Source organism: Alphaproteobacteria bacterium US3C007 (assembly GCA_034423775.1).
GTDB classification, from domain to species: Bacteria; Pseudomonadota; Alphaproteobacteria; order Rhodobacterales; family Rhodobacteraceae; genus Thalassovivens; species Thalassovivens spotae.
This window is the reverse complement of the sequence record CP139918.1, coordinates 2,364,534-2,422,204: the sequence shown is the minus strand read 5'-3', so window position 1 is coordinate 2,422,204 and position 57,671 is coordinate 2,364,534. Positions and strand designations below refer to the sequence as shown.

Annotated in this window: 56 protein-coding genes and 1 riboswitch (2 of these 57 cut by a window edge); of the genes, 35 read left to right on the top strand and 21 right to left on the bottom strand. The window is 52.4% G+C overall.

Features of this window, described 5'->3' with window-relative positions:
- From hisH to UM181_11540, 6 genes are all read left to right on the top strand, one after another.
- Positions 1-324 carry the 3' portion of an imidazole glycerol phosphate synthase subunit HisH gene (hisH, locus tag UM181_11565; protein ID WQC61967.1) on the top strand. It extends 312 nt beyond the left edge of the window, so only the last 324 of its 636 coding nucleotides appear in the window; the start codon falls outside the window, past its left edge; it ends in the stop codon at positions 322-324.
- 139 nt (positions 325-463) lie between these two features.
- Positions 464-1,186 carry a 1-(5-phosphoribosyl)-5-[(5-phosphoribosylamino)methylideneamino]imidazole-4-carboxamide isomerase gene (hisA, locus tag UM181_11560; protein WQC61966.1) on the top strand — a complete coding sequence of 241 codons (723 nt, stop codon included), beginning with the start codon at positions 464-466 and terminating at the stop codon, positions 1,184-1,186.
- Positions 1,179-1,943: an imidazole glycerol phosphate synthase subunit HisF gene (gene hisF, locus UM181_11555; GenBank protein WQC61965.1), complete on the top strand. Its 765-nt coding sequence runs from the start codon at positions 1,179-1,181 to the stop codon at positions 1,941-1,943. Before hisA ends, hisF begins: the two co-directional genes overlap by 8 nt.
- The gene (locus tag UM181_11550) at positions 1,940-2,251 is read left to right on the top strand and encodes a phosphoribosyl-ATP diphosphatase (GenBank protein WQC61964.1); all 312 of its coding nucleotides are present in this window, start codon (positions 1,940-1,942) and stop codon (positions 2,249-2,251) included. Before hisF ends, UM181_11550 begins: the two co-directional genes overlap by 4 nt.
- Complete coding sequence (locus tag UM181_11545) at positions 2,248-2,547, top strand: Dabb family protein (protein ID WQC61963.1); 300 nt, start codon at positions 2,248-2,250, stop codon at positions 2,545-2,547. The genes UM181_11550 and UM181_11545 overlap by 4 nt, the downstream gene beginning before the upstream one ends.
- 118 nt (positions 2,548-2,665) lie before the next feature.
- Positions 2,666-3,772, top strand: a complete 1,107-nt coding sequence (locus UM181_11540; GenBank protein WQC61962.1) for a serine/threonine protein kinase — start codon at positions 2,666-2,668, stop codon at positions 3,770-3,772.
- Positions 3,773-4,403: 631 nt separating this feature from the next.
- On the opposite strand, the gene UM181_11535 is transcribed toward UM181_11540, so the two are convergent.
- The 5 genes from UM181_11535 to UM181_11515 all read right to left on the bottom strand — a co-directional run bounded on the left by UM181_11535 (position 4,404) and on the right by UM181_11515 (position 10,038).
- A complete protein-coding gene (locus UM181_11535; protein WQC61961.1) occupies positions 4,404-5,219 on the bottom strand; it encodes a substrate-binding domain-containing protein in 816 nt (271 codons plus the stop codon).
- Positions 5,219-5,944: an ATP-binding cassette domain-containing protein gene (locus tag UM181_11530; protein ID WQC61960.1), complete on the bottom strand. Its 726-nt coding sequence runs from the start codon at positions 5,942-5,944 to the stop codon at positions 5,219-5,221. Before UM181_11530 ends, UM181_11535 begins: the two co-directional genes overlap by 1 nt.
- The gene (locus UM181_11525; GenBank protein ID WQC61959.1) at positions 5,937-6,644 is read right to left on the bottom strand and encodes an ABC transporter permease; all 708 of its coding nucleotides are present in this window, start codon (positions 6,642-6,644) and stop codon (positions 5,937-5,939) included. The genes UM181_11530 and UM181_11525 overlap by 8 nt, the downstream gene beginning before the upstream one ends.
- A gap of 99 nt (positions 6,645-6,743) precedes the next feature.
- On the bottom strand, positions 6,744-7,757 hold the full coding sequence (locus tag UM181_11520; GenBank protein ID WQC61958.1) for a DUF2235 domain-containing protein: 1,014 nt from the start codon (positions 7,755-7,757) through the stop codon (positions 6,744-6,746).
- Positions 7,741-10,038 carry a xanthine dehydrogenase family protein molybdopterin-binding subunit gene (locus UM181_11515; GenBank protein ID WQC61957.1) on the bottom strand — a complete coding sequence of 766 codons (2,298 nt, stop codon included), beginning with the start codon at positions 10,036-10,038 and terminating at the stop codon, positions 7,741-7,743. The genes UM181_11520 and UM181_11515 overlap by 17 nt, the downstream gene beginning before the upstream one ends.
- Positions 10,039-10,300: 262 nt before the next feature.
- On the opposite strand from UM181_11515, the gene UM181_11510 reads away from it, so the two are divergent.
- The 11 genes from UM181_11510 to trpB all read left to right on the top strand — a co-directional run bounded on the left by UM181_11510 (position 10,301) and on the right by trpB (position 22,463).
- Positions 10,301-11,185: a phytanoyl-CoA dioxygenase family protein gene (locus UM181_11510; protein WQC61956.1), complete on the top strand. Its 885-nt coding sequence runs from the start codon at positions 10,301-10,303 to the stop codon at positions 11,183-11,185.
- A complete protein-coding gene (locus tag UM181_11505; GenBank protein ID WQC64742.1) occupies positions 11,185-11,778 on the top strand; it encodes an HD domain-containing protein in 594 nt (197 codons plus the stop codon). Before UM181_11510 ends, UM181_11505 begins: the two co-directional genes overlap by 1 nt.
- Before the next feature lie 172 nt (positions 11,779-11,950).
- Complete coding sequence (locus tag UM181_11500; GenBank protein WQC64741.1) at positions 11,951-14,863, top strand: valine--tRNA ligase; 2,913 nt, start codon at positions 11,951-11,953, stop codon at positions 14,861-14,863.
- 11 nt (positions 14,864-14,874) lie between these two features.
- Complete coding sequence (trmB, locus tag UM181_11495; GenBank protein ID WQC61955.1) at positions 14,875-15,588, top strand: tRNA (guanosine(46)-N7)-methyltransferase TrmB; 714 nt, start codon at positions 14,875-14,877, stop codon at positions 15,586-15,588.
- Positions 15,589-15,682: 94 nt separating this feature from the next.
- On the top strand, positions 15,683-17,038 hold the full coding sequence (gene aroA / locus UM181_11490) for a 3-phosphoshikimate 1-carboxyvinyltransferase (GenBank protein ID WQC61954.1): 1,356 nt from the start codon (positions 15,683-15,685) through the stop codon (positions 17,036-17,038).
- Between the two features lie 8 nt (positions 17,039-17,046).
- Complete coding sequence (locus tag UM181_11485) at positions 17,047-17,664, top strand: d(CMP) kinase (protein WQC61953.1); 618 nt, start codon at positions 17,047-17,049, stop codon at positions 17,662-17,664.
- A 221-nt stretch (positions 17,665-17,885) separates the two neighbouring features.
- Positions 17,886-19,565, top strand: a complete 1,680-nt coding sequence (gene rpsA, locus UM181_11480; GenBank protein WQC61952.1) for a 30S ribosomal protein S1 — start codon at positions 17,886-17,888, stop codon at positions 19,563-19,565.
- A gap of 279 nt (positions 19,566-19,844) precedes the next feature.
- The gene (gene ihfB, locus UM181_11475; GenBank protein ID WQC61951.1) at positions 19,845-20,129 is read left to right on the top strand and encodes an integration host factor subunit beta; all 285 of its coding nucleotides are present in this window, start codon (positions 19,845-19,847) and stop codon (positions 20,127-20,129) included.
- A gap of 3 nt (positions 20,130-20,132) precedes the next feature.
- Positions 20,133-20,483, top strand: coding sequence for a LapA family protein (locus UM181_11470; protein ID WQC61950.1), 351 nt, complete (start codon positions 20,133-20,135; stop codon positions 20,481-20,483).
- A gap of 2 nt (positions 20,484-20,485) precedes the next feature.
- A complete protein-coding gene (locus tag UM181_11465) occupies positions 20,486-21,133 on the top strand; it encodes a phosphoribosylanthranilate isomerase (protein ID WQC61949.1) in 648 nt (215 codons plus the stop codon).
- A 97-nt stretch (positions 21,134-21,230) separates the two neighbouring features.
- Positions 21,231-22,463: a tryptophan synthase subunit beta gene (trpB, locus tag UM181_11460; GenBank protein ID WQC61948.1), complete on the top strand. Its 1,233-nt coding sequence runs from the start codon at positions 21,231-21,233 to the stop codon at positions 22,461-22,463.
- Positions 22,464-22,539: 76 nt separating this feature from the next.
- Here trpB and metK read toward each other — a convergent pair whose 3' ends face one another.
- From metK to fabA, 9 genes are all read right to left on the bottom strand, one after another.
- A complete protein-coding gene (gene metK / locus UM181_11455; GenBank protein WQC61947.1) occupies positions 22,540-23,724 on the bottom strand; it encodes a methionine adenosyltransferase in 1,185 nt (394 codons plus the stop codon).
- A gap of 5 nt (positions 23,725-23,729) precedes the next feature.
- A riboswitch (SAM-SAH riboswitch) is annotated at positions 23,730-23,778 on the bottom strand.
- A gap of 30 nt (positions 23,779-23,808) precedes the next feature.
- Positions 23,809-25,299, bottom strand: coding sequence for an apolipoprotein N-acyltransferase (lnt, locus tag UM181_11450; protein WQC61946.1), 1,491 nt, complete (start codon positions 25,297-25,299; stop codon positions 23,809-23,811).
- A gap of 7 nt (positions 25,300-25,306) precedes the next feature.
- Positions 25,307-26,197: a hemolysin family protein gene (locus UM181_11445; protein WQC61945.1), complete on the bottom strand. Its 891-nt coding sequence runs from the start codon at positions 26,195-26,197 to the stop codon at positions 25,307-25,309.
- Positions 26,198-26,218: 21 nt separating this feature from the next.
- Positions 26,219-26,728 (bottom strand): rRNA maturation RNase YbeY, encoded by a 510-nt coding sequence (gene ybeY, locus UM181_11440; protein ID WQC61944.1) that lies wholly within the window; start codon positions 26,726-26,728, stop codon positions 26,219-26,221.
- Entirely contained in the window at positions 26,725-27,783 is a 1,059-nt protein-coding gene (locus UM181_11435; GenBank protein WQC61943.1) for a PhoH family protein, read from the bottom strand. The genes ybeY and UM181_11435 overlap by 4 nt, the downstream gene beginning before the upstream one ends.
- Positions 27,784-27,959: 176 nt before the next feature.
- Positions 27,960-29,282, bottom strand: coding sequence for a tRNA (N6-isopentenyl adenosine(37)-C2)-methylthiotransferase MiaB (miaB, locus tag UM181_11430; GenBank protein WQC61942.1), 1,323 nt, complete (start codon positions 29,280-29,282; stop codon positions 27,960-27,962).
- Positions 29,283-29,447: 165 nt separating this feature from the next.
- Positions 29,448-30,239 (bottom strand): enoyl-ACP reductase, encoded by a 792-nt coding sequence (locus UM181_11425; GenBank protein ID WQC61941.1) that lies wholly within the window; start codon positions 30,237-30,239, stop codon positions 29,448-29,450.
- 4 nt (positions 30,240-30,243) lie between these two features.
- Entirely contained in the window at positions 30,244-31,473 is a 1,230-nt protein-coding gene (gene fabB / locus UM181_11420) for a beta-ketoacyl-ACP synthase I (protein ID WQC61940.1), read from the bottom strand.
- Between the two features lie 30 nt (positions 31,474-31,503).
- Complete coding sequence (fabA, locus tag UM181_11415; GenBank protein WQC61939.1) at positions 31,504-32,013, bottom strand: bifunctional 3-hydroxydecanoyl-ACP dehydratase/trans-2-decenoyl-ACP isomerase; 510 nt, start codon at positions 32,011-32,013, stop codon at positions 31,504-31,506.
- Between the two features lie 157 nt (positions 32,014-32,170).
- On the opposite strand from fabA, the gene UM181_11410 reads away from it, so the two are divergent.
- The 9 genes from UM181_11410 (at position 32,171) to UM181_11370 (ending at position 40,929) form a co-directional block, all read left to right on the top strand.
- A complete protein-coding gene (locus UM181_11410; GenBank protein ID WQC61938.1) occupies positions 32,171-32,602 on the top strand; it encodes a Fur family transcriptional regulator in 432 nt (143 codons plus the stop codon).
- A 10-nt stretch (positions 32,603-32,612) separates the two neighbouring features.
- Entirely contained in the window at positions 32,613-33,599 is a 987-nt protein-coding gene (locus tag UM181_11405) for an NADPH:quinone reductase (GenBank protein WQC61937.1), read from the top strand.
- A gap of 158 nt (positions 33,600-33,757) precedes the next feature.
- Positions 33,758-34,444, top strand: coding sequence for a haloacid dehalogenase type II (locus tag UM181_11400; GenBank protein ID WQC61936.1), 687 nt, complete (start codon positions 33,758-33,760; stop codon positions 34,442-34,444).
- Entirely contained in the window at positions 34,444-35,280 is an 837-nt protein-coding gene (locus UM181_11395) for an alpha/beta hydrolase (protein ID WQC61935.1), read from the top strand. Before UM181_11400 ends, UM181_11395 begins: the two co-directional genes overlap by 1 nt.
- Positions 35,270-36,247 (top strand): threonine/serine dehydratase, encoded by a 978-nt coding sequence (locus UM181_11390; protein ID WQC61934.1) that lies wholly within the window; start codon positions 35,270-35,272, stop codon positions 36,245-36,247. The genes UM181_11395 and UM181_11390 overlap by 11 nt, the downstream gene beginning before the upstream one ends.
- 116 nt (positions 36,248-36,363) lie before the next feature.
- The gene (gene pcaD / locus UM181_11385) at positions 36,364-37,161 is read left to right on the top strand and encodes a 3-oxoadipate enol-lactonase (protein WQC61933.1); all 798 of its coding nucleotides are present in this window, start codon (positions 36,364-36,366) and stop codon (positions 37,159-37,161) included.
- Positions 37,162-37,313: 152 nt separating this feature from the next.
- A complete protein-coding gene (locus tag UM181_11380) occupies positions 37,314-38,570 on the top strand; it encodes a TCR/Tet family MFS transporter (protein WQC61932.1) in 1,257 nt (418 codons plus the stop codon).
- Positions 38,571-38,635: 65 nt separating this feature from the next.
- Positions 38,636-39,730, top strand: coding sequence for a Zn-dependent alcohol dehydrogenase (locus tag UM181_11375; GenBank protein WQC61931.1), 1,095 nt, complete (start codon positions 38,636-38,638; stop codon positions 39,728-39,730).
- 2 nt (positions 39,731-39,732) lie between these two features.
- Positions 39,733-40,929 (top strand): mandelate racemase/muconate lactonizing enzyme family protein, encoded by a 1,197-nt coding sequence (locus tag UM181_11370; GenBank protein WQC61930.1) that lies wholly within the window; start codon positions 39,733-39,735, stop codon positions 40,927-40,929.
- Here UM181_11370 and UM181_11365 read toward each other — a convergent pair.
- The 4 genes from UM181_11365 to UM181_11350 form a co-directional block, all read right to left on the bottom strand.
- A complete protein-coding gene (locus tag UM181_11365) occupies positions 40,923-41,675 on the bottom strand; it encodes a hypothetical protein (GenBank protein WQC61929.1) in 753 nt (250 codons plus the stop codon). The genes UM181_11370 and UM181_11365 overlap by 7 nt on opposite strands.
- Positions 41,676-41,785: 110 nt before the next feature.
- Positions 41,786-43,660: an acyl-CoA synthetase gene (locus tag UM181_11360; protein WQC61928.1), complete on the bottom strand. Its 1,875-nt coding sequence runs from the start codon at positions 43,658-43,660 to the stop codon at positions 41,786-41,788.
- Between the two features lie 78 nt (positions 43,661-43,738).
- Positions 43,739-45,547, bottom strand: coding sequence for an ABC transporter transmembrane domain-containing protein (locus UM181_11355; protein WQC61927.1), 1,809 nt, complete (start codon positions 45,545-45,547; stop codon positions 43,739-43,741).
- A gap of 149 nt (positions 45,548-45,696) precedes the next feature.
- The gene (locus UM181_11350) at positions 45,697-47,868 is read right to left on the bottom strand and encodes a hypothetical protein (GenBank protein ID WQC61926.1); all 2,172 of its coding nucleotides are present in this window, start codon (positions 47,866-47,868) and stop codon (positions 45,697-45,699) included.
- Positions 47,869-48,322: 454 nt separating this feature from the next.
- On the opposite strand from UM181_11350, the gene UM181_11345 reads away from it, so the two are divergent.
- A complete protein-coding gene (locus tag UM181_11345) occupies positions 48,323-49,402 on the top strand; it encodes a DUF2793 domain-containing protein (GenBank protein WQC61925.1) in 1,080 nt (359 codons plus the stop codon).
- A 19-nt stretch (positions 49,403-49,421) separates the two neighbouring features.
- On the opposite strand, the gene UM181_11340 is transcribed toward UM181_11345, so the two are convergent.
- Entirely contained in the window at positions 49,422-49,949 is a 528-nt protein-coding gene (locus UM181_11340; protein WQC61924.1) for a hypothetical protein, read from the bottom strand.
- 268 nt (positions 49,950-50,217) lie between these two features.
- Between UM181_11340 and UM181_11335 the strand changes: the two genes are divergently transcribed.
- From UM181_11335 to UM181_11325, 3 genes are all read left to right on the top strand, one after another.
- Positions 50,218-50,580 carry a 4a-hydroxytetrahydrobiopterin dehydratase gene (locus tag UM181_11335; protein ID WQC61923.1) on the top strand — a complete coding sequence of 121 codons (363 nt, stop codon included), beginning with the start codon at positions 50,218-50,220 and terminating at the stop codon, positions 50,578-50,580.
- Between the two features lie 539 nt (positions 50,581-51,119).
- The gene (locus UM181_11330; protein WQC61922.1) at positions 51,120-51,716 is read left to right on the top strand and encodes a hypothetical protein; all 597 of its coding nucleotides are present in this window, start codon (positions 51,120-51,122) and stop codon (positions 51,714-51,716) included.
- Positions 51,717-51,835: 119 nt separating this feature from the next.
- Positions 51,836-53,008 (top strand): MFS transporter, encoded by a 1,173-nt coding sequence (locus UM181_11325; protein WQC61921.1) that lies wholly within the window; start codon positions 51,836-51,838, stop codon positions 53,006-53,008.
- 15 nt (positions 53,009-53,023) lie between these two features.
- On the opposite strand, the gene UM181_11320 is transcribed toward UM181_11325, so the two are convergent.
- Positions 53,024-53,248 (bottom strand): hypothetical protein, encoded by a 225-nt coding sequence (locus UM181_11320; protein ID WQC61920.1) that lies wholly within the window; start codon positions 53,246-53,248, stop codon positions 53,024-53,026.
- A gap of 119 nt (positions 53,249-53,367) precedes the next feature.
- Entirely contained in the window at positions 53,368-54,102 is a 735-nt protein-coding gene (locus UM181_11315) for an IclR family transcriptional regulator (protein WQC61919.1), read from the bottom strand.
- 103 nt (positions 54,103-54,205) lie between these two features.
- Between UM181_11315 and UM181_11310 the strand changes: the two genes are divergently transcribed.
- The 5 genes from UM181_11310 to UM181_11290 all read left to right on the top strand — a co-directional run.
- Positions 54,206-55,555, top strand: a complete 1,350-nt coding sequence (locus tag UM181_11310) for a selenium-binding family protein (protein ID WQC61918.1) — start codon at positions 54,206-54,208, stop codon at positions 55,553-55,555.
- Positions 55,555-55,920, top strand: coding sequence for a 2Fe-2S iron-sulfur cluster-binding protein (locus UM181_11305; GenBank protein ID WQC64740.1), 366 nt, complete (start codon positions 55,555-55,557; stop codon positions 55,918-55,920). Before UM181_11310 ends, UM181_11305 begins: the two co-directional genes overlap by 1 nt.
- A 5-nt stretch (positions 55,921-55,925) precedes the next feature.
- On the top strand, positions 55,926-56,375 hold the full coding sequence (locus UM181_11300; GenBank protein WQC64739.1) for a CoA-binding protein: 450 nt from the start codon (positions 55,926-55,928) through the stop codon (positions 56,373-56,375).
- A 2-nt stretch (positions 56,376-56,377) separates the two neighbouring features.
- A complete protein-coding gene (locus UM181_11295) occupies positions 56,378-56,782 on the top strand; it encodes a rhodanese-like domain-containing protein (GenBank protein ID WQC61917.1) in 405 nt (134 codons plus the stop codon).
- 64 nt (positions 56,783-56,846) lie between these two features.
- On the top strand, positions 56,847-57,671 hold the 5' portion of the coding sequence (locus tag UM181_11290) for a methyltransferase domain-containing protein (protein WQC61916.1). The gene runs 24 nt beyond the window's last position; the window shows 825 of its 849 coding nt (coding positions 1-825); it begins with the start codon at positions 56,847-56,849; the stop codon falls past the right edge of the window.

The following is a 57,671-nucleotide window of genomic DNA, read 5'->3' as shown; positions in this document are numbered from 1 at the left end:
CTGGGTTGGATTGATGGGGAAATTCACAAGATCAAGCCGAACGAGCCTGCGCTTAAAGTTCCACATATGGGCTGGAATAATTTAAGCTTCGATCAACCGCACCCGCTTTTGCGCAACGTGCCCGATGGAAGCCATGCTTATTTTGTGCATTCCTATCACATGGAGCTTAATGCACCCTCTCAACGCATCGCCTGCGTAGATTATGGGCAGCCGATTTCGGCAATCGTGGGCCGAGACACAATGGTTGGCACACAATTTCATCCTGAAAAAAGTTCTATCGCTGGCCTGCAGATGATCGCCAATTTCTTGTCTTGGTCCCCCTAGCGGCATTCGGGCAAGAGAACAGGCTTCCATTGCCCCCGCGACATACTGCAAGGGCGGATGCAATAGATGCCGATCCGTTGATTGCAATTCGCGCTCTGACATGGCACATGCACCCCGTTAAGAAGGTTTTGAGAAAAGAATGATCCTGTATCCTGCTATCGACTTGAAAGACGGCGCAGCCGTGCGGCTTTTGCGTGGCGATATGAACGCCACCACGGTGTTTAATGAAGACCCGGCCGCCCAAGCCAGAAGCTTTGTTGACGCGGGGTGCAGATGGTTGCATTTGGTTGATCTGAACGGTGCCTTTGCCGGAAAACCCGTCAACGCCGAACCCGTTGAAGCCATTTTGAAGCAGTGCAACGTGCCGGCTCAATTGGGCGGTGGTATCCGCGATATGGCGACCATTGAGAATTGGATCGAAAAGGGGTTGTCGCGGGTGATTTTAGGCACTGTCGCGGTTGAGAACCCCGCCCTTGTCCGGCAAGCAGCCCTGACTTTCCCAGATAAAATTGCCGTTGGCATCGATGCCCGCAATGGCATGGTGGCCACCAAAGGATGGGCGGTTGAGACCGATACAGAGGTCACCGAGCTGGCAAAATCGTTTGAACAAGATGGCGTGGCTGCGATTATTTACACCGATATCAACCGCGATGGCGCGATGAAGGGACCAAATATTGAAGCCACTGCGGCTTTGGCGGATGCGATTTCCATTCCGGTGATCGCGTCAGGTGGAGTTTCCTCGCTGGCCGACCTATTGGCCTTGAAGAGCTGTGGAGCCGCTTTAAACGGAGCTATTTCGGGGCGCGCGCTTTATGATGGAGCGCTTGACCTTGGCGCTGCCCTGAAGGCGTTAGATGCTTAAAACCCGCATCATCCCGTGTTTAGACGTGGCCGATGGGCGCGTGGTCAAGGGGATCAATTTTGTGGATTTACGCGATGCGGGTGATCCGGTGGATGCCGCGCGCGCTTATGATCACGCGGGGGCAGATGAATTATGCTTTTTAGACATCAATGCCACGCATGAAAACCGCGGCACGATGTTCGATGTTGTGCGGCGCACAGCCGAGCAATGCTATATACCCCTTACCGTGGGTGGCGGCGTGCGCAGCGCCGCGGATGTGCGGGCTCTGTTGCGCGCAGGGGCGGATAAAGTCAGCTTCAACTCGGCCGCAGTGGCCGATCCGAATGTGATCAGCGCGGCAGCAGATCAATTTGGCAGCCAATGTATCGTCTGCGCGATCGATGCCAAAACAGTAGCTCCTGGACAATGGCAGCTTTTCACCCATGGGGGGCGCAAACCAACTGGCCTGGATGCGGTAGACTTTGCCATTAAAATTGCCCAAAAGGGCGCCGGTGAGATCTTGCTCACCTCTATGGATCGCGATGGTACGAAAGCCGGTTTCAATCTTGAAATGACCCGCGCGATCGCTGAGGCGGTCGATATCCCCGTGATTGCCTCTGGTGGTGTAGGAACACTAGATCACCTGGTGGATGGTGTACGTCTAGGGGGCGCCTCAGCCGTGCTCGCCGCATCGATTTTTCATTTTGGCGATTATACAATCGCTGAGGCCAAAGCGCATATGGAAGCCGCGGGCCTAGCTATGAGGATAGAAACATGACGTTGGAGCAGCTTGAAAATCTGATCGCGCAACGCTCATCTGCGCCATCCGGCGAAAGTTGGACCGCGCAATTGCTGGAAAAGGGCGCGGAAAAATGCGCTGAAAAATTTGGCGAAGAAGCCGTCGAACTGATCATCGAAGCGGTTAAAAATGATTCCAACGGCCTGATCAACGAAGCGGCAGATGTGATGTATCATCTTCTCGTTTTGCTGAAATCACGCGAGATCAGCCTATCACATGTCATGGCAGAGCTTGAGCGAAGAACGGCCCAATCCGGCCTTACTGAGAAGGCGGCGCGCAAAACATGATCCGACATATCGTCTTTTTTAACGCTAAAAACCTCGATGATATTGATGCAATCGGCGAAGGGTTGCAGCTTTTGGCCGAAATTCCAAACGCGCTGCGCTTTGAAGTGGCGCGCAATATCGGAAGCGACCCGATCGCGCAAGATCGGGTTGATTGGGTCGTGTATGCGGAATTCAAAGATGAAGCCGCTTTGGCGGCGTATAAAGCTCACCCCATCTATCAAGCTTCAATCGCAAAAGTGCGCCCCCTGCGCGAATTGCGGCTGGCGGTTGATTTTGAAAGCGCCTTACCGGCCTGAGGCGCACGCGCATAATTTTTTAACTCCGGCCCCAAAACTGCGATTTTTTGATTGCACCGGCGGAAAATCTAAGCTTTTTGAGCGCAGAAGAAAACCGTCTTAAAAAGTGAGATTTAAAATGGCATCCGTGGTAAACAGCTGGAATGAATGGGACCCTTTGAAACATGTAATCGTTGGTCGCGCCGATGATTGCCATATTCCCCCTGAAGAACCCGCACTAGATGCCAAAGTGCCCGAAGACAGTGACATGCGCGGCCAATGGGGCCGCCGCCCGCAGGAAACAATCGATCGCGCCAATGAGCTGCTTGATAATTTTGCCGCGCTGCTGCAAGCGCGCGGTATTCGCGTGGATCGCCCAACCCCAATTGATTTCTCAGCGCCCGCAATCACGCCGGATTTTCACACCGAAAGCCAATTTGGATGTATGCCACCACGCGATGTCTTACTGACGGTTGGCTCTGAAATATTGGAAGCCACAATGTCGTATCGCTGCCGCTGGTTTGAATATCTCTGCTACCGGCCGCTGATGCAAAAATACTGGGAGGAAGACCGCAATTTTCGCCATGAAGCGGCGCCAAAACCCCGTTTGACCAATGCCGATTATCATCCCGATTATTTATCGGATAAAATCGGAGTTGAAAAACGGCTCAAATGGGCGGAAGAGAAGTTTTTTGTCACCACAGAAGAAGAACCGCTTTTTGACGCAGCTGACATTCTGCGCTTTGGCCGCGATCTCGTTGTTCAACATGGCTTTACCACCAATTTAAAAGGCATCGAATGGCTGCGCAGGCATTTTCCGGATCATCGCGTGCATACGGTAAATTTCCCCGGCGATCCCTACCCTATCCATATCGATGCCACATTCACCCCTTTGCGCCCAGGGCTGATTTTAAACAATCCGCAACGCCGTTTGCCCGCAGAGCAACGCGGCCTGTTCGAAAAAAATGGCTGGGAGATTGTGGATGCCGCACAGCCGGCGCATAACAGCCCCCCGCCGCTTTGCTATTCATCAACCTGGCTCAGCATGAATGTTTTGGTCCTTGATCCAAAAACCGTCTGCGTTGAAAAATCTGAGGTCTATCAAGCTGAGCAAATGGACAAGCTGGGCATGAACGTGATCGAGGTTGAGTTGCGAGATGCATATGCGTTTGGCGGCGGCTTGCATTGCTGCACCGCAGATGTGTATCGCGAAGGCCAATGCGAGGATTACTTTCCGCATCAATAACCAAATCCGCGCAAAAAAGGCAACTATAGAAAGCGCGCAGGGCACCAGTGCCATATTGCGCAATAGAGGGGCGACACGCCCCGCCCACGATTGCTACCCAGCACTGAGATGCGGCAAAAGATGCCTAAAGTTTACCAGACGCGCGTCGCAAACGCGTCTGGTCCACGCCCGATCGCAGGCCATCGGCTCGGCCGGCCTAAGGGCTTTATCGGTTCCACTCAATACAGCAAATAATGCACTCGAAGGCCTTACACGGACGCAATCGAAACTGGCGTCACTCGCTTGCCGGAAGGTGACCTTTAAGATGGGAAAACTCCGCCTTTTGCGCTGCCAAACCCATTTGAAAAATCAAACCCTACCAAGCAGTCTTATGGTACAAGCGGATGTGTTAAGTGCAAAAGGCGCTCCAATTAAATAATAAATGGGCGTGGTCCCGCTGATAATCGCGCCTCAAACCAAGCAGATAAAGAACAGTTTTGGACAGCACTTATCCGTGCTGAGTTTGGGCAGGCGCGTGGCTCGAGTCGATTTAACTTCTACAAGCGTTTAAAGTTTTACCAAACCTAATGGGTTTAAAACCAAGGCAGACCGCTGCGCGGCTATAAGGATCAAAAATTGGCTTGGGCGCCGATCAGCGCGTGGCATTGGGAAAAAACAACTGCTCACCGCCAATTTTAAAAGCCGCAATCTCCGCCTGCCCTTTTGGCCCGGTGATCCAGTCTACAAATCGCTCAGCTCCTAGAGCGTTCACATGCGGATGCCGCGCTGGATTCACCGCAATCACCCCATATTGATTGAACAACCGCCAATCATCCGAAAACAAAACATCCTGATTGCCCTTGCGCGCAAAGCTAATCCATGTGGCCCGGTCGCTCAATGTATAGGCATTCATGGCGGTTGACATCATCAATGTGGCACCCATTCCCAATCCGGCCTCGCGATACCAACTGCCCGAGGCTGCGGCCACATCAATGCCCGTTGCTGTCCAAAGCTTTTTTTCAGCTTTATGCGTGCCACTATCATCTCCCCGCGACAGAAAAGGCACCTGCAAGGCCGCAATCTTTTGCAGGGCAACGGTCACATCGGCGCTGGCGCGAATACCGGCAGGATCCAGCCGGGGACCAATAATGACAAAATCATTATACATCACATCCAAGCGTTCAAGCCCCCAGCCCGCTTTGACAAAGACCTCTTCATCGTCTTTGGAATGCACCAAAAGCACATCGCCGTCGCCGTTCTTGGCATTCTTAATGGCCTGCCCCGTGCCCACAGCAACCACCCGGACAGCGATGCCGGTATCTTGGGTGAAAATAGGTAAAAGCGCGTCTAACAATCCTGAATTTTGTGTCGATGTGGTGGATTGGATGAAAATCGCGTCTGCGGCTTGAACTGGCGCGGTAACGCTGAACCAAAGCAAGGCTAAAGCCATTAAAACACGATTTTTCATTAGGTTTCTGCCTCGGCATCCGAAATTTCATACCCTTGCAAAAACGCTTGCGTCCACGGGTTTTGAGACGGGCCAAAAAATAATGCTGCCCCCTCTTGCGCTTTCACCTGCCCGCCCTCCATTAACAAAATCTCGCCACCAAAGCGGCGCGCCTGTGCCCGATCATGAGTAATCATCACCACCTTAATACCAGCTTCTATCGCGCTTTTTATCAAAGCCTCGACATCTTGCGCGGCATTTACGTCAAGATGCGCACAGGGTTCATCCAGAAACAAAATCTCTGGGTTGCAACACAGCGCCCGCACCAATGATAGACGTTGCTGCTCACCGCCGGAAAGCCGCCGCGCGGGTTGATCTACCAAATGCGCCAATTTCCCCTGATGCATCCATTTTTCTGCCAATTCTGCTCGGGTTTGACGCGCATATCCCGACGCAGATAGAGCGAAAAGCAAATTCGCACGCACCGACCGGCGCAGCAGAACGGGCCTTTGGAATACCATCGCCTGCCTGGCCGTTTCTCCTGAGATATGCCGCACCTGCACAGAGCCCGTATCGGGCGTTTGCAAAGCATGAAGAACCCGCAATAAAAGGCTTTTACCCGCCCCATTTGGCCCCAGAATCATCGTTGGACCCTGCGGATCCAAACGTAGGAATGGAATATTTAGGCGGATGACACCCCCGATTGAAAGCCTTAGCTGGTCAATTTGAACATGCATGTCAGACATGGAAAGCCTCGCGGCGTTGCCAACCTAAAAATCCCAGCAACCCATTTACAGCCACCGCCAAGCCAACCAAAATAAGACCCAAAGCCAAGGCCAAGCTCAGGTTGCCCTTCGAGGTTTCCAAAGCGATCGCCGTGGTCATAACCCGCGTCAGATGGTTAATATTCCCGCCAACGATCATCACTGCTCCAACTTCTGCGATCGCGCGGCCAAACCCAGCCAAGACGGCAGTCAATAACCCAAACCGCGCCTCCCAAAGCAGCACTGCAACGCGTCGGCTCGCGCGCACACCCAATGAGGTCAGTTGATCCCGATATTCTTCATGGAGCGGCTCAACCACTTGCCGGCTCAGGGCGATTAAAATCGGCGTTATCAATATTGTCTGCGCGATAATCATCGCGCTTGGGGTGTAAAGCAGCCCCAATACGCCCAACGGGCCGGCGCTAGAGAGTATTAAATAAACCACCAAGCCCACAACGACCGGCGGCAAACCCATCAGAGCATTTACCCCCACCAAAACAGCAAGCCGCCCGCGAAATCGTAATATCGCCAATGCCGCACCGGCCGGTATACCAAACACCCCCGCGATGATCACCGCGCTCAGCGATACTTTTAACGAAAGCAATACGATCGCCCAAAGACCCTCATCGCCTGAAACAATCAAAGCGGCCGCAATATAAAAAGATTCGGATAAACTTTGCATATCTATACCTAGGGTCCCCTTGCAAAATATTCATCAAAAAAGGCGCGGTTCAACTGGAATTTAGGGCTAACTCGTCTCATCTTCGCGCCAAAAAACCAGTCATGGCTTTGCTGATGGATGTATCGATTCGCAACAGCTCAGATCAACGCGCCGCTTTCGGCGCAGAAAGAATAGTTTTCCAATCCCGCGCCACGGGCCCGTTGAGGGGGCTTTGGGATCTATCGGATAACCCTGCTGCCAAGCCTTAGGCAAAACCAAACCGTGGTTTTCTGCGCGTTCAAGCATCCAGATCAAAGGAATATTTGACAGTCGGCGGGCCGCAAAAAAGCCCCCCAGATGGCCCCCGACATCACCATGGTTGCCGCGGAACCAAACCTGCTGCACCCGGGTGTCCGGCCGCGCTGAGCATTCCCATTTAACCGGAGCAAACGCAATGCGCGCCTCATTAAGCGCCAAGGCTTGATACCCTGCCTTCACCACCGGGCTCAGCGCGTGATTGTGAAAACCATACCGGGCCTGCCTCCAGCGCGAGATAATCGGCAAGCCCAGCGCGCGCACCGTGTCCCAGACACCAATCATTTCAATCTTAATCACACTATGGCAGTAGGCCGCGCGAAATTCGTCCAAGACGGCACCAGATATATTTTTTTGATAAAGGCGCCATGCTTGCTGTATGTGGCGCGGCGTCGCATATTCGCGCTTTAACAGCCCTACATGATTGATCATTCCAGATAAAGAGCGCACCGCATACGCCCCTCGGGAATATCCAAAAAGATATATTCTATCCGTAGACCGGAACCGCATTGCCAAGGCGCCATATGCGCGGCGGATCTGGGTATTAATATTGCCGCCAACCAAAACATCCCAGCCAGAGCGCAGATCGAACCATTGCTGCCCAGGCCGATAATACACTTTAACCTTCGGCGTTTGTTCTTTCAGCAATCGGTGCAGCAATGCCGCATTGGTTTCATGACCGGGCGCATTGGAAGACATCGTACCGTCTAAAATCAGCACATGATCTTGCGCCAGCCTCTGCCTTTGGGGCGCCTCCTCCACCTTTGGACGGGGGAAAAACCATTGCAGAAATCGGTTTGCGTTACTCAGCCGCGACATCTGCCTGATTTAAAGCCTCCCAAACCCGCAGCGGCGTGAAGGGCATATCAAGTTGCCTGACCCCGCGGCATGACAGAGCGTCATGCACAGCGTTAGAAACAGCAGCCAAAGCACCAACGGTGCCAGCTTCTCCGCACCCTTTCATCCCCATCACATTGGTGGTTGTTGGCAGGGGCTCGGTTTCAAACTGGTAGAATGGAACGTCTTTGGCGCGCGGCACCGCATAATCCATAAAGCTCGCGCTCAACAATTGCCCTTGATCATCATAAACCACATGTTCGCTTATCGCTTGGCCAATGCCTTGGGCAACGCCGCCATGTACCTGACCTTCCACCAGCATTGGGTTCAAAAGATTTCCAAAATCATCCACCACAGAATACCGCGCCACCTCTACCGCGCCCGTATCAGGGTCAATTTCAACTTCGCAAATATGCGCGCCATTTGGAAACGATCGGCTGTCCAGCACCGCATAAGCCGAGTGCTGCATCAGATCCTCGCGGCCCGCAGCGCGCGCCATATCCGCAACTTCCAAAAATGTGGGAGACAGATTCGAACCCGGCGCGCGAAAGCGCTCATCATCAAACACAATCTGATCCGCATCCACGTCCAGCTTATCAGATAAAAACGCCCGAAACGCCTTCTGCATAACCGCAACGGTTTGCAACGTTGCATTGGCTTGTACCGTGCCCGAACGCGATCCACCCGTCCCGCCGCCGCGGGCAATCAGATCGCTATCGCCTTGAACAACCCGGATATGATCCGCCGGTATTCCGGTTTGATCCGATAAAAACTGCGCAAAAACGGTTTCGTGACCCTGCCCGTTGGATTGCGTTCCAACCAGAATATCCACCATCCCGTCATCCTTAAAAATTACCTTGGCGCTTTCATCTTTATCGCCCAAAATGCTTTCTATATAATAACATAAGCCCAACCCGCGCAATTTGCCCGCCATGGCGCTTTTTTGCTTGCGATTCACAAAGCCATTCATATCTGCTGACGCCTCTGCATGCGATAAAACTTTGGCAAATTGTCCAACATCATAAACCTCGCCCGTAGCAGAGCGATAAGGAAAAGCGTCAGGCGCGATAAAATTCTTTCGGCGCAACGCTAACGGATCCACGTTTAACTCGCGCGCCGCATGATCCATCAACCGCTCTAACACAAAGATCGCTTCGGGACGCCCAGCGCCGCGATAGGCGTCAACTTGCGTGGTATTGGTGAATACGCCTTTCACCGCCAGCCATGTGGTCTGCACATCATATGTGCCCATTAAAACCTTTGCGAATAACTCGGTTTGAATGGGCTGTGCATATTGCGAATTATAGGCGCCTAAATTGCACTTAGAGGTCACCCGATAGGCGAGCATTTTGTGATTTTCATCGAACGCCAATTCCGCCAAGGATGTCAGGTCGCGCCCGGCATTATCGCTCAGCATTGCCTCGGTACGCTCTGACATCCAGCGCACCGGGCGCTGCAACACCCGCGCTGCATGCGCGCAAACAAAGGTTTCGGGATAATTCATCCCTTTCATTCCAAAACCGCCGCCCACATCCGGGTTCGTCACCCGCACTTGCTCTGGCGAAAGCTTCAACATTTTCGCCAAACGCGATTTGGTTGGCCAAACGCCTTGACCATTGACCGAAACGTGCAAACGATCTTCTTCCCATTCGGCAAAACAGCCGCGCGGCTCGATCGAGGCTACGATAATCCGATTATCCGCAATATCCAAAGCGACGCGATGCGCCGCCGTTTCAAACACCGCCTCGGTGGCAGCTTGATCACCCATACCCCAGTCAAAAGCAATATTATCTGGCGCCTCTTCATGCAAAGGCTCGCCACCAGCCTTCAGTGCCAAATGAACCGGTAAGTCTTGATACTCGAACACGATATTTTCGGCGGCATCACGGGCCTGTTCCAACGTTTGTGCAATGACCATCGCGATCGGCTCACCCACAAAACGCACCCGCTGTGTTGCCAAAACGGGGCGAAAAGGATCGGCCGCCCGAGAGCCGTCAAGGTTCTTTAAAATTGTTGCCTCGATATGCAAATCAACATCCGCTTCGCGCAGATCCTCTGCGGTAATCACCGCCTGCACCCCTGCACAGCTACGCGCTGCAGACACGTCCAGCTGCGTGATAATCGCATGGGCCACGGGCGAGCGAAACACGAAGCCATGCAAGGCATGCACGGGGGCGATGTCATCAACATAACGCCCGGTTCCTTTTAAAAACCGCACATCTTCAACCCGCGTGACCGACTGACTTTTCCCGAATTTTTCCAATTTCAAAAACCTCTAAAAAAACACCAATAATAGATAAGGCTTCCAGGGCATTTGTCTAGGCCTTCAACCGACTGAGAGTGGCGTTTAAAAGCGGGCGTGCCCTGCCCTCTCGCAGCACCCGAGCGCCGGTTAAGAGCGCCGATATTCCATAAAAACTTGAGCAGAGGCTGAGATATTGATCGCCAAAAAATAAATGCCCATGAAATCGCTTGCTTTCCCGGCAATCTCTGGCGAAGATTTTAACACATTTTATGGGAGGGGAATGACAATGCCTTTACCGCTTACACTTAACGCTGGGCGCCTGCGCCAACAGGATATTGAGCGCTATTGGGAAGACGGGTTTTTATTTCCCATTCCCGCGATCAGCCCGGATGCCGCGTTGGAGTTTCGCCGCCAATTAGAAATGATTGAAACAGAATGGACGCATAAAAGTTTGCCCCAGCCTCTGAACACCTACAAACGCGTCAACGCGCAATGCGTTATGCCACTGGCGTATCAGATTGGCGCAGATCCAGGCATTCTCAACGTTGTTGAAGGCATTCTAGGCCCAGATATTCTGATATATGCGGTTGAATTTTTTATCAAAGAGCCGAACACCCGCCATAAAGTGACAATGCATCAAGACCTGACATATTGGGGGCTGGGCGCCACCTCTGAAATGGTCACCGCTTGGCTGGCCCTCTCACCTGCGACGCCGCAAAGCGGCTGTATGGATTTTGTGCGCAAGAGCCATAAAAACCCGATCCTGCCGCATAAGGACAGTTTTGCCAAAGATAATTTGCTGTCGCGCGGCCAAGAAGTTCAGGTTGACGTGGCCGAGCAAGATAAAACCTCAATCGAAATTCAACCCGGAGAAATCTCACTACATCACGGATTAACCATTCATGGTTCTGGGCCCAATGTAAGCGATGACCGGCGCATCGCGGCGGTGATCCGATACGTGACCCCGAACGTCGCCCAAGAAATTGGCGCACGCGATTATGCCATTCTCGCAAGGGGGGCAGACAGGCAGGGGAATTTCATTCATGTTGCACCGCCCAAAGGCTTGTTTAATGCCGCGGACTTGCAATTACATGAAGAAATCCGCATTGCGCAGGCCGCGGCCAAAATGAAAGACGCCAAAGCAAAAAAAGGGCTTCATGCATGATTAAGCAAGTGAAATTTACACAAATGAAAGACGGCGATAAAGAAGATTATGATTTCTTAACCAAACATGAAATCGCCTTTTCAAATGGCACCGCCGACAGGCTGCTAAAGGCATTGGTCGAGCTGGATGAAAGTCTGTCGGGCTATCAAGTGACCCGGCTTGAGCATTCGCTGCAATCCGCTACGCGGGCATGGAAAGACGGCGCAGACATCGATTGGATCGTTTCGGCCTTGCTGCATGATATAGGCGACATTTACGCGCCTTATAATCACGACGAATATGCCGCCAGTATTTTACGGCCCTTTGTGCGCGAACAATGCAGCTGGGTGGTAGAAAAGCACGGAGATTTTCAGATGGTGTATTATGCCCATCATGTGGGCGGCAATCCAGACAAACGCTTGGCTTATAAAGAGCATCCGTATTTTGAAGATTGCGCAACCTTTTGCGAGCGCTGGGATCAAGCCAGCTTTGATCCAGCTTATGCCAGCCAACCGCTTGGTTTTTTTCAAGAGATGGTGCGCGAGGTCTTTGCGCGCAGCGCCTATGATCCAGAGGTGTTACTCGCCGGAAAGCGTGAGCCGCTTCGCGTATAATCTTGACCGGGTTTTAGATTTTATGCCGACCAAGAGTTTGCCGTGCAATCTGGGGCAACTTCCTGAACCCATAAATTCCAAGATGACGCGTTTAATATTGCGCGCGGCCCCTTTCCCTTTGTCGTAATAAAAGTTATCTCGGCGCAAAATAATGCAAGAATGGACAGCTCTGATGGCTTTGGAAAAAAACTTCGATGCGCAAAAAGCAGAAAGCCGGCTTTATCAGGCTTGGGAACAAGCTGGTTGTTTTAAAGCCGGTGCGAATGCGAAACGCTCCGAAACATTCAGCATTATGATCCCACCCCCGAATGTAACGGGATCGCTGCACATGGGGCATGCGTTCAACAACACTTTACAAGATATCTTGATCCGCTGGCACCGCATGCGGGGGTTTGACACGCTTTGGCAGCCCGGCACGGATCATGCGGGGATCGCGACGCAAATGGTGGTCGAGCGGCAATTGGCGGCGGCGAAATTGCCAAGCCGGTCTGAAATGGGCCGCGCCGCATTTTTGAACAAAGTTTGGGATTGGAAATCGCAATCTGGCGGTACAATCATCAATCAATTGAAGCGACTTGGTGCCAGCTGCGATTGGGATCGCACGGCCTTTACGATGTCGGGGGCGCCCGGCGCGCCTGAAGGCGAGTCAGGAAATTTCCATGATGCCGTGATCAAGGTATTCGTTGAAATGTATCACAAAGGCCTGATCTACCGGGGCAAACGCCTGGTCAATTGGGACCCGCATTTTGAAACCGCGATTTCAGATCTTGAAGTGGAAAACATCGAAACCGCGGGCCATATGTGGCATTTCAAATATCCACTCGCGGGCGGCGAAACCTATACCTATGTCGAAAAAGACGCGGATGGGGCCATCACTTTCGAAGAGGAGCGCGACTATATTTCTATTGCCACCACGCGCCCCGAAACGATGCTTGGCGATGGCGCTGTCGCCGTTCACCCTTCGGATGCTCGCTACGCCCCAATCGTGGGAAAAATGTGCGAAATCCCCGTCGGGCCGCAAGCCCAGCGCCGTTTGATCCCGATCATCACCGACGAATATCCCGATCCAGATTTTGGCTCGGGGGCGGTCAAAATAACCGGCGCGCATGACTTTAACGATTACCAAGTGGCCAAGCGCGGCAATATTCCAATGTATTCTTTGATGGACACAAAAGGTGCGATGCGCGCTGATGGACGGCCCTATATAGAAGAGGCCAGCGACGCAAAAGCGATTGCCTCAGGGGAAAAACCCTTCGATGAGGCCAGCATCGCAGCGATGAATTTGGTGCCCGAGGCCTATCGCGGCCTCGACCGTTTTGAGGCCCGCCAACGGATCATCGAGGATATCACCGGCGCAGGTTTGGCCGTCATGACGATGCTCGAGAGCAAAAACGTGGATACTGGCGAGATCGATGTCAAAAGCGTGCCTCTGGTAGAGAATAAACCGGTTATGCAGCCCTTTGGCGATCGCTCAAAAGTCGTAATCGAACCGATGCTCACCGACCAATGGTTCGTGGATACGGATAAAATAGTCGGGCCAGCGCTTGATGCCGTGCGCAATGGCGATACCGAAATCCTGCCAGAGCGGGATAAAAAAGTGTATTTCCACTGGTTGGAAAATATCGAACCTTGGTGCATTTCGCGCCAACTTTGGTGGGGGCACCAAATTCCCGTGTGGTTTGATGCCGATGGCAATCAATATTGCGCCGCCACGCAGGCCGAAGCACAAGCGCAGGCGGGGCCAGATGTAGCCTTAATCCGCGATCCAGATGTGTTGGATACATGGTTCTCTTCTGGGCTGTGGCCCATCGGCACCTTGGGCTGGCCCGAAAACACCGAAGCGCTACAAAAATACTTCCCCACAAGCGTCTTGATCACAGGCTTTGATATTATCTTTTTCTGGGTCGCCCGTATGATGATGATGCAATATGCGGTGATGGGCGAAAAACCCTTTAGCACAGTCTATGTGCACGCGTTGGTGCGCGATGAAAAAGGTAAGAAAATGTCCAAATCTTTGGGCAATGTCTTGGATCCCTTGGAACTCATCGATGCTTATGGCGCCGATGCCGTGCGCTTTACCTTAACCGCAATGGCTGCGATGGGGCGCGATTTGAAGCTCAGCTCCCAGCGCATCGCGGGCTATCGGAATTTTGGCACGAAACTTTGGAACGCAGCCCGGTTTGCCGAGATGAATGAAGTTTATGCAACGCTGGACCCGGCAGGTAAAAGCCAATTGCCAGCGCAGCTTCAACAAACGCTGAACAAATGGATTGTCGGCGAAACCGCCAAAGTGCGCGAAGCGGTCGATGCCGCGCTAAGCGCCTATCGCTTTAATGATGCGGCGAACCTGCTTTATGCCTTTGTTTGGGGCAAAGTCTGCGATTGGTACGTTGAATTTTCCAAACCGCTCTTATCCGGTGAGGATGAGGCCGCGCGCGCAGAAACGCAGGCCACAATGGCCTGGGTGATGGACCAATGCCTGATTTTGCTTCACCCCATCATGCCGTTCATCACCGAAGAGCTTTGGGGCAGTTTGACCAAACGAGAGACAGTGCTGATCCATACTGACTGGCCCAGCTACAGCAGCACGCTTATAGATACCGCAGCTGATAAAGAGATGAATTGGGTGATTGGCTTGATCGAGGAAATTCGGTCTGTGCGCGCGCAAATGCACGTGCCTGCGGGCGCCAAAGTCACCTTGCTGGTCAGCGCGCTTGACGCCGCAGGTCAAGACGCGTGGGATCGAAATCAAGCCCTGATCATGCGCTTGGCGCGGATCGAAACTTTAAGCGCTGTTGATACATTTCCCAAAGGCTGCGCCAATATTTCAGTATCCGGTGGAGATTTTGGGCTGCCTCTGGCCGATCTAATCGATATCGGCGCAGAAACCGCGCGCCTCAACGCAGCGCTCGGAAAGCTTGCCAAAGAACTGGGGGGATTAAAGGGGCGACTCAATAATCCAAAATTTGTTCAAAGCGCGCCGCCTGAGGTGGTTGAGGAAACCCGTGAGAACCTTGCCTTGCGCGAAGAGGAAGAGGCCCAATTGAAAGCTGCTTTGGCACGTCTTGACGAGCTGGGGCAGTAATTGAGGGTTTGATGGCGGCAGATCAGCATTCATCAGGCGCGCCCTGGCGCAATTTTTACGGGCGCTTTAAAGGCAAAACGTTGCGCCCCGGACAAGAAGAAGCGCTGGAAAGCGACCTTGCGCAGCTTTCTCCGGGCCCAGTCAGTTGGACCGAGAATCCTGATCGCACCGCGCTGGATTTGACCCAAATGTTCAACGCCAGTGCGGTCTGGCTTGAAATTGGCTTTGGGGGCGGCGAGCATCTGGTGCATCAAGCCGTACAAAACCCCGAAACCGGACTGATCGGATGCGAGCCTTATATCAACGGGGTGGCAATGCTGCTGCAAAAAATTCGCCGTGCAGAGGCGCAAAATATTCGGATTTATCCGGGCGATGCACGGCACCTCTTTGATGTGTTACCCCCAGCCTCAATCTCCAAAGCGTTTTTGCTCTATCCCGACCCTTGGCCAAAACGCCGCCACCACCGCCGCCGTTTCGTAACGCCCGAGCATCTGGCCCCGCTGGCGCGGGTGTTAAAACCAGGGGCCGAGTTTCGCGTGGCGACGGATATTGTCGATTATGTGCGCCAAACTCTTTTGGAAGTGCCCAAACAGGGCTTTGCCTATCAGAACCAAGATCCCAAAGGCCGCAACCCGGCTTGGTCGGATTGGATTTCAACCCGTTATGAACAAAAAGCCCTGCGCGAGGGCCGAATGCCCCATTATTTAACGTTTCATCGCCTTTAAGCGGGCTTTAAAACCCAACCATCCGGGTGGAAATCCCATAGACGCTGACAGTGGCTTAGGGTATCACGCTGCGGAAAATGTAAGGAACCAAGCCATGTCCTCTCACGCTGTTGCACGCCCGATGAGTGCTTCCAAATCCGGCCCCTTAACCGGCGAGGCGCATGTGCCCGGTGATAAATCAATTTCGCATCGCTCGCTAATCTTAGGGGCGCTCAGCGTTGGTACCACCACGATTAAAGGCTTGCTTGAGGGGGATGACGTGTTGGATACGGCTAAGGCGATGCGCGCATTTGGCGCAACCGTCACCCAGCATGCTCCGGGCAATTGGAGCGTTGACGGCGTCGGCGTGGGGGGCTTTTGCGAACCCGATACCGTCATCGATTGCGGCAATTCGGGAACCGGGGTGCGCTTGATCATGGGGGCAATGGCAACGCATCCAATCTGTGCCACCTTCACCGGCGATGCCAGTTTAAACAAGCGTCCAATGGCCCGCATAAGCGATCCTTTGGCGCTGTTTGGCGCGCAAACCTATGGCCGCAGCGGCGGCCGTTTGCCAATGACCATCATTGGCGCCGAAACCCCCACCCCTGTGCGCTACGAAGTGCCCGTTCCATCGGCACAGGTGAAATCGGCGGTTTTATTTGCAGGTCTTAACACGCCGGGGAAAACCGTGGTTATTGAACAGGAGGCCACGCGCGATCACACTGAACGAATGTTGCGCGGATTTGGCGCTGAAATAAGCGTGCAGATCACCGATGCGGGCCGCGAGATTACTCTGACGGGGCAACCAGAATTGCAGCCTCAAGACATCACCGTGCCGCGCGATCCAAGCTCGGCAGCCTTTCCGGTTTGCGCAGCTCTGATAACCGAAGGCTCGGATGTATTGGTCCCAAATATCGGCCTGAACCCAACCCGCTCTGGGTTATTCACCACGCTTCGCGAAATGGGAGCCGATCTTGAATATGAAAATGAGCGGGTGGAGGGCGGCGAACCGGTCGCCGATCTACGGGCGCGGTTCTCTCCAAATATGCGGGGAATAGAGGTGCCACCCGAGCGCGCCGCCAGCATGATTGATGAATATCCCATTCTATCCGTTGTCGCTGCCTATGCGCAGGGCGATACCGTGATGCGCGGTGTGAAAGAACTTCGGGTCAAAGAAAGCGATCGGATCGACGCTATGGCAACGGGCCTGCGCGCGAATGGCATTGCCGTAGAGGATGGCGCCGATTGGTGGATCGTATCGGGATGCGGCGCGCAAGCCGTGCCCGGCGGCGCCACCTGCGCCAGCCATCTTGATCACCGGATCGCAATGTCATTTTTGATCTTGGGAATGGCAAGCAAAAATCCTGTCTCCATAGATGATGGCAGCCCGATCGCCACCTCTTTCCCGATCTTCGAAAGCCTGATGGCTGCGCTTGGCGCACGGCTTGAACACAGCCCGAAAAGCTAGGAATTAAAGTGGCTTTTACAGTTGCAATTGATGGCCCCGCCGCCGCTGGCAAAGGCACAATATCGCAGGCCGTTGCGCAGCATTTTGGGTTTGCTCATTTAGACACTGGATTGCTCTACCGCGCCGTGGGATGGCTGCATCTTCAGGGCCAGAATCCCCTTGCAGCGGCCCATAACCTTGATCTGAGCTCCATCGACACTACCGCGCTGCGCACCGCCAATGTCGCCGAGGCCGCCAGCAAGCTGGCCGCGATACCCGACATAAGACAGGCGTTGAGCGAATTCCAAAAAAACTTTGCCCGTGCGCCCGGCGGCGCAGTTCTAGATGGTCGCGATATCGGAACGGTGATTTGTCCCAACGCCGAGGCAAAATTATTTATCACCGCGCGGGCAGAGACACGCGCCCAGCGCCGCTTTGCGGAACTGAAGCGCAGCGACAAGACTGTGCAATATGCCACTGTTCTAAAGGCCGTTTTAGAGCGCGATGCGCGTGATAAAACCCGCGCTTCGGCACCGTTGCAAGCCGCCTCAGACGCCCATCATTTAGACACCAGCGATTTAACGATCCAACAAGCCTGTTCAGACGCGATCACTTATATCGCCAAAATCCAGCGAGGCGAGGCATAACCACCCTAAGATTATTGGGATTTATACCTTGTCAGCTTCGTAAAATTAGCCTAAAGACGCGGCTGTTGTGACGGTAAATATACCGCAAAGCGTGAAAGATCGAGCAGGGTCGGAACATCCGGCCCTTTTGCGTTTTGGAAAAACCTGATCGGCCAATGAACCCCAAGACCGGCGGAGACAACCGCGCGGCCAGAAAAACCAGTAAAGGAAACTGAGACCACATGGCTCAAAATACATCTATGGAGGAATTCGAAGCCCTCCTGAATGAAAGCTTCGAAATTGACACGCCCCAAGAGGGCTCAGTTGTCAAAGGCAAAGTCATCGCGATCGAAGCGGGACATGCGATTATCGACGTCGGTTACAAAATGGAAGGCCGCGTTGAATTAAAAGAATTTGCAAACCCGGGTGAAGAGGCCGAAGTTGCCGTTGGAGAAGAAGTTGAAGTCTTCTTGCGGCAGGTTGAAAACACCAAAGGGGAAGCTGTTATCAGCCGTGAAATGGCACGGCGCGAAGAAGCTTGGGATCGCCTTGAAAAAGCCTATGCCGATGAAGCGCGGGTTGACGGCGCGATCTTTGGACGCGTTAAAGGTGGCTTCACGGTTGAATTGGGCGGCGCGGTTGCGTTTTTGCCCGGCTCACAAGTGGATGTCCGCCCAGTGCGAGATGCTGGCCCATTGATGGGGCTGAAGCAACCTTTCCAAATCTTGAAAATGGACAGACGCCGGGGCAATATCGTCGTATCGCGTCGTGCGATCCTAGAAGAAAGCCGTGCCGAACAGCGCGCAGAAGTGATCGGCAACTTGGCCGAAGGGATGTCGTTAGAAGGCGTTGTGAAGAATATCACAGAATATGGTGCCTTTGTCGATCTGGGCGGCGTTGATGGTCTGTTACACGTGACCGATATGGCGTGGCGCCGGGTAAACCACCCGTCCGAAATCTTGACGATTGGTGAATCGATCAACGTTCAAGTGATCAAAATCAACAAAGACACGCATCGCATCAGCCTTGGCATGAAGCAACTGCAAGAAGATCCTTGGGATCGTGTGGCCGCAAGCTACCCGCTGGAATCAGTCCATCAGGGTGTGGTCACAAATATCACCGATTACGGTGCCTTTGTTGAGCTGGAAGCCGGAGTCGAGGGCTTGGTTCACGTCTCAGAAATGTCATGGACGAAGAAAAACGTGCATCCAGGCAAAATCGTTTCAACCAGCCAAGAAGTGGAAGTTATGGTTCTTGAGATCGATGGCACAAAGCGCCGCGTTTCTCTGGGCCTAAAGCAGACACAGCGCAATCCTTGGGAAGTCTTCGCTGAAAGCAATCCAGAGGGTACGCAAGTTGAAGGTGAAATCAAAAACATCACTGAATTTGGCCTGTTTGTCGGGTTAGACGGTGATATTGACGGCATGGTTCACCTCAGCGATATTTCTTGGGATGAACGCGGCGAAGAAGCGATCCAAAACTTCCGCAAGGGTGACCTTGTTCAGGCCGTGGTGTCTGAAGTGGATGTTGAGAAAGAGCGTATCAGCCTGTCGATCAAAGCCTTGGGCGGCGATAAATTTGCCGAAGCCACGGGTGGCGTGAAGCGCGGCTCGATCATCACCGTTGAAGTCACCTCAATTGAGGATGGTGGGATTGAAGTCGAGTATGAAGGCGCAAAAGCCTTTATCCGCCGCTCAGACCTAAGCCGTGATCGCGCAGAACAGCGCCCCGAGCGCTTCTCTGTGGGCAATAAGGTAGACGTGCGCGTAACCAATATTGACAGCAAGACACGCAAGCTTGGCCTTTCAATCAAAGCCCGTGAAATTGCCGAAGAAAAAGAAGCCGTGGAGCAATATGGATCGTCTGATTCTGGCGCCTCATTGGGTGATATTTTGGGCGCAGCGCTCAAAGGCGACGAATAGGCTTTACCGCATAAATTGATAGGGCCCCCGCACTCCCATCGGAGCGCGGGGGTTTTTTTATGCGCCGCTTAGAAACGATTCGCCCGTTTTAACGTAAACCCTGAGACATCTCGCTCTGTGCGCGTAAAAATGGCCCAAGCAAAAACAGAAACTGGTTACTATCACTAAATACCTTAAAAAAACGGATAATTTTGCGCCACAGAAAAACAAAGCGTTTCCAAACGGGATGATTATTTTGTAACCTGAAGCTATTAAAATCAAAACATAGGGGGAGGCCACGTGATTAGATCGGAACTAATACAGATCATAACGGACCAAAATCCGCATTTGTACCAACGCGATGTTGAGCGAATTGTTAATACCGTATTTGATGAAATCACCAATGCAATGGCGAATGGCGATCGGGTTGAATTGCGCGGCTTCGGTGCGTTTTCTGTCAAACGCCGAGATGCGCGCGTGGGTCGCAACCCGCGCACCGGAGCCTCAGTGGATGTTGAGGAAAAACACGTACCGTTTTTTAAGACTGGCAAATTACTGCGTGATCGTCTGAACGGGAAAACGTAAGTCATGAAATACCTGCGCTATGCCTTTCTTATAAGCCTGGCGCTTGTTCTTATTATCGTCGCAGTGGCGAATAAAGCACCGGCGGAACTTGCCTTTCTGCCGCCCGATCTTGCAAATTTGATCGGGATGAATTGGTCAATCACATTACCCGTTTTTCTTGTTTTTTTCTTGGGTATTGTCTTTGGAGTTCTCGTCGGTTTTATATGGGAATGGTTACGAGAATATAAATTGCGATCGGAGGCTGCCGCCAATGGAAAAGCCTTGCGGCAGGCTGAACGCGAACTAAAAAAGCTCAAACAAGAAAAATACGCAGATCAAGACGATGTCTTGGCTTTGATCGATGAGGTAAGCTGAGCATGACCCAAAGCCCAACGCGGGTGAAAATTTGTGGCCTTACCAGCCCCGAAGCCATAAAGGGCGCAGCCCAAGCCGGAGCAACGTACGGAGGGTTGGTATTTTACAAAAAATCACCCCGCCATTTAAGCTTGGCAAAAGCCCGCGAGGTGGCTTTGGCAGCGCCTCCAGGCTTCGCCAAAGTGGCCTTGGTTGTGAACCCCCAAGATGCGTTTTTAGAGGAAATGCTGTCACAGGTTCCCATCGATATTCTGCAATTACATGGAGCCGAACCGCCACAGCGCGTTCAGCAAATCAAGCAAAGCACAGGCCTGCCGATTATGAAAGCGCTCGGGATCGCAACGGCTCAAGACTTACGCGAAATTGATCGATACGCTGAAATTTGTGATCAATTGCTGATCGATGCAAAGCCCGCTCCGGGGGCCAAATTGCCGGGGGGAAACGGGTTGGCCTTTGATTGGCAACTTCTTGAAAATCACACCTGGAAAATACCTTGGATGCTCGCAGGTGGTTTGACACCCGATAATGTGGCCCAAGCCGTACGCGTAACGCAGGCGCGGCAGATTGATGTCTCCTCTGGTGTAGAAAGCGCTCCGGGCACCAAAGACATGGAAAAAATGCGTAACTTCGTGGCTCAGGCCCGCCTCTGAGGCAAAACATCACCCTTTCACCTTTATATGATGAACTCTCTTTACCCGCCGAGGTTACAAAGCTACATCTTGCAAAAGCCGATTTTTGGAGGGGCGCATGCCAAACGATCTTTTTAACAGCTTCATGACCGGACCCGATGAAAAGGGCCGGTTTGGTCAATTTGGCGGCAGGTTCGTTTCAGAAACATTGATGCCACTTATTTTGGAATTGGAAGAGCAATATAACATTGCGAAAACCGATGATAGTTTCTGGGCCGAAATGAATGATCTTTGGGCGAATTATGTCGGCCGACCCAGCCCACTTTATTTTTCTGAACGGCTCACAGATCATCTTGGCGGGGCCAAAATCTATATGAAACGCGACGAACTCAACCATACCGGCGCGCATAAGATTAACAATGTGTTGGGGCAAATCATTTTGGCGCGCCGAATGGGAAAAACACGTATCATCGCCGAAACTGGAGCTGGTCAGCATGGCGTTGCCACAGCGACAGTTTGTGCGAAATTCGGCTTGAAATGCGTGGTCTATATGGGCGCGCATGACGTAGAACGGCAAGCGCCAAACGTGTTTCGTATGCGGCTTTTGGGCGCCGAAGTTGTACCCGTCACCTCGGGGCGCGGCACTTTAAAAGATGCTATGAACGATGCGTTGCGCGATTGGGTAACCAATGTACGCGATACCTTTTACTGCATTGGCACCGTTGCTGGGCCGCATCCCTACCCCGCCATGGTACGCGATTTTCAAGCCATTATCGGCAAGGAAACCAAAGACCAAATGCAAGCCGCCGAAGGCCGCCTGCCCGATACCATCATTGCTGCGATTGGCGGCGGTTCGAACGCGATGGGCCTCTTCTTTCCGTTTTTAGACGATAAAGACGTGAATATCATCGGCGTTGAGGCTGGCGGAAAGGGCGTAAACCAAAAAATGGAACATTGCGCCTCGCTCACGGGGGGGCGTCCGGGCGTGCTTCACGGCAACCGCACCTATCTTTTGCAGGATGATGATGGGCAAATTCTCGAAGGATTTTCGATTTCGGCCGGCTTAGATTATCCCGGGATCGGCCCCGAGCATTCTTGGCTGCATGAAATCGGCCGCGCAAAATATGTGGCTATTACCGATGCAGAGGCGCTTGAGGCCTTTCAACTGTGCTGCGCGCTTGAGGGGATCATTCCCGCCCTCGAGCCAAGCCACGCGCTGGCCCATGTGATGAAAATTGCGCCCGAGCTGCCCAAAGACCATATCATCTGTATGAATATGTGCGGGCGCGGCGATAAAGATATCTTTACTGTGGCCAAACATCTGAATTTTGATATGGGCGCGCTTGGATAATCCACAGGTCTCAAAAGAAAAAAACCGCCCTTGTTTTGGGGCGGTTTTTTATTTTTAGGCGCTTGTTTTTGTTAAGCTATTTCAGCGCATTGTGGAGCGCATCCACCAAATCTGTGCGCTCCCAGCTGAACCCGCCATCCGCCTCCGGCTGGCGACCGAAATGCCCATAAGCCGCAGTGCGTTGGTAAATGGGTTTGTTCAGCGCCAAATGCTGGCGAATGCCCCGTGGAGTCAAATTCATGCAAGCAGCAATAGCCTGTTCGATGGCTGCGGCATCAACCGCGCCCGTGCCAAACGTATCGGCATATATCGATAAAGGCTCTGCAACTCCAATCGCGTAGGAAAGCTGGATTGTGCAGCGTTCGGCCAAGCCAGCCGCCACAACATTTTTGGCCAGATAGCGCGCTGCGTAAGCGGCCGAGCGATCAACTTTTGTCGGATCTTTGCCCGAAAACGCACCGCCGCCATGCGGCGCAGCGCCGCCATAAGTATCCACAATGATTTTGCGCCCAGTTAGGCCTGCATCTCCATCCGGCCCGCCGATCACAAACTTACCTGTCGGGTTCACATGCCAATGCGTATCACTATCAATCCAACCATCGGGCAGCGTTTCGCGGATATAAGGCTCAACAACGGCGCGCACATCTTCAGAGGTCATTTGGGCGTCCAAATGCTGCGTTGAAAGCACAATCGAGCTGACCCCAACTGGTTTGCCGCCTTGATACCGCACCGAGAGCTGCGATTTCGCATCTGGCCCTAAGCTTGCAGCGCTGCCATTTTTACGCGCTTCGGCCAAGCGGCGTAAAATTGCGTGGCTATACTGGATCGGTGCCGGCATTAATGCATCGGTTTCGCGGGTTGCATAGCCAAACATGATTCCCTGATCGCCGGCGCCTTCATCTTTGTTTTCAGACGCATCAACACCCTGCGCGATATGCGCGGATTGTTCATGCAACAGGTTGGTGATCTCAACCGTCTCATGATGAAATTTCTCTTGCTCATAGCCAATATCTTTTATGCAGGCGCGCGCGATTTGATCGATGCGCCCCATATAATCTTTGAGCTTTGTGGCATCTGACAGACCAACTTCACCCCCGATCACCACCCGATTGGTGGTGGCAAAGGTTTCACAGGCAACGCGGGCCTCAGGCTCTTCGCCGATAAAAGCGTCTAAAACCGCGTCTGAGATACGGTCGCACACCTTATCTGGATGCCCCTCTGACACGGATTCAGAGGTAAAAATATAGTCTTGTCTTATCATGAAATCGCTCCGATTTGAAAAATCCGCCACGTCAGGAAGCCGTTGTGGCGTATCTCATGGTGGTATTGAAACGCCCCCGGAAGGTCAACCGCTGATTTGACGGCGGCAGATCAAACTGAGCATAAGGATGGCAAACAAAAGGGCAAAAACTGTCCAAATTTCAAAGCGGCGATAGAGGGTGGCCGGCGCGGGCTGCGGCACTTGTGCATCGATAAAACCCGCTGTATTCAGACCCAGCTGTTTAAGGCTGCGGCCGTAAGGGTCAATCATTGCGGAAATACCCGTATTGGCCACCCTAATCATCGGCAAGCCCTGTTCAATGCTGCGCATTTTCGCTTGCGCCAAATGCTGCTGTGGCCCGGCAAAGCCGCCAAACCAGGCATCATTGGTCAATAGCAGCAAAATTGCCGCTTCTTGTGACGCGAAAGAGACATCTTGCGGGAACACGGCCTCGTAACAAATCAAAGGCACAACGGCCCCCAATGGCGCTATATTTATCCGTTTCGGGCCCTCGCCAGCGGCAAAGCCGGTTCCAAATAAATCAGATGTAAACCCAAGCCCGATCCGGTCTAGCCAATGCTCAAAGGGCAGGTATTCTCCAAACGGCACCAAATGATGTTTGTCATAAACCACTTTGGCAAAACCATTTTGATCCATATATACAATTGAATTCAGCACTTTTTCATTTTCAAGTCGCAGCGCCCCCAACAGCAACGCTGTGCCATCTGCTGCCAATGCAATTTGTTCGATCAAAGTTTCAGCATTTTCAAAGCTTACGGGCAGAGCGCTTTCTGGCCAAACCACAAGATCGACAGACGGCTCTGCCGCTGTAAACTCAAGAGAGCGCTCAAAAAACAGCCGGGCAAAAGCCGGATCCCATTTTTGATGTTGCGGGGCGTTTGGTTGCACCAATCGAACCGTTCGCTCGGTTAAAGCAGATTTTTGCAACGTCAGACGCATATCGCCCCCGATCCAAGCCACTGGCCAAACCCCAACCAAAACCAAAACCATCCAGAAAATTTGTTTTCGTAAAAACAGCCAATGAACGCATGCCGCCCAAAATACGGTGATTACGCTCAGCCCATAAAGCCCGATCCAAGCCGCACTTTGCGCAACCGGCGTGTCGGCCCAAATATATCCCAAAGCCCCCCATGGAAATCCCGTCAGCATATATCCACGCGCCAACTCGAAAAATCCAAGCGCAAATGCCAGACCAAACGGCGTTTGCAGCCGCAGCGCCAGCGCGAAAGCGCAGCCCCAGAAAACCGACAACCCACCGGCAAAAAGAAGAAGAGCAAACGGAGCCATCCAACCATGCGCCGCGCTGTCCACCAGAAATGGCTCTACAATCCAATGCATCGAAACGGTGAAATATCCCATTCCAAGAGACCAGCCGCGTTCAAAGGCTTGCCGCAGCGAGGCATTTAAAGATTGATGCGTTTCCAGCCAAAAAACAGCAAGTAAAGACAGCAGAGCAAGCGGCCAAAGAGACACGGGCGGTTGACCAAGCGCCAGCCCAACCCCCAAAAGAAACACCACCAAAAGCCGCCCAGAAAGCCTGCTTCCCAGCCTCATCGCAGGATCATTCTGCGGCTTGAGCCACATTCGGCAAACGCACCCGCAAGCGTTTAATGCGGCGTGGATCCGCGTCAAAAATTTCAAACTCTACGCCTTGCGGGTGTAAAATTACTTCGCCACGCGCCGGCACGCGGCCCGCTAACATAAACACCAACCCGCCAAGCGTTTCGATCTCTTCGCCGTCGATTGTATCATCGCGGGTTAGATCAAGCCCAGTTTCCGCGCAGAAATCTTCCATCGGTGTTTTGGCCAAGGCCAGATAATATCCCGGCTTCAACAAGGTCCAGAAGCTATCTTCTTCCAAATCATGTTCATCTTCGATATCGCCGATGATCTGCTCAATCAGATCTTCGATCGTTACCAACCCATCAACCCCACCATACTCATCGATCACCAAAGCCATATGGCGCCGCTCAGTTTGCATTTTCGTAAGCAAAACACCAATGGGCATCGATAAAGGCACGTATAGAAGCGGGCGCAGCATTGGCGCCAATTCAAACTCGTCTGAAAGCGCATCAAATCCATATTTCAGCGCGAAATCTTTTAGATGCGCCATCCCGACCGGGGTGTCCAAAGTGCCGCTGTAAACGGGCAATCTGGTCAAACCGCTATCGCGAAACACTGCTGCAAGATCATCACGGGAAATGGTGTCAGACACCGAAACAATCTCAGCTTTGGGGATTGCCACATCCTCTACGCGCTTGCGGCGCAAATTCATCATGCCAATATGATCGGGCTGGCGGATTAAACTTTGCGTTTGGGAGGCGCCCACCTGTTCATGTCGCGCGCTCTCGCGATCACCACGGCCAAATCTGAACCAATTCCAAAAACCTTTATCTTGCCTGAAAGGCTGCGCGCTTTGCGCCGCCCTAGCAGATCCGTCGCTATCGTCCATAACTCTCTTTCAAAAAGGCACCTAGGCCTTGGTTATCTCTTTATATGGGTTATTCACACCCAGTTTGCCAAGTATTTCAATTTCTAAACCCTCCATGAGCGTGGCATCTAAGTCACGCTTATGATCATATCCCAGCAAATGCAGCATAGAATGAACCAGTAAATGCAAAATGTGATCGGAAAATGCCAAGCCCGCCGCATCTGCCTCGGACCGACAGGTTGAATAAGATAAGGCGATATCACCCAAGCTTAGATCATCAGCCACTTGATCAATCGGGTTTGGATCTGCTCCATCTTTTAGTGCTGCGCGTTCTTGGCTGGGCCAGCTTAAGACGTTTGTTGCTTTGGAGGTTTCTCGAAAATCACCGTTGAGCTGGGCAATGCGCGCATCATCACAGGCCAAGATATCAACCTCAAACTGTGCCGCCCAAAGGTTAAAATGCGCTAGCACCGCCCGCAAAGCCTTCACGCTTAACCGCTCAAGTTCTGCCTGCTGCCAGCGGCGATCCTCGATTAACACCTCAATCTTCATGAAGCGCGATCCGCTCCAGCGCGCCGCTGTGGCTTCTCTGCAGCTTCCGGATCTTGATCATATGCATCAATAATCGCTGCCACCAAAGGATGCCGGACCACATCTTTGGAGGAAAAATAATTAAAGCTGATCTTCGGGATGTGCCTCAATAAACGCTCAGCATCAGCCAAGCCTGACGTGACGCCCCGGGGCAAATCCACCTGCGAACGGTCTCCGGTGATCACCATCCGCGACCCTTCTCCAAGGCGCGTTAAAAACATCTTCATCTGCATAACGCTGGTGTTTTGCGCCTCGTCCAGAACCACGAAAGAATGGGCGAGCGTGCGCCCGCGCATAAAGGCAAGCGGCGCGATTTCAATACGTTTTTCTTCGATCAGCTTGGCCAATTGCTTGCCGGGCAAGAAATCATTCAAGGCATCATAAAGCGGCTGCATATAAGGATCGACTTTATCCTTCATATCCCCCGGCAAATATCCAAGCTTCTCTCCGGCTTCAACGGCAGGACGGCTTAGCACAATACGATCCACTTCACCTGAAATAAACTTAGTAACCGCCACTGCAACCGCCAGATATGTTTTACCGGTTCCCGCCGGCCCAATCCCGAACGCCAATTCATTTTTCATCAAAGATTCAACATAGGCTTTTTGCGCCGCCGTCCTTGGCTCGACGGGTTTTTTGCGGGTTTTGATCTCAAGCTTGGCACCCGTGAAAAGTTCCATTTGGGGCAGTTCTTTTGCTTCAATGCCCGCCGCCAATCCATCACTCATACGGATTTCACGGTCAACATCCCCTGGGTCAACGCTGCGACCACCCTCTAGCCGCTGATAAAGGCCCCGCAAAACAGACAGCGCATTTTCGCGCGCCTCCTCTTCCCCGAAAACAACCAATTCATTGCCACGGCGAATGATCTGCACTGCCATTTTCTGTTCGATATCTGCTAGATTTCTGTCAAATTCACCGCATAGGTCGATCAGCAATCGATTATCGGGAAATTCCACAAGGCTTTGCGGCGGTTGTCCGCCTTCGGTCGGGGTAGAAAACAATCCTGACGCCACATATTACTCCTAAATAACTTTCTAAAACCCTGCCAAGAGCGGCTTTAGAACGCAAGCGCATCTGGCGCTTTGCGATCAATTAAAACCAAAAATACGGGATATACTGCCAATAGAACGCTCAAATTGGGCCGCAAAGGGCTAAACACAGGCTGTGTCAGCACCGCGCGCTTGGCTGATCATAGCAATTCACCGGTTAAAGAATTGGTCAGGCTTTCTACGATCCGGACCTGGCGCAATTCACCTATCGCAACATCCGGCGCGTAAGCATGGACGGCATGCAGATGCTCTGATTTACCGACCATTTGCCCCGCATCGCGGCCCGCTTTTTCAAACAACACCGAAACCTCGCGCCCAACCATGCGTTTTTGTAAGCTGCGCTGCTGCGACCAAAGCAGCTCTTGCAAGCGATGCAAACGCTCTGTTTTTACGGCTTCTTCTACTTGTGGGCGTTCCGCGGCGGGCGTTCCCGGGCGGGTGGAATATTTGAAAGAATAAGCCTGCCCGTATTCGACGGCGCGCACCAAATCCATCGTGGCCTGAAAATCTTCTTCGGTTTCTTCGGGAAACCCGACGATAAAATCCCCCGAGAGTAAAATATCGGGGCGCGCCTTACGGAGCTTTTCAATCACCTGCAAATAACTTTCCGCGGTATGGGCGCGGTTCATCCGTTTCAGAATTTTATCCGAGCCCGATTGCACCGGAAGATGCAAATAGGGCATCAGTTTTCGGCAATTGGCATGCGCCTCAATCAGCGCATCGCTCATGTCATTTGGGTGGCTGGTGGTAAAGCGGATCCGCTCCAATCCATCGATCTCATCCAAGGCCCAAATCAACTGCGCCAAACTCCAGCTGGCCCCTTCAACACCTTCGCCGTGATAGGCATTCACATTTTGGCCCAATAAGGTGATTTCGCGCACCCCGCGCTCAACCAATTCTTGAGCCTCGCGCAAGATCCGCGCCGCTGGCCGAGAGACTTCGGCCCCGCGGGTATAGGGCACCACGCAAAAGGCACAGAACTTATCACAGCCCTCTTGCACGGTTAAAAACGCAGCGGGTGCGCGGCGGGTTTTAGGCCGCTCTTTTAGAACTTCGAACTTATCCTCTGTCGGAAACTCGATATCAATCGCTTTGCTGCCCTGCCCCGCTTGGGCCTCCAATGCAGCCAAATTATGGTAGCTTTGCGGCCCAACCACCAAATCCACCATCGGCTGGCGCCGCATAATTTCTTCGCCTTCCGCCTGCGCCACGCATCCCGCCACGCCTATTTTCAAATCAGGCTTTTCATCTTTCAACGGTTTGAAACGACCAAGCTCCGAATAGATTTTTTCAGCGGCTTTCTCGCGAATATGGCAAGTATTCAGCAAGATCATATCTGCATCATCCGGCGTTTCGGTCTCAACATAGCCAGAGCGGCCCAAGGCCTCTACCATACGCTCGCTATCGTAGACATTCATCTGACAGCCATAGGTTTTTACGAACAGTTTTTTTGGCGCGCTCATTGCTTAGCCCTCTAGCCTTGGAATAGAGGCAGCAGATACACTGATTTTAGGCGCTTTTGCAATGCGCTGTTTCCGCGCTTTCCATGAAGCGCAGGGAAAAATAACGCAGCCCTAAAAAATTAAGCCGGTTTTGCCGTGATATCCTTGCTCGGGGCGCTGCGGCGGCTATAGATTTTCCGGTTGTGGCATTCCAAGTACGTGAAATCCGCCATCGACGCGTATGATTTCGCCCGTTGTGCAGGCGCCCGCCTCCGAAGCCAGATACACCGCCGTACCGCCCACCGCTTCTAAAGTTGCGTTAGAGCCAAGCGGGGCATTACCATCGGTGAATTTATAGGTTTTGCGCGCCCCACCAATCGCGGCACCAGCCAAGGTCTTCATCGGGCCGGGTGATATCGCGTTCACCCGAATACCATCCGGGCCCAGATCATTCGCGAGATATCGCGTGCTGGCTTCCAGCGCGGCTTTGGCCACGCCCATCACGTTATAAAATGGCGTGACGCGATTAGAACCTTGATAGGTCAAGGTCAGCAAAGAACCGCCTTTGTCCTGCATCAGCGGATGCGCCCGCCGGGCCACTTCGATAAAGGAATATGCCGAAATATCCAACGAATTCTTAAAATTTTCGCGCGAAGTGTTGATAAACCGGCCCGTTAATTCGTTTTTGTCGGAAAAGGCAATGGCATGCACCAAGAAATCAAGCTGGCCCCAACGCGCTTCAATTGCGGCAAAGGCGCGATCCAGCGAGTGATCATCGGTCACATCAACATCCACCATGAAATCGCTACCAACGCTTGCGGCAAGTGGCGCGAGGCGCTTGCCAAAGCCCTCTCCTTGATAGGTAAAGCCTAGCTCTGCGCCCGCATCTGCCATCGCTTTGGCAATGCCCCAAGCGATCGAGCGCTCATTGGCAACGCCCATGATCAGGCCTCGTTTTCCCTTTAGCAAATCTGACATTTCATCACCCGTGATATTTGCTCATGATCATTGATCCATTGGTGCCACCAAACCCAAAAGAATTGGTCATCACCGAATCCAGCTCCGCATTTTCGACCAGATCAGTTACGATTTCGCCCGCATGGATCGCGGGATCTAAGCGATCCACATTGATCGATGGGATTAAGAAATCATGTTCTAAGGCCAATAAACAATAAATCGCCTCTTGCGCGCCCGTGGCGCCTTGGCTGTGGCCTGTCATCGATTTGGTAGATGAAATAGGGGGCGTGCTGCCTTCGTCGAAAACCCGGCGCACCGCTTCAACTTCCCCCACATCACCAACCGGGGTTGAGGTGCCATGGGCGTTGATATAGCCGATGGCGCGGCCTTGAGGCAAAGTGTCAAGCGCCATCCGCATGGCCCGCTCACCGCCCTCGCCCGAGGGGGCAACCATGTCATGACCATCTGATGTTGCGCCATATCCAGTAATTTCGGCATAGATCTTTGCACCGCGGGCTTTGGCATGACGGAGCTCTTCTAAAACCAGCATTCCGCCGCCGCCGCCGATCACGAAGCCATCGCGATCCGCATCAAAGGCCCGCGACGCTTTTTCAGGCGTGTCATTATATTTGCTCGACATCGCGCCCATCGCGTCAAACAAGCAAGAGAGGGTCCAATCCAGCTCTTCCCCGCCGCCTGCAAACATCACATCTTGCTTGCCAAGCATGATTTGCTCGGAAGCATTACCAATACAATGCAGCGAAGTTGAACACGCAGATGTAATCGAATAATTCACCCCTTTGATCTTAAACGCCGTCGACAGATTAGCAGAAATCGTGGATGACATGCATTTGGGCACGGCAAATGGACCGATCCGTTTTGGGGCTCCAGAGTTCAACACCACCTGATGCGCCGTGAGCATTGCGCTGGTCGAGGGGCCGCCGGACCCGGCCACCAATCCGACGCGCGGATGCGAGATTTCCTCAAGGGTCAACCCCGCATCTTCAATGGCTTGCTGCATCGCAATATAGGCATAGGCAGCGCCGCGCCCCATAAAACGCAGGGTTCGCTTATCAACATGATCCGCAACATCCAACTTGACATCGCCAGCAATTTGGCTGCGAAACCCATGCTCTTGCATCGCTGCATTTGCCGTGATCCCGGATGTTCCAGCTTTCAGGCTGGCCAGCACCTCTTGGGTGTTATTGCCGATAGACGACACAACGCCCATGCCGGTCACCACAACTCTGCGCATCGATATTCTCCTTAAGTTTTCAAAATGACATCAAGTTTCGGACAAGGCGACTTTCATGTCTTTGACCTGATAGATGACTTCCCCGTCGGCTTCAACGCGTCCGTCAGCCACGCCCATCGTCAAGCGCCGCGTCTGAATGGCTTTTGAAAATGAAACAAAATATTTCAGCATTTTACGATCTGGCCGCACCATCCCGGTTAGTTTCACTTCGCCCACGCCCAAGGCATATCCGCGCCCCTGCCATCCGCGCCAGCCCAGATTGAACCCGGTGAGTTGCCACAACCCATCCAGACCTAGGCAGCCAGGCATAATCGGGTTTTTCGGAAAATGGCAGTCAAAAAACCATAAGTCCGGCTTAATATCAAACTCTGCCACTACATGGCCTTTACCATACTCTCCGCCATCTTCAGAGATGTCGGTGATCCGATCCATCATCAACATCGGAGGCTCAGGCAATTGCGCGTTGCCTTCGCCAAACAACTCGCCCCGCGCACATTTCAGCAGATCATCACGATCAAACTGGGTTGGGAAATTCGCCATACTGACCCTCAATATTTTTGTTATTTTGAGACCTATGTAGCATTGCGACAAACCGGCTTGCAAGTCTTGGCACCAAACATCGCGCTGCGCAGAATTAAAAACATTGAACTTCGTGCCAGAAGCACCATATACTGGGCGCTAATGATCGGGTGAAACGATGACAACAGCCTCTTACAACAGGGCCAGCGGATGGCTCGCCTCAGCAGGACTGCGACCAACTCGGCAGCGTATGGCGCTGGCGGACGTGCTTGTGGGGGATGGTGGCCACCGCCATGTGACTGCCGAAAGCTTGTTTGAGCAGGTAAAAGATGCCGGCGACAAAGTGTCCCTTGCAACGGTTTACAATACGCTGGGCGCGTTTTGCGATGCGGGCTTGATGCAAGAAATCACGGTAGATGGATCAAAAAGCTACTTTGACACGAACACCCATGAACATCCACATTTCTTTTGGGAAGACACGGCAACCTTATCCGATGCCCCCGCAGAGCAGCTGCAAATCTCGCAATTGCCAAACGCACCAGATGGCGCTGAAATCGTTTCGGTCGATGTGGTGATACGTTTGCGCAAAAAAACCATACTCAAACCGTAAAAGAGCTGTGATGCGTGCAATGGCCTATAGCAGGTTCGGGCCTGCGCCCAACGTTCTTGCGCTGAACACCCTAGTGTCCACCCCGCCAGCAGATGGAGAAGTGCGGGTCAAACTGGCTTATTCGGGCGTCAACCCTTCAGATGTGAAAGCCCGTGCCGGCGCCAGACCAGGAGTGGTGAAACCCGCCTTCGATCTGATTACGCCGCATTCTGACGGCGCGGGCATTATCACAGATCTCGGCGCAGGCGTCAGCAAAGAGCGGTTGGGAGAGCGGGTTTGGATTTGGAACGGCCAATGGGCGCGGGCCCATGGCACTGCGGCTGAGTATATCACGCTTCCGGCAACACAGGCGGTGGCGCTGCCCGAAGGGATCAGTTTGCAAACCGGCGCAGTCTTAGGAATTCCTGGCCTTACCGCAGCGCATTGCGTGCTTGGCGGCGGCGCTGTGGCCGGAAAAACCCTGTTGATTTCCGGTGCAGGCGGCACGGTTGGACATCTTGCCGTTCAACTGGCGAAAGCCGGCGGTGCCCGCGTTATCGCAACGGCTTCACCGCCCCATTTTGAGCGCGTTTTGGCCGCCGGCGCGGATCATGTGTTTGATTATAAGGCCCCCGATCTTGATCTAGAAATCAAAGCGTTATGCAGCGCAGGCATTGATCGCGCCATAGAGCTTGAATTCGGGCTGAATGCACCGCTTTTGGCCGATGTTATGCGGCCCGAAGGCGTCATCTCAGTTTATGGATCTGCGCTGGATATGAATCCCAGCTTGCCCTTTGGTCAATTTTTATTCAAAGCCCTTAAAATTGATATCGCTCTCATATACATTCTAAATGAAACCGATCGTCAAAACGCGATAGACAGCTTGCATAAAGCCTTAATCGCAGGGGATTTACTGCCTCAAATTGATCAGATCTATCCTTTGGAAGACTGTGCATCGGCGCATCAGCACGTTGAACGCGGTGGCCGGCGCGGCGCGGTACTGTTGGAAATTAAATAACAAAAAAGCTGCCCCCCCCTTTCGTCGGCACTGCTCTTATGAGCAATGAAGCGCTGCGCCGAGTATCCAGCCGGCTATAAAGATCAAACTGAAATAGGTTTTGGGCTTTTCAGACAGCGCCGCGCATGCCAGTTTGTTGCGAGTATAAGGATCCCAACATGCCCATCACAACCTGTGTTTTCGATGCCTATGGCACTTTATTTGACGTCGCCGCCGCCGCCCGGCTTGCCGCGCAAGAAGGCCATGACACCGCCTTAGCAGATCAATGGCAAAAGCTTGCGGAAATCTGGCGCGACAAACAGCTGCAATACACTTGGCTAAGAGCAATCACGCAGGAACATTGTGATTTTTGGCAGGTCACGCAAGATGGGCTTGATTTTGCCCTCGAAGCCCTATCGCTTGATAAAAATGATGCGCGACGCGAACGACTTTTACAGCTTTATTGGGAATTACAAGCCTATGACGAAGTGCCCGATATGCTGTTTCGCCTAAAGGAAATGGGGATGAAAACGGCCATTTTATCAAATGGATCCCCTGCTATGCTCGACGCAGCTGTGGCTTCCGCAGGATTGGGCGGATATCTCGACGCTATTTTATCGGTTGAACGCGTTGGCGTTTTCAAACCAAACAGCCGCGTCTACGATCTGGTTGGGCAACATTTCAACTGCGTTTCACAAGAGGTTTTATTCGTCTCGGCAAATGGCTGGGATGCCGCAGGTGCCACCGGATACGGATTTGAAACAGCCTGGGTCAATCGAAACAATATTCCGCTGGATCGGCTTCCCCACAGGCCAAAGCATAGGCTGAATACATTGCATTCTTTGCCAAAACTGGCGCAAAGCTGATGCCACGTTTTATCAGCTCAGATGGTCTGTCGCTTTTTTACAGCGATACAGGCCATGGTCGGCCTTTACTTTGCCTGTCCGGCCTAACGCGCAATTTAGATGATTTTGATTTTGTCAGCCCGCATCTGTCGATGTTTCGGCTGATTAAGCTCGATTATCGAGGTCGAGGCCGTTCAGATTGGGCGGCAGATTACAAAACTTACATGGTGCCGCGCGAAGCTGCGGATGCGCTTGAACTGCTCGACCATTTGAAAATTGATAAAACCGCAATTCTGGGAACATCACGGGGTGGTATTATTGCGATGTATCTTGCCCATATCGCCAAAGACCGCCTCAGGGCCGTGGCGCTCAACGATATTGGTCCAGAATTGCAGCCAAATGGCTTGAACGATATTCTTGCCTATTTGGGCCGCCCGCCCGCCGCAAAAACGCTGAAAGACGCAGCCCGGATGCGTGCAGCCCACAGCCCGGGGTTTGAGCATGTGCCTATAGAACGCTGGCGCGCCGAAGCGGCCAATCTTTACGCAGAAACCCCGCTTGGATTGGACCTTCGCTATGATTCAAAGCTGCGCGATGCAGTGATTGAGCAACAAGCCGCAATGCCCAACCCCGACCTTTGGCCCCTTTTTAAGGCTTTAGACGGTCTGCCTTTGGCTTTAATTCATGGTGTGAATTCAGATCTTCTAAGCGCAGCAGCGGTAGAAAAAATGCAGGCATATCGGCCCGATATGATTTTGGCTAAAGTCCCGAACCGAGGGCATATTCCCTTTCTAGATGAACCCCAAGCGCTGGACGCGTTGCACAAATGGAGCAAGTTGATAGAAAATGGACCTTGATCTTATCAAAGCTGCCGCGGGGCGCCTGCGTGGCCATGCGCGCGAAACGCCGTTGCTCAACTCACCCTTTTTAGATGAGATCGCCGGCCGCCCCATCTGGGTAAAAGCTGAATGTTTACAGCATACTGGCAGCTTCAAATATCGGGGCGCATTTGCGGCCATTTCGGCTTTAAGCGAGACCCAACGGCGCAAGGGCGTATTGGCGTTTTCTTCGGGTAACCACGCCCAAGGCGTGGCCCTCGCCGCGAAACAGCACGATACTTCCGCCTTGATCATAATGCCCGAGGATGCGCCACGAATTAAGATCAACAATACAAAAGCCTTGGGCGCTGAAGTGCAGCTTTACGATCGACATAAGGAAAGCCGCGAAGCGATTGGCGCCACTTTGTCCGATCAACGCGGGTTGACCTTGATCAAACCTTATGATGAGCCGCAGGTCATCGCGGGCCAAGGCACGACCGGGCTGGAAATTGCCGATCAATGCGCCGCTTTAAACATAGAGCGCGCCGATGTTCTTGTGTGTTGTGGCGGTGGCGGGCTGACCAGCGGTATCGCAATTGCACTGGCATATGCCGCGCCGCAGATGCAGGTCTTTCCCGTAGAGCCCGAAGGTTTTGATGATACCGCGCGCTCGTTGGCAACTGGCACGCATCAGCATAATGCGCCGGAGGCGCGCGGCATTTGTGATGCTATTGTAACCCCGACGCCGGGCGATCTTACATTTCCAATTTTGCAGCAATATTGCAGCCGAGGGCTTGTTGTCTCTGAAAGACAGGCGCTGGAAGCGATGGCGTTGGCCTATGCGCGTTTGAAAATTATTCTCGAGCCAGGCGGAGCAGTTGCTTTGGCAGCAGCATTATTCAACGCCCCGGAACGCGCGCAGCACCCCGTGATTGCCGTGGCCTCAGGGGGCAATGTTGATACGGAAATGTTCCAAAACGCGTTGCGCCACGCGCCCAGCAGCTAAGCAAGGTAAAAACCAACTGCAGTGCCCTGCGGATATTGAATGATCCAATCAGGAATGTTAGCCCATAATTCAAGCGCTTAAAAAAGAAAAAGCCGGCGCGAGGGGAGTGATGTTGGATGCGTTATGCTGATCTCGAACACATAAAGCTGCATTACCGCGAAGATGGTGATCCAAAAGGGCCGGCTTTGGTCTTTTCAAATTCGCTTGGCACAGATTTACGGCTTTGGGATCCTATTCTGCCTTATCTTCCGAAAGATTTCAGGATTATCCGATATGACAAGCGCGGCCACGGACTGTCCGAATGCCCCTCTGGCCCCTATAGCATGGGCGCGTTAATCCGCGATGCAGAAGCGCTGTTAGACCATTTAAACGTTTCAAATTGCGTTTTTATAGGCCTGTCTATCGGCGGCATGATCGCACAAGGATTGGCCGCCAAGCGTTTGGATCTGGTGCATGCTTTGGTGTTATCAAATACGGGTGCAAAAATCGGAACATCGCAACTGTGGCAGGGCCGTATAAAAGCGGTTGAGCAAGGCGGGATTGAAGCGCTTGAGAGCGCCATTATGGAGCGGTGGTTCAGCGCCGAATTTCGCGCGACACCACAATTGGATTTATGGCGTAATATGCTGATCCGCCAGCCACGTGAGGGCTATATAGGATGCAGCGCGGCGATTGCGGGCAGCGATTTTCTGGCCCCTACTTCTGGCTTGCGATTGCCCTGTCTTGGCATAGCGGGCAGCGAGGATGGCTCAACGCCGCCTGATTTAGTGCGCGAAACAATAAGCTTAATCCCCGGCGCGCAATTTCAGCTGATCAAAAAAGCGGGCCATCTTCCCTGCGTTGAGCAGCCTGAAGTTTATGCCAAAATACTGCTCAAGTTTTTGCAAGATGTTGGCTATGCAACCGATAATTAACCCAACGATACAAGCTTGGCTTGCCTTTCAACGCGGCGCAGAAGGCCCATTGGTGCAACACGCGTTAAACCGCGTGAATAAAAAAAGCGATGCCCTTTCATCGCAGCGCATAAAAAAACCGCACGGCACAGGTTCACCAAAAGTGTCAAAGCATGAGTGAACCCCCCGCAAGCAGCGTAAAAGTCACGCGCCCTACGATTGTATTTCTGGTGATGACAGTGGTGCTAGATTCGATGGGCATTGGCATTATTATCCCCGTTACACCGGCGCTGCTCACCGATGTTCTTCCCGGTGCCAGCCTTGCAGAGGCGGCGATATGGGGGGGGCTTCTGGCATCAATTTACGCTGCGATGCAATTTGTTTTCGGGCCCATTTTGGGATCTTTATCGGATCAGATCGGCCGCAAGCCAATTTTACTTGTCTCGCTTTTGGTGATGGCGTTTTATTATCTGGCCATGGGCTTTGCGCAAACCATTTGGCTGTTATTTGTCGCTCGCATTATTGGGGGGATCACATCCGCCACGCAGCCAACTGCCTCGGCCTATATGGCAGATATTTCAAAGCCCTCGGAAAAAGCAGCGCGGTTTGGCCTGCTGGGCGCGGGGTTTGGTATGGGCTTCGTACTGGGCCCGGTTTTGGGCGGATTCTTAGGCGAATGGGGACCGCGCGCGCCGTTTTTTGCTGCGGCGGCTTTAGCCGCCTTGAACGCGGTGATGGGGATTATCATCCTACCTGAAAGCGTGACGGATAATATACGCAGCAATTTTAATTGGCGGCGGGCCAACCCATTTGGAGCTTTGAAAACCGTCGCGGCCTTTCCGGGCTTGCGTCTATTCTTAACGGTCACCCTTCTTTACGGGATTGCCACCTCAGTTTATGCTGCAATATGGCCGTTTTTCACGGTCGAGCGATTTGACTGGTCGCCCGGCATGATCGGTGTTTCCCTAACGATCTACGGCGTGTTTTTTGCGATCGTTCAAGGCGGGTTGGTGCGCCCTGCCATTGCAAGATTTGGCGAGACAAAAACGGTGATCATCGGGTTTTGCTTTGAACTTTTGGCGATGATCATGCTGGCTTTGGTAACCAATGGCATTTTATTGCTGTTTTTAATCCCCGTTGCATCGCTTGGGGTTATCGGCCAGCCTGCCCTGCAAGCGATTATGTCTCAAGCGACTCCGAATGATACGCAAGGCACGCTTCAAGGCGTTTTGGGCAGCTTACATTCTGTTTCAATGGTGATCACGCCTTTGACGATGACATTCGTTTTTTCAGTCTTTACCGCACCTACGGCACCGTTCTATTTCCCTGGGGCTCCGTTTATCTGCTCGGCGATTTTAATAGGCCTGTGCCTGATTATCTTTCTACGCCGCAGCGCGCAAACTGTTCCGCCCCGTACTGCCGGCGAATAAAAAGGTAAATTCCGCCTTGCACCTGCCAGAAAGCTTGACACACTGCGACAAAAGGGGAGATTTCAATGCCACCTGTTAAAGCCGCTATTTGCCATGAATTCGGAACAGATTTAACGCTTGAAACGATCGAGCTGCGCGCGCCCGTGAAGGGGGAAATAGAAGTTACATTGGGCGCTGTGGCGATCTGTCATTCTGATATATCATATATTGACGGAGCTTGGGGGGGGACGCTGCCGGCGGTCTATGGGCATGAGGCGGCGGGCATTGTTTCGGGTTTGGGGGATGGCATATCAGGCTTTGCCATTGGCGATCATGTTGTCGTAACGCTGATCCGAGCCTGTGGGCATTGTGGGAATTGCAGCACCGGGGCGCCCACAGTTTGCGAAACCCGGTATGATGGCGATCATGGCCCGATCAAAACAGCCAAGGGCGGTAAGCTACATCAAGGCATGGCCTGCGGCGCATTTGCTGAAAAAGTAGTGATAGATCAAAGCCAAGCCGTAAAAATCGCAGATAATTTAGCGTTTGATGTGGCCGCGTTATTAAGCTGTGGGGTGATCACCGGAATTGGTGCGGTGGTCAATGCGGCGCAGTTACGCCCCGGCCAAGATGCCGTGATCATTGGCGCCGGCGGGGTCGGCCTGAATGCGATTCAAGGGGCGAAATTGGCTGGCGCGCGCCGCATCGTTGCCGTTGATATGAACCCAGAAAAATTGGACATCGCGCGTGAATTTGGCGCAACTGATGTGGTATTGGCCAGCGAGGCAAAGCCCTGGCAAAGCGTTAAAAAGGCGCTAGGACGGGGCGTCGATGCGGTCTTTGTGACTGTGGGCATCGGCGCAGTTTATGACACGGCGGCCCGTTATCTTGCCTATGGCGGCAAAGTGATCATGGTCGGCATGCCACAAAATGGCGATAGCTCAACCTTTGAACCGGTGAAAATGGCGGCTGTCAACCAAGGCATGATCGGCTCAAAAATGGGCAATGTGGTGATCCGTCGTGACATACCGTGGATGGTCGATCTATACCATCAAGGCCGCTTAAAGCTTGACGAATTGATCTCTGGGCGATTTCGCTTTGAGCAGATCAATGAGGCCATCGCTGACACCAAAACCGGCGCAGCGCGGCGCAATGTGATTGTCTTTGATATTGAGGGCTGAAGATGAAGCTTACCGATCTTGATATTATCGTCACCGCGCCGCCAGCCCCGGGATGGGGGGGGCGCTATTGGATTTTGATCAAGCTTACCACCGATACGGGCTTGGTCGGCTGGGGGGAATCCTATGCCTCGAGCGTGGGCCCGACTGCCATGCAGGCCGTCATTCAAGATGTTTTTGAACGGCATTTTTTTAATCAGAACCCCGAAAACATTGAAGCTTTGTTTCGAAAAACCTATTCTTCAGGCTTCACTCAACGCCCCGATCTAACTGTCATGGGGGCGTTTTCGGGTTTGGAAATCGCCTGTTGGGATATTTTAGGCAAACAACGTGATCGCCCCGTCTGGGCCTTATTGGGGGGCTTGGTTAATAAAAAACTGCGCGCTTATAGCTATCTTTACCCGTTACAGCACCATCCAGAGGATGCCTTTTGGTGCGATGCCGATATGGCTGCCGAAAGCGCTGCGGCTTTGGTAGATCGCGGTTATACCGCCGTTAAATTTGACCCCGCCGGCCCCTATACCCAGTTTGGGGGGCATATGCCTTCACAATCTGACATATCCCGGTCTGTTGCGTTTTGTGAAAAAATTCGCGCCGCTGTTGGGGATAAGGCAGATTTGTTGTTTGGAACGCATGGTCAATTTTCCACCGCGGGGGCAATTCAACTGGGAAAGGCCTTAGAAAGGTTTTCACCCATGTGGTTTGAAGAGCCTATTCCACCCGACAATCTGCTTGAATTTGCAAAAGTTGCAGCGGCGCTGCACATACCGATCGCAACCGGAGAACGGCTGACCACAAAGGCCGAATTTGCCACCCTGCTCAGAACCGCAGGCGCTGCCATCATGCAACCGGCGCTGGGGCGCGCTGGGGGTATTTGGGAAATGAAAAAAATGGCAGCTATTGCCGAAACCTTCAACGCTCAGGTCGCGCCCCATCTTTACGCAGGCCCGATTGAATGGGCCGCGAATATTCACTTGGGCGTTTCCATTCCAAATTTCTTGATCGCTGAAACGATCGAAACCGAGTTTCATAAATCCTTGATTTCATCCAGCATCATTGTCGAAAACGGATATATTGCAGCGCCATCCCAATCTGGCTTGGGGATCGAGGTGAATGAAAACTTGGCGCGGGCGCACCCCTATACCGGTACCAAGCTGCATCTGGAAATGAGCCCTTTGCCCAATGCCTATCGGAGTCAGTGACTGCGCATAGGCGCGGCGACTCCTTGGGGCGGGGCTATGACCACAGTGCTCCAAAGCGCATCAAGGCGTTTTATCTGCTTAATATCAAAGCGCTCCAACTCTTCCCAATAACGCCCGGACTTGACATAATAGGCCAGCTCTTGCTCGCGGGCGAGCGCATGCGCTTTTTGCACTTTATCAATCTTAAAGGGTTTCGGACGCGGCTCTGATAGGCTGCGCCGGGGTGCGATCAAACGGCTTGTCTCTTTTGACAGGTTGCTGATTTCACAGCCCTGCGCAAGCGCAAGCGCATAAAGCCGCGCGGCTTTTGCCTCAAGCGAGATCAGCGTGATATCCTCGCGCAAAGGGTCGGCCGTACCGGTGCCATAGAAATGCGTCTTGCTGGTTTTGGGATAAGACATATCACATCCCAAAAAAACGATTTCCCGCGGGTTGTAATGTCCCAAAACCCAATAGGCGGTGGTGAATGCCATGGTTGCACCAGCATAAACAAACCCACCATATTGATTTTGTACAGGAACAAACTCAGCCTCGCCAATCAAGCGTTGCCGTGGCTTTAAATTTGTCGGCTGCCGCTCGGGCGGGAAATCATAGGGAAAGACAAGGTCATCCCAATCCGGGCGCACCTGCCACGCGTTGTTGATCACCACAAGCTTATCAAACGGGTGCTCCGGCCAGTCTCTTGCCGCCATCACATTTGGACCAGAGCCAAGAATCCCAACAGACGGGCGGTGTTCTTCTAACATTACAAAGCCCCTCTATCCGCTACCATTCGCGTAACCAGCTCAGGCGCAACGCCTTTTTATCAAGCCCCATAAAAGCCCATTTCAAAAGCAATTCAGCGCTGGCCGCTGCTCTATACGCGGCTCCACGTATTGGCAAATCCGCCCAGCACAGCCGTAATCTCGCCATCGCTGGCCTCGCTGGCAACGCATGCGATCAATCCAAGTTGCTTATCATCTCGCACCTCAACCACCGAAGCCTGTAGGCCCGCATCACTCAACGCTGCATTAAAGGTTCGTGTGATCGCGCGCTTGCGCAGATCAGGTTTAAAGACTTTGCCCACAGCAGTTTTTGGAAGCTCGTCCAAAATCTCAACATATTTTGGATGCGCGGCCCGCTCTGGCACATGCTCTTCGCAAAATGCCTTCAATTCATCGGGCGTCACCTCACCATCGGCCACCAATTCAACATACACGCAGGGCAATTCCCCTGAATGCGCATCAGGTTGTCCAATCGCTCCTGCAAAGGCAACGCTGGCATGGCCCAAAAGCGCTTCTTCAATTTGCGCAGGATCTATATTATGCCCCCCACGTATAATCAGATCTTTGGCGCGGCCTGTAATCCACAGATATCCATCCTCGTCCAAGCGACCCAGATCACCAGTTCTTAAAAACGTATCTTCGTAATAAAGATCTACGTTCTTCGCCGCTTCGGTATAGGTATTGCCAGGCCACACCCCGGGGTTGGAAACGCAAATTTCACCAATTTCATTGGCCGCACATTCGACCAACTCACCTGCGCTGGAATTCACGATTTTAACAGTTGTATACGGCAAGCGCACCCCAACTGATCCAACCTTTTTTAGGCCATCGGTGGGGTTACAAGAAACCAGAGCGGTAACCTCGGTCAAGCCATACCCCTCAATTATGTTTACATTGCTTGCGCTTTCAAATCGTTTAAACAGTTCTAAAGGCAAGGGCGACGACCCAGAAAATGCATTTTTTACCGTTGATATATCTGCATCGACTGGACGCTGCATCAAGGCGGCTGCCGCTGTTGGAACCGTAATTATATATGTGATCTTCCAACGCTCGACCAATTTCCAAAAATTATCAAATACGCCCTCACCGCGATACCCCGCCGGCGTTGGGAAAATGACATGTGCACCGGAATGAAGTGCTGACATCAAAATTATATGACAGGCAAAGACATGAAATAAAGGCAGTGGACAAATGACGTTATCATCCACCGTGAAGCTTAACACACCTCCGAGCCAGCCATTATAAATCATCCCCGAATAGGTATGCTGCGCAACTTTGGGCATGCCCGTGGTGCCACCCGTGTGAAACAGCGCCGCCACTCGGTCTTTTTGAATATCTTCGAAAGTTAAGGTTGTGGCATGCTGCGATAGTTTTTCGTTAAAATCCATCACCTCAGCATTATGCGAGATGGGGTTTTTGGGTCGAAGCAACGGCACCAACCATTTTTTAGGAGGCGTCAAATAGCGGTTGAGATCAATTTCTAACACCGTTTTCACATTCGGTGCCTGTGCAACAGCCGCGGCTGTTTTTTGCCCAACATCGGTTTTGGGAAACGCCTTCAGGGTCACCACAACTTTGGCATTGGTTTCGCGCAAAATTGAAGAAATTTGATCTACATTCAGCAAGGGGTTGATCGGGTTTACCACCCCCGCCACGGCCCCGCCCAAAATGGTAAGCGCAGTTTCATTACAATTGGGCAATACAAAGGCCACCACATCTTCAGGCCCAACACCCAGGGCCCTGAACATATTTGCCGCCTGCGCGGTTTTCTGCTGCAAGCTACGCCAGTTCAGGGTTTCCGCTTTATCCTGCGGGCCCGATAGCAACTGATAGCTGATCGCCGGGCGCTCGGGAAATTTATCAGCGGTTTCGCTCAACAGACCGAAGAGCGTTTTGGCCACATCTCTTTGTTCCCAAGACATTTCTTTTTCAAGCGCCAGTGTGTCTTCGATCGAAGCAAAGCCCATAAAATTCTCCCAATTTTATATATTTTTATCCCAGACAACCTTGCGGGAAGCGCGCTGGTTTTTCAAGAACTATAAGCTTTATACCTCAGTTTCTAAAACTGCCCCATCGGTAAATTGCAATTTTGCAAGCCTGGCGTAAAGCCCCCCTTGGCCCACCAGATCGTCATGCGTGCCGGTTGCAACCACGCCGCCTTGATCCAATACAAGAATGCGGTCTGCTTTCTTCACGGTAGCCAAACGATGCGCCACAATCAGGGTCGTGCGGTCGCGGGCCAATTCATCCACCGCCAATTGCACTGCCCGTTCGCTTTCCGCATCCAGCGCGCTTGTGGCTTCATCCAGCAAAAGCACAGGGGCATCGCGTAAAATTGCACGCGCAATCGCAATCCGTTGCTTTTGCCCACCCGAAAGCAAAACCCCGCGCTCTCCCACATAAGTGTCAAAACCTTGCGGTAATTTTTTTATAAACTCGGCTGCAGCAGCGGCTTGAGCAGCTTTCAAAACCTCTTCATCGGTAGCATCTGGGCGACCAAATCGAATATTATCGCGCACCGAGGCGGCAAAAATAACAGGGTCTTGCGGCACCACGGCCATACGCTTGCGAAATGCGCTGCGGGTCAAATCGCTTAGGTTGATACCATCGAATAAGATCGCCCCATTTTGTGGATCAAAAAAGCGCAGTAGCAATTGAATAATGGTCGACTTCCCGGCCCCAGAGGGGCCTACAAGCGCCACCGTTTCGCCCGGTTCCACCTCAAACGAGATATCCTTTAAAATCTGCGTTTCCGGCCGCATTGGATAGCGAAAAGAGACGTTTTGAAAACTTAATTTGCCCTTCGCATTCGCCGGAAGCGCCGTTGGAGACACAGGGTCCAACACGTGATCCTGCGATGACAAAAGCTCGACAAGTCGCTCTGTTGCGCCAGCGGCGCGCTGCAACTCGCTCCAAATCTCAGAAAGCGCGGCAACTGATCCCGCCACCATGATCGCGTAGATCAAAAACTGGATCAACGTGCCAGGGCTGATCAGATCGCTTCTTACGTCGCGGGCCCCAATCCACAAAACGCCGACGACTCCCGAAAATACCAGAAAAATGACAATCATCGTCATTAAAGCGCGCGTATTCACTCTTTGAATTGCAACCAAATAACTTTTTTCGGTGACATCCGCGAAATCGGCTTGGGTTTGCGCTTCATGGGTAAAGGCTTGAACAGTTTGTACGGCGCCAAGCGATTCCGACGCGGTGCCCGAGCTGGCGGCGATCCAATCTTGATTGAGCTTGCTGAAGCGGCGCACACGCCGGCCAAGCGTTAAAATCGGAATGACCACGGCAGGCACGATCAACAACACCAACCCCGTCAGCTTCACCGAGGTGAGAAACATCAACGCCAAACCCCCGATAAAGATCAGCAAATTGCGCAAAGCGATTGAAATCGATGAGCCTAAGACCGATAGGATTAGGGTCGTATCGGTTGTGATGCGGCTCAGCACCTCTCCGGTAAGTATGTTGTCAAAAAAAGACGGGCTCATCATGATCACGCGATCAAAGACTGCCCGCCGGATATCTGCCACAACCCGCTCGCCAAGGCGCGTGACCAAGGAATAGCGCAGCGCGGTTCCCAAGGCCAAAAGGGCCGCGATGCCAAGCGCCGCCGCAAAATATTTATCCAATGTGGAATCGTCTGGAATACCGAAATTATCCACCACCCGACGCACTGCCAGTGGCAAGGTTAACGACACGCCTGCGGTCAGAATAAGCGCCAGAAATGCAGCGCCCATCAAAGCTTTATAGGGCAACAGAAAAGGTAATAAACCCTGCAATGCTGACAGTTTTTTTGATTTAGAGCGTTCTGTTTCGGCGAATTGGGGCGCGGTCTCTGCTGCCATGTGGTGGTATCCTAAAGTTGCTTGAGCCTTGTAAAGCCGTAAGGCTGGGATAAGGTCAAGCAAAACTAAAGCCAGCGCGGCTGTAACTGCATTTTCTTCCAATCTTGGACCCGGCTACCCCATGAGCCCAAAGCGCCTAAGCGCTGTGGTCACCACACCCCAAAACTATCAAAGACGACATGCGCCTCGTTGAACTCTGACAGATCAAGCCCGCTTAGAAGAATGCCACGCCCGGCAAAATCGATCCAAAGATCCTGATCATGCGCTTGCATATTCAGGTTTTCAAACCCCGCTTGAGCGGCTTTGCCATTGCGGGTCAGAAAGCAAAGCTGGTCAAAATTTGGATCAAAATCCTTTACAATATCAACCTCATTGCCCGATGGGGGTGCGAAAACAAAGCAATCTCGACCAGCGCCGCCAACAAGATAATCCTGCCCTTCGCCCCCAAAAAGAATATCTTCTCCCGCGCCGCCAAACAAACGATCATAACCAGACCCACCTGATAAAAGATCATCTCCGCCGCCTGCTAATAAAATATCGTGCCCGCTCAAGCCCAGCAATGCATCAGCGCCCTCATTGCCGGCCACCGTAACGCCGGAATGGGCCCCGACCAAAGGCAGCTGATGCGCAGGGGTTACGGGCGTGTCCCAGTTGGAGCTTAACGAAAAGACCTCAAAAACGGCTTGCATAAACGAAGCGCCGCTTGCTTCTGCCTCAAGCGCCGATAAAATCTTGGGCAAAGCTGCAGCCTCTGAAGATGGTAGCGGAAACACGGTATCCGGCTGCGGCGCCGCAAGCGTCACGCCGGGCTTTAACGCCGGATCCGCGGGTGCGGGCTCACTGATGAGCCTTTCAGCCAATTCAACCTCAAAATGTGATGCAAACTGAACGTCGATGCTTTGAAGATCGGCGCGCTCTAAGATCTGCCCTGCTACGGTCTTTAATGTAAGGGTTTCATCCCCATGACTGAGCCGCGCGCCATCAACCAGCGCGTCAAAATCCAGTTGATCTACGCTGTACAGCTCTGGCCAAAATGATAAATCTAATTGATCTGCCCAAGGATCAAAATCGACGATCACGTCATGCGCGGCGTCTGCCCTCATCACGAAGCGGTCAGCACCCGCCCCCCCCGATAATGACTGGGTATGAGCTGCATCAATCAAAATATCTGCGCCCGCGCCGCCGTAAAGATATCGATCATTGGCGCTGGCAATCAAAAGATTATGATCCTGATCCCCCTGAATGCCCTCTAATTTTCGCTGCCCCAGTTCAAGTTGAAAAAGGCCAATACCCGCTTGATCAGAGGACCGGCTTAACAACAGAATCTCAGACCCATTTTGCACAAACTCCAAGTGCGAAACCGCCCCAATCGCCCCGCCCTCGGCGGAGGAAAGGAATGTGCGCTGATGTAACAGAAGACCATCGGGCAAAAGCTCAAACACGCTGAGCCCGTTATCTGCCCCCGACACCGCAACGAAGCCGCGCCCATCAAATTCGGTATAACTCAGCGCTGATGGATTAGAAAACCGCATGATATGATCATCCAACAGGTGATCCACGGGGCGTAAGTGACCATTTTCGGCCACCCGCATGACGGTGACAGAATTTGTACCCTGCGCGGCCACTATCAAAAACCGCGCCCCGTTTAACGAGGCGGCTTCAACTTGCGTGATCCCGGCAATCGGCAAAGATTGCTTGGCACCAATATCTTGTAAGAATGATACGTCTTGGCCCGCTGCGACATGAAAGCTGGAAAGGCCTGCCTCAACCCCTGAGGCAGCATAAATATAATATCCTGAATCGCTGCGAATGGCAGCAAGGTCAACCAGCTTGTCTAAATAGTGGTGGTTTTGATCAGGAAGTGATGCCCAAACCGGGTTTTTATTCTGGCGCGGTTCATCCAATAAAGCAAACCCATGTCCGGCGCGGGATCCAAGTGCAAACTGACTGGCATTATCTTCACCCAATTGAAGAATATGCGCACTTTGATTGAATTGCCCGCTCCCAAGGTTATGCCAAAAAAAGCTATTTGAAACACCAGAGCCGCCGTCATGCCGCTGACTGGCGGCCTGCAAATATGCCTCATCTATCCTGTACTGAATGCCTGCGGCGTTAAACTCATGATAGTTCTCTGATTTTAACGCCGTTATTACGCCCGTTTCAGAGGCCCCGTTTTGCAGCGAAAACACAAATTCTTTGGCGTCTTGAAAATCCAACGCGTGCAAATTGCCTTTAACCGGGTCAGCCCAAAATCCAATCGGCCGTTGATCCGGTTCAAATTGCGTTGCCCCAAACGCACCCTTCCAGTGAATATCAATCAACTCCCTACCCCCAAGCGTCCCCACGCATGGCTGTCAGGCTGGAGAAAACCCCCGCAAAAAGGCTTAATGAAACACGGCAGTATTGCGGCACTTGCAAAAAATTAAATTTAACTTGTTACAGCTTCGCGCAAGATGGTGCAGATATCGGGTAGCCAGTAGCGTTTGAAAACCGCCCTCGATATAATATATTATGGTTCTGAATTTCAAAAATCTGAAACGCACGCGGCGCGTGAACGCTGCAAAATGCGGGTGCATTTCGAAAAGCCGAGGGCGGCCCAATCTGCAACTCCGGCTTAAAAGGCCAACCCGCCTGTCAGATTCCATTGCTGCCAAAAAGGGCCAACATGCAATAACCGATTAAGCCTTGGTTAAGGATGCGGGCCGCGCAGAGAGAAGGATTTAACCCGTTATCTGGCACTTTAAGCGTTGATGCTCCTTATTGACTGGCTGAAGTATGTTTGAACACTCGCCCCGCCTGACCCTCCCTTATATACAACCCGCACAAGCCCAAAAACACGTAACGCATAATCAAGCCATTCGCCAAATTGACGGATTAATCCACATGAGCGTCGTTTCGGATGCGCTCAGCATGCCGCCCACAGAGCAGAAAGAGGGTACGTGTTATCTGGTGCCCCCAAACGCCCAAGATGGCTGGCAAGGCTGGGCGCATCACGTCGCGATCTGGCAAGATGCCGCCTGGATGTTCTTGACGCCCAAAACCGGTTGGCGGCTCTTTGTTTCGGATCAGAAAAAACTGATGGTTTATCACGGGTCCGCATGGGTCGTTTTGGCAGATGCCAATCCGCATCACTCCCTTGAAGCGCTTTCGATCCAAGCCACGACCACCGCAACCCAAAGGCTTGCAGTACAGTCACACACAATTCTTTGGACCAGCATCAGCCAAAGCGATGACGCGACAGGAGGTATTGTTCATGTCCTGAACAAAAATGCCGCATTGCAAGATAACGGATTGGTGTTTCAAAATAATTACAAGCCGCATCTGAGCATGGGGTGTTTTGGCTCAAATGATTTTAAGATCAGCCGTATAGATGAGGCGGGGGCGCATCAAGACAGCCTGACCCTTGATAGCCAGAGCGGAATTTTATCAAGCCCCACATTGCCGCGCTTTAACGCCGTGCTGAATTACGACTATCCGCTCAAGGAGAATGTTTGGCAACGCGTCCCCGTTAACGAAAGCAAATATAATGACCAGCTATGTTTTGATGCCGAGGCAAATCAATTTCGCGCACCCAGCGCTGGAACCTATTTCTTTTCAGCCAATGTGTTCTTGAACAACACGGATGCGGTTGAACAAAGTTGCCAGATCAGATTTGACTGTCCGCTTGAGGGGGAAAGAGCCTCCTCATTGCGCGTATTATCCGATCTTAAAAGCCACTCATCCGCAACGCTTTCAACCCAAAGCCTCGCGTCTCTGGAAGAAGGTGATACCGTCGCGCTTCAGGCGCAATGCGCGCAAACAGGCGCAACTCTGCTTGCTGGCGCAACTGGGTTCTTGGGCTTTAAAATCGGATAAACCAGCAGGACTGGGCTTTTCATTCGGTCCAACGCGGCTCGATTTCAACAAGATCTTCTTCGTTTTGATCCGTTGATTTCAACAATTCCGGTAAGGAAGTCCGCACGGAATACCAGCGCGCAGGCACCGCACGATCTTTGGAGATATAAGATCGCAGCATCGGACCGTCGCAAAAATACAATTCCATTTCCACCTCAAGCAACACATCCAACCAATAATCCTGACGTAAAATCGTGAAGTCGCCTTGTTCATTTTTTTGATCAAACAGATATTGAATCTGATCAAGACAGCGCAAGCTGCTCTCATAGTTTTTTTCTGCGATCAGCAACGGGTAAAAGGGAAGTTGTTGGGCAACAATTTCGCGCAGGCTTGGCTCTTCAACCGGCTCTTGTATCTCTTCTTGCCAAGGCGCAATGACGCTCTCTTGGCCCGCGTTTGCGGGCTGCTGTGTTTGACCAAACAATTCGCTCAAAAAGCCGCCTTGCTGCGCAGACACAGGTTGGGCGCATAAGAGTCCAACCAATATAATCCGTTTTAAGCGTCTCACTTGGGCATTCCGTGTCTTTACCACTTCTCTGAACGCTACATCTAAAGCAAGGCGCTGCTAACGACCAGCCAGAAATCGTCTATTCGTTGCGTAAATTCTCAAAACACATTGGTTGTTATGATCCTGCAGAAAAGCCTCACCAAAGGCGCTCTCAGCTTCTTGCGCGTAAAAGCCTAGCGCCAAAAACGTTGGTTTTAAATTTTGCACCCTCTCATTTTGCGCTATACTTACCTTCTAAAATTGTCACTTTTTAAAGGCCGCTCTCCCTATGACTGAATTTTCCCAAAAGATCTGCGTGGCATGCCAACCGGATGCCGCCCCTGCCAGCGCTGCAGAACTGGCTGACTTTTTGGCCAAGAGCCCAAATTGGGCGCTGACCCATCGCGATAGTGTTAAACGCATCGAGCGCAGCTATAACTTCAAGAACTTTCAAGACGCGCTCATCTTTACGAATGCGGTGGGTGAGGTGGCCGAACAAGAGGGCCATCATCCCAGCATTCAAACCGAATGGGGCAAAGTGACCGTTATCTGGTGGAGCCATAAGATTGCAAATTTACATTTTAACGATCTGATTTTGGCCGCACGCTGCGATACACGCTACGATCTTCAGATGGCAGAACAGCCCGGTTAAACCGTCAGAGGCACCCAATCCCCAGCGCGGGCGTTGATGTATATAAAAGGGACTCTTTGCTTAAATTGAACAGTCCTCATTTTACGATTTTTATGCTATGGATCTTAAAAGGAGGAGAAAATATGTCAAACGAGCAGGGAAATTTAAAAGGCGCTGGGATCTCAATGATCATCATCATTGCAATTATGGTGGTTTTTCCACTTGTGGTAAATCTCATCACGACTTCCTATTGATGGATCTGTGAAACAGCCAGATAAGGCCCAAGGCTGAAACGCAACCGTGATCGACGATCGATTGGGCAAGAAGCGGCGAGAGCGCTTCAAATGCGCCATTGCAGCGATAAAAACGGATTAGAGGCCGCGCAGAGGCGCCCTTGCTTTCACAATCTTAAGTATTACGTTTTTGGCTGACGGCGCGACAGGGCCTCAACAGCGCAACCGCGCCCGGGCGCGCCACGGCACCACCGAAAGAGCACAGCGGGATGAGAAAGGCACAGCGTGTACGCAGTAAAACTGGTCTTTAATATAATAAGCCTAGCCTTGAACGCGGCTATTTTTGTTTTGATTGCTCTGCCCATTATCGACCGCAGCGGTTTTTTAAGGGTTGACTGGCGGCCAGAGCTGACCTTTGCGGCAGAGCTGGCGCTGGCGCCTGCAATCAAAAGCCAGGCCAGTGCACCGCCGGCCCAATTCGATCGACGCATTTCTCTCCCCATTGCGCAATTGGACGCGCCCCAACTGGGTCAATATCAAACGGTCGCCTCTCATACCAGCGAAGCTTCTTCCCTGCGCCGTCTGCTTGATAAGGCCCAGCAACCAGCGCAGCGCTGGGTTTCCGTTGAAGATCAAACTGACACCGCTTTCGTGCAAGCCGAGCGCCATAAACCACCCTGCCCAACCTCAAAATTTGCGCCCTGGAGCGATTGTTTTGGCCGTTTTGAATTGCCCTGGGGGGCGATTTATCAAGGCGTTTGGCAGCAGGACCAATTTAACGGCATAGGCAAATTATTATTGGAAAACGGAGAATTATTTCAGGGCTATTTTAAAAATAACCGCCGCCACGGGCTGGGGGTTTTGTTCAAGCAAGATGGCAGCCGCGTAAGCGGCACGTGGCAACATGGAGGATTGCTAAATTGAGCGCTTTACCAAAGCTGGCACTCCAGGCTATCCTGTGCATCCGGTTAGTGAACTAGGCCTCAAACGGGGCCTCAAATGCCGTTTGCTTGCGCCAAGCCAGATTGAAAAAAGGACTAAATGTGACACGCTATAAAGTGTTTGCCGGGGCGTGCTTAACCCAATTTATCGTAATCGGTTTTTTGTTTTCTTACGGGGTGTTTTTCAGCGCGTTTGAAACGGAATTCGGATGGTCACGGACGCTGCTGTCAAGCTGCTCGGCATTGGCATTTTTCGTCATGGGGGTGTTGGCGATTATCGCGGGGCGCCTCTCTGATCGCTATGGCCCTCGGCTGGTTTTAGGCTTTACCGGGCTGATGTATGGGCTTGGATTTATTTTAATGTCCCAGATCACGCAGCCGTGGCAATTGCTCATGATCTTCGTCATCTTTATTGGCTTGGGAATGGGCACCCATGATGTTGTAACCCTCTCAACCGTGGCGCGTTGGTTTCCAAACGGGCGCGGTTTCATCACTGGTTTGGTAAAACTGGGAACCGCCGCGGGGCAAATGATCTTGCCCCCGATCACTGCTTTTTTGATCCTTAGCTATGGTTGGCGCAGCAGTTTGGTGATTTTAGGCCTGTTGGCAGCGATCACCCTTCTGGCAGCCGCCATGTTAATGTCGCGCCCGCAAAACGCGCAGCCGACAGCCGCGCAAGCCGAGCTTACAACTGCCTCGTTTCAAAACGCCAAACGCAGTTTGACGTTTAAAAAGCTTTGTCTGATACAATTTTTATTTTTTCCCACCTTGATGACAATCCCAACACATATTGCGGTTTATGGCATAGATTTGGGGATGACGGGCGCGCACGCGGCCCTGTTGCTAACTGTGATTGGCGCAGCCAGCATGGCCGGCCGGCTGGCAACGGGGTATTTCCAAGATCGCTTGGGCAGCCAAGCGGCCTATAGCGCCTGCTTTATCCCCATTTTAATCAGTCTTGGCGCCTTGCTTTTATGGGACAATCATACCGCTTTATTCGTTTTTATGGCGCTTTACGGTTTTGGCCATGGCGGTTTTTTTTCCGTCGTTTCCCCCACCGTTGCGGATTATTTTGGGATGCAATCGCATGGGGCGCTGTTTGGCATTATTTTGTTTTTTGGTACGATCGGGGGCGCCATTGGGCCGATACTTGCCGGCATGGTGTTTGATTATTCAGGAAGTTATGACAGCGCCTTTTTAGGCTTGGCCGTTCTGATGGCTTTGGGATTGATTTTGGTGCTCACGCTGCCAAAAACCAAAGCCGCAGCCGCTTAGGCAAACCGAAAAAGCTTAGTTCATCAGCCGCCTGCGCGCCGCATCAAAGCGGTCTTTGATGAAAGCAAATTTATCATCTGGATCGTCGATCGGCAGATCCTCATTCACCGCCCAAGCAATATGATACATATAGCTTTTTAATTCGCTCTGAAACGTTTCGGGCAAAGCCTCGTAATAGGTGTTTACATCACCCAAAAAGCTACGCATGAAACTAGGAATATGAACCTCTTGGTGCTGCATTGTGATCCCCTGATCGCCTTCAACACCTTATATACGGCCAAAACTTTGCGATATTTAGAGATCCGCTGCGGTTCACAAAAATCGACCTCTTTTGCCAATTTTCATCCAAACATGGCCCGCTAGGCGGCAGCCCCCGCAACCTGTAAAGAATGGCCCATTTTCTGCGCCATCAGGCAAAGCTGCGCTCCGATTTGAGCACGGCGTTCTTTGGTGAAGCGGCGCACCGGCCCGGTGGCGCCAATGCTGTAAAGCGCTCCGACCGATCCGATTTGCACCGGTGCAGCAACCGACGACACACCCAGTTCGATTTCTTGCACGCATTCGGCATAGCCGCTGCTAAGGATCTGATCAAACTCGCGCGATAGGCTTTGCGGATCACAGCGCGTATATTCCGTAAAGGACCGCATCGGGCCAGATAAAATCTCTTGTCGAAACGGATCATCCGCAAAGGCTGCGATGACTTTTGAGCATGAACAAGCATGCATCGGGCGAAATCCGAGCCCAGGATGCACGAATGAGCGCTTTGCATCGCCCGGCACTTCTACGTGGATAATTTCAACGCCCGTATTGCGAAAGCGCGATAAAAAAACCGCCTCGCCCAAATCATCTGCCGCGCGCTGCAATGTTGGCGCGGCGCTGCGGCAAATATCCACATCTGTTTGCCCCAAAATCGCCAAGCGCACCAAGCTTTCTCCAACGATGAACCGCCCTGAAGACACCTCATCCAGCAATTGCTCCACCTGCATTGATTGCAACAAACGATAGCAGGTCGGGCGCGGCAGATCGGTCAATTGCTGCACTTCTGAGGCCGTGATTGGCCGGCCCGCCGTGGCCACAGCCTCCAATACTTTCATCACGCGCGCCAAATGCATAATTTCTCACTTTACAGACATTTGTCTCATGTAATAAGAATTGCTTGCGAAAAGTCAAGCACCTCGAATCGGTTAGGAGAATAAAATGGAATGTTGCGGCCCCGGATATGCCTCCCCTGCCGAAGCGATGCAGGCACCTCGAGAAAAGCTGTTATACACAATCGCCATCTACACCGGCACGGGCATCCAAAAACCGGATTATCTGGCGACAATCGATAATGATCCTGACAGCCCCACCTATTCGCAAGTGATCAGCCGCTGCGAAGTGCCCGGGATTGGCGATGAACTGCACCATATGGGCTGGAATGCCTGTTCTTCTTGCTTTGACGACGCCTCAATGGAACGTAAATATCTTTTGGTGCCCGGCGTGCGCTCTTCCAATATCCATATCATCGATTGCGCCACAGACCCGCGCAATCCAACGCTCTTCAAGGTGATTGATGGGGCCGATATCAAAGCCAAAACCAATCTCAGCGCACCGCATACAATCCATTGCTTGGGTTCGGAAATTATCATTTCAATGCTGGGCGATGCGCAAGGCAACGCACCAGGGGGCTATTTACACCTCAATAAAGACTTCGAAATCGTTGGACGTTGGGAAAACTCAATGGGCGATATCAAATTCGGCTATGATTTTTGGTATCAACCGCGCCACAACGTGATGGTAAGCTCTGAATGGGGTGCGCCCAATACCTTTATGCCCGGTTTTGATCTGGAAGAAGTGGGGCATCTTAAATATGGCCGCGAAATCCATTTTTGGGATTTTGAAAAGAAAGAGCCGATCAAAAGCATGTATTTGGGTGAAGATGGATTGATCCCATTGGAAGTGCGTTTTCATCACGATCCGGACAGTTCGCATGGCTTTGTCGGCGCCGCGCTCAGCGCAAACATCATTCATTGGTGGAAAGATCAAAACGACGAGTGGCAATGGGAAAAAATTGTCGATGTTGAAAATGAACCTCATCCGGAATGGCCGATCCCAGTACCCGGGGTGATTTCGGTAATTCTTTTATCGATGGATGATAAATATCTCTACCTGTGCAATTGGTTGCATGGCGATATACGCCAATATGACATCAGCGATCCACACAATGCAAAACTGACCGGCCAGGTGTGGATGGGGGGCTTGCTGGGCAAAGCACCAGAGGTGAACGGCGTAAAAGTCACCGGCGGGCCGCAAATGATTCAGCTCAGCCTGGATGGTAAGCGGCTCTATGTCACCACCTCTTTGTTCAGTACGTGGGACAATCAGTTTTATCCAGAAATCCGAACCAATGGTGGCTGTATGTTGATGGTGAATTGCGACACTGAAAATGGCGGCATGGAAATTGACCCGAATTTCGTGGTGGATTTTGGCAAAGAGCCCAACGGCCCAAGCCGGTGCCACGAAACCCGCTATCCCGGTGGCGATTGCACAAGCGATATCTGGCTATGATGCATAAAATCACGTTGGCAAACCGCGATGGCGCCACCTATGAGGTGGATCATCGCAAACCGCTGCTAGACAGCCTGCGCGACCAAGGCGTTGATTTGCCTTATGGCTGTAAATATGGCGGTTGCATCACCTGCGCGGCTAAGCTTACCGATGGCCGCGTGAATCAAGCGCCGCAAGTGGCGCTGAACAATCGCCAGATTACGGATGGCTATGTCATTTTATGCGTCGCCCGCCCGCTCAGCGATTGCACGTTGGAAATTGGCGTTGAAAGCCATGACAAGCTCTATCGCAACCCCTTCTTGGATCCGCTTGCGCCGCATGAATTGAAAGCCGATATCGCCACAAAATTGGAGAAAGCTCCATGACCTATATGGACCACGATGCCCCTTATCCGGATGCGTATTTAAATGACATCCTATCCTCGGTTAAAACCATCGCTATGGTCGGAGCCAGCCCCGATAAAACCAAGTTCAGCTATGGCGTCTTAAGGGTGCTCAGCGAAACCGGCTATGATATGATCCCCATCAACCCGCGCCCCGGTTTGGAAGAAATCCGCGGATTAAAAGTTTACCCATCACTGGATGCAATTGACCGCCCTGTGGATATGGTGGAAGTGTTTCGTCGCCCCGAGGATTTATTGGGAATCGCCCGCGAAGCAATTGCCATCAAGGCCAAAGTGCTTTGGGGACAAATCGGTGTCCGCAATGATGACGCCGCGCGACTTGCCGAAGAGGCGGGGATGAAAGTGGTAATGAACCGCTGCCCAAAAATAGAACTTTTCCGGCCCTTTTGGAAACCCAAACTGCATTTAGGAATTTAACCATGGCGCAAAAAATAACCAAAGGTATCAAAAAATTGCTCGCAGAAGCCAACGCTGTCGTGCCCAGTATATCCGTTGAAGAGGCCGCCGGCCTATTAAACAGCCAAGATCACGTCTTCATCGATTTACGAGATATTCGCGAGCTGCAGCGCTCGGGAAAAATACCAAATGCTTTTTCTTGCCCGCGCGGGATGTTGGAGTTCTGGATTGATCCAGAAAGCCCCTACCATAAAGAGCTGTTCAACCAAGATAAAACCTATGTGTTTTATTGTGCCAGCGCTTGGCGGTCAGCCTTAAGCGCACAGGTCGCGCAGCAAATGGGCTTATCTCCAGTCACACATATTGCTGGGGGTTTCACGGCCTGGCAAAAAGCCGCTGCGCCAATAGAGCCGGTGGAAAAGAAGTAATGCGCCACCCCGCGCCTGCCTTATAGTAAACCAGAGTAATCATAGCGAAAGCGAGGCCGTGTAAATGGCGGATTTTGGCGAAAACCCAGATCAGGGGAAATTCTGGAACGAAGCGTCTGGCCTGTCTTGGGTGGAAAATGACCGTTTGATGAGTGAGCGGCTGGAAACCATCAGTCAATTGCTTCTTGAAAATTTGGATCTTCACCCATCCAGCAAGATTCTTGATATCGGCTGCGGCAGCGGCACCACCACGCTTGCGCTTGCAAAAGGCGCACCGCCAAGCGTGCAGATTACCGGCTTGGATATTTCAAAACCGCTTTTAGATTTAGCCGCGCAGAAATGCGCGGAGCATAAGAACATCAACTTTGTCTTGGCCGATGCGCAGGCGCATCGCTTTGCGGTGCAAAAACTTGATACGGTGATCTCACGATTTGGCGTTATGTTCTTCGAAAACCCGGTGAAAGCCTTTCAAAACATCAAATCCGCACTGCGCGTTGCAGGCAGGTTACGCTTTGTTTGCTGGGCACCTTTGGAGGAAAACGAATTTTTTTACGCGCCATTGCAAGCCGTGTTGCAACATACAGATCAGCCTTTCATCGCCCCAGGTCGCGCGCCTGGGCCTTTGGCGTTCAGCGATGCTGCTTATCTGCGCGGCCTGCTTGAAGAGGCCAGTTTTCAGCAGGTTGAGATCGCAAAAACACCCACAGAAGTGACCACTAAAGACAGCCCCGAAGAAGATGCCAAGCTGCTGATGCAGATCGGCTTTGCCACGCGAATTATGACTGCGGCCGAATTGGGGGAGGCTGCGCGCGCTGAAGTCTTCCGCTCGATGCTGGCGCAATCCGCGGCGCGCCAGAAAGACGGCAAAATTTCTTATGGCGCTACGGTT

Coding starts and splice junctions, on each gene's coding strand:
- hisA (WQC61966.1), top strand. CDS start 464: ATGATCCTGTATCCTGCTATCGACTTGAAAGACGGCGCAGCCGTGCGG.
- hisF (WQC61965.1), top strand. CDS start 1,179: ATGCTTAAAACCCGCATCATCCCGTGTTTAGACGTGGCCGATGGGCGC.
- UM181_11550 (WQC61964.1), top strand. CDS start 1,940: ATGACGTTGGAGCAGCTTGAAAATCTGATCGCGCAACGCTCATCTGCG.
- UM181_11545 (WQC61963.1), top strand. CDS start 2,248: ATGATCCGACATATCGTCTTTTTTAACGCTAAAAACCTCGATGATATT.
- UM181_11540 (WQC61962.1), top strand. CDS start 2,666: ATGGCATCCGTGGTAAACAGCTGGAATGAATGGGACCCTTTGAAACAT.
- UM181_11535 (WQC61961.1), bottom strand. CDS start 5,219: ATGAAAAATCGTGTTTTAATGGCTTTAGCCTTGCTTTGGTTCAGCGTT.
- UM181_11530 (WQC61960.1), bottom strand. CDS start 5,944: ATGTCTGACATGCATGTTCAAATTGACCAGCTAAGGCTTTCAATCGGG.
- UM181_11525 (WQC61959.1), bottom strand. CDS start 6,644: ATGCAAAGTTTATCCGAATCTTTTTATATTGCGGCCGCTTTGATTGTT.
- UM181_11520 (WQC61958.1), bottom strand. CDS start 7,757: ATGTCGCGGCTGAGTAACGCAAACCGATTTCTGCAATGGTTTTTCCCC.
- UM181_11510 (WQC61956.1), top strand. CDS start 10,301: ATGACAATGCCTTTACCGCTTACACTTAACGCTGGGCGCCTGCGCCAA.
- UM181_11500 (WQC64741.1), top strand. CDS start 11,951: ATGGCTTTGGAAAAAAACTTCGATGCGCAAAAAGCAGAAAGCCGGCTT.
- trmB (WQC61955.1), top strand. CDS start 14,875: ATGGCGGCAGATCAGCATTCATCAGGCGCGCCCTGGCGCAATTTTTAC.
- aroA (WQC61954.1), top strand. CDS start 15,683: ATGTCCTCTCACGCTGTTGCACGCCCGATGAGTGCTTCCAAATCCGGC.
- rpsA (WQC61952.1), top strand. CDS start 17,886: ATGGCTCAAAATACATCTATGGAGGAATTCGAAGCCCTCCTGAATGAA.
- UM181_11470 (WQC61950.1), top strand. CDS start 20,133: ATGAAATACCTGCGCTATGCCTTTCTTATAAGCCTGGCGCTTGTTCTT.
- UM181_11465 (WQC61949.1), top strand. CDS start 20,486: ATGACCCAAAGCCCAACGCGGGTGAAAATTTGTGGCCTTACCAGCCCC.
- trpB (WQC61948.1), top strand. CDS start 21,231: ATGCCAAACGATCTTTTTAACAGCTTCATGACCGGACCCGATGAAAAG.
- metK (WQC61947.1), bottom strand. CDS start 23,724: ATGATAAGACAAGACTATATTTTTACCTCTGAATCCGTGTCAGAGGGG.
- lnt (WQC61946.1), bottom strand. CDS start 25,299: ATGAGGCTGGGAAGCAGGCTTTCTGGGCGGCTTTTGGTGGTGTTTCTT.
- UM181_11445 (WQC61945.1), bottom strand. CDS start 26,197: ATGGACGATAGCGACGGATCTGCTAGGGCGGCGCAAAGCGCGCAGCCT.
- ybeY (WQC61944.1), bottom strand. CDS start 26,728: ATGAAGATTGAGGTGTTAATCGAGGATCGCCGCTGGCAGCAGGCAGAA.
- miaB (WQC61942.1), bottom strand. CDS start 29,282: ATGAGCGCGCCAAAAAAACTGTTCGTAAAAACCTATGGCTGTCAGATG.
- UM181_11425 (WQC61941.1), bottom strand. CDS start 30,239: ATGTCAGATTTGCTAAAGGGAAAACGAGGCCTGATCATGGGCGTTGCC.
- fabB (WQC61940.1), bottom strand. CDS start 31,473: ATGCGCAGAGTTGTGGTGACCGGCATGGGCGTTGTGTCGTCTATCGGC.
- fabA (WQC61939.1), bottom strand. CDS start 32,013: ATGGCGAATTTCCCAACCCAGTTTGATCGTGATGATCTGCTGAAATGT.
- UM181_11410 (WQC61938.1), top strand. CDS start 32,171: ATGACAACAGCCTCTTACAACAGGGCCAGCGGATGGCTCGCCTCAGCA.
- UM181_11405 (WQC61937.1), top strand. CDS start 32,613: ATGCGTGCAATGGCCTATAGCAGGTTCGGGCCTGCGCCCAACGTTCTT.
- UM181_11400 (WQC61936.1), top strand. CDS start 33,758: ATGCCCATCACAACCTGTGTTTTCGATGCCTATGGCACTTTATTTGAC.
- UM181_11395 (WQC61935.1), top strand. CDS start 34,444: ATGCCACGTTTTATCAGCTCAGATGGTCTGTCGCTTTTTTACAGCGAT.
- UM181_11390 (WQC61934.1), top strand. CDS start 35,270: ATGGACCTTGATCTTATCAAAGCTGCCGCGGGGCGCCTGCGTGGCCAT.
- pcaD (WQC61933.1), top strand. CDS start 36,364: ATGCGTTATGCTGATCTCGAACACATAAAGCTGCATTACCGCGAAGAT.
- UM181_11380 (WQC61932.1), top strand. CDS start 37,314: ATGAGTGAACCCCCCGCAAGCAGCGTAAAAGTCACGCGCCCTACGATT.
- UM181_11375 (WQC61931.1), top strand. CDS start 38,636: ATGCCACCTGTTAAAGCCGCTATTTGCCATGAATTCGGAACAGATTTA.
- UM181_11370 (WQC61930.1), top strand. CDS start 39,733: ATGAAGCTTACCGATCTTGATATTATCGTCACCGCGCCGCCAGCCCCG.
- UM181_11365 (WQC61929.1), bottom strand. CDS start 41,675: ATGTTAGAAGAACACCGCCCGTCTGTTGGGATTCTTGGCTCTGGTCCA.
- UM181_11360 (WQC61928.1), bottom strand. CDS start 43,660: ATGGGCTTTGCTTCGATCGAAGACACACTGGCGCTTGAAAAAGAAATG.
- UM181_11355 (WQC61927.1), bottom strand. CDS start 45,547: ATGGCAGCAGAGACCGCGCCCCAATTCGCCGAAACAGAACGCTCTAAA.
- UM181_11345 (WQC61925.1), top strand. CDS start 48,323: ATGTTTGAACACTCGCCCCGCCTGACCCTCCCTTATATACAACCCGCA.
- UM181_11335 (WQC61923.1), top strand. CDS start 50,218: ATGACTGAATTTTCCCAAAAGATCTGCGTGGCATGCCAACCGGATGCC.
- UM181_11320 (WQC61920.1), bottom strand. CDS start 53,248: ATGCAGCACCAAGAGGTTCATATTCCTAGTTTCATGCGTAGCTTTTTG.
- UM181_11315 (WQC61919.1), bottom strand. CDS start 54,102: ATGAAAGTATTGGAGGCTGTGGCCACGGCGGGCCGGCCAATCACGGCC.
- UM181_11310 (WQC61918.1), top strand. CDS start 54,206: ATGGAATGTTGCGGCCCCGGATATGCCTCCCCTGCCGAAGCGATGCAG.
- UM181_11305 (WQC64740.1), top strand. CDS start 55,555: ATGCATAAAATCACGTTGGCAAACCGCGATGGCGCCACCTATGAGGTG.
- UM181_11300 (WQC64739.1), top strand. CDS start 55,926: ATGGACCACGATGCCCCTTATCCGGATGCGTATTTAAATGACATCCTA.
- UM181_11295 (WQC61917.1), top strand. CDS start 56,378: ATGGCGCAAAAAATAACCAAAGGTATCAAAAAATTGCTCGCAGAAGCC.